This window comes from Nocardia sp. NPDC024068 (genome assembly GCF_040638875.1).
Taxonomy (GTDB): Bacteria; Actinomycetota; Actinomycetes; order Mycobacteriales; family Mycobacteriaceae; genus Nocardia.
In genome coordinates this window covers 1-48705 of the sequence record NZ_JBEZYU010000045.1, presented here as the reverse complement: position 1 = coordinate 48705, position 48705 = coordinate 1, and the positions used below count along the sequence as shown (strand labels likewise).

44 protein-coding genes and 1 pseudogene are annotated in these 48705 nt (G+C 67.9%); 26 read left to right on the top strand and 19 right to left on the bottom strand.

The genetic code is table 11. The features are described 5' to 3' along the window. The first annotated feature begins 9 nt into the window (after window positions 1-9). From AB0F41_RS24815 to AB0F41_RS24790, 6 genes are read left to right on the top strand one after another with little or no spacing between them, the layout of a single operon-like run. A complete protein-coding gene (locus AB0F41_RS24815) occupies window positions 10-876 on the top strand; it encodes an STAS domain-containing protein (protein ID WP_357427696.1) in 867 nt (288 codons plus the stop codon). Between the two features lie 10 nt (window positions 877-886). Next, window positions 887-1279 carry an STAS domain-containing protein gene (locus AB0F41_RS24810; RefSeq protein WP_357427680.1) on the top strand — a complete coding sequence of 131 codons (393 nt, stop codon included), beginning with the start codon at window positions 887-889 and terminating at the stop codon, window positions 1277-1279. After that, window positions 1257-1682, top strand: a complete 426-nt coding sequence (locus AB0F41_RS24805) for an anti-sigma regulatory factor (protein ID WP_357427678.1) — start codon at window positions 1257-1259, stop codon at window positions 1680-1682. Before AB0F41_RS24810 ends, AB0F41_RS24805 begins: the two co-directional genes overlap by 23 nt. Next, on the top strand, window positions 1675-2319 hold the full coding sequence (locus AB0F41_RS24800) for a SpoIIE family protein phosphatase (protein WP_357427676.1): 645 nt from the start codon (window positions 1675-1677) through the stop codon (window positions 2317-2319). Before AB0F41_RS24805 ends, AB0F41_RS24800 begins: the two co-directional genes overlap by 8 nt. Window positions 2320-2335: 16 nt before the next feature. After that, complete coding sequence (locus AB0F41_RS24795; protein ID WP_357427674.1) at window positions 2336-4717, top strand: SpoIIE family protein phosphatase; 2382 nt, start codon at window positions 2336-2338, stop codon at window positions 4715-4717. Window positions 4718-4763: 46 nt separating this feature from the next. Beyond that, entirely contained in the window at window positions 4764-5102 is a 339-nt protein-coding gene (locus AB0F41_RS24790; RefSeq protein ID WP_357427671.1) for an STAS domain-containing protein, read from the top strand. Window positions 5103-5174: 72 nt separating this feature from the next. On the opposite strand, the gene AB0F41_RS24785 is transcribed toward AB0F41_RS24790, so the two are convergent. After that, window positions 5175-6215 (bottom strand): LLM class F420-dependent oxidoreductase, encoded by a 1041-nt coding sequence (locus AB0F41_RS24785; RefSeq protein WP_357427669.1) that lies wholly within the window; start codon window positions 6213-6215, stop codon window positions 5175-5177. Between the two features lie 130 nt (window positions 6216-6345). Here AB0F41_RS24785 and AB0F41_RS24780 point away from each other — a divergent pair, with 130 nt between their 5' ends. The 9 genes from AB0F41_RS24780 (at window position 6346) to AB0F41_RS24740 (ending at window position 16714) form a co-directional block, all read left to right on the top strand. Continuing rightward, a complete protein-coding gene (locus AB0F41_RS24780) occupies window positions 6346-7005 on the top strand; it encodes a cyclodeaminase/cyclohydrolase family protein (protein WP_357427667.1) in 660 nt (219 codons plus the stop codon). 218 nt (window positions 7006-7223) lie between these two features. Further along, window positions 7224-7505 (top strand): hypothetical protein, encoded by a 282-nt coding sequence (locus AB0F41_RS24775; RefSeq protein WP_357427665.1) that lies wholly within the window; start codon window positions 7224-7226, stop codon window positions 7503-7505. Between the two features lie 279 nt (window positions 7506-7784). Beyond that, window positions 7785-8930, top strand: a complete 1146-nt coding sequence (locus AB0F41_RS24770) for a glycosyltransferase family 4 protein (protein ID WP_357427694.1) — start codon at window positions 7785-7787, stop codon at window positions 8928-8930. Next, window positions 8927-11041 (top strand): glycogen debranching N-terminal domain-containing protein, encoded by a 2115-nt coding sequence (locus AB0F41_RS24765; protein ID WP_357427663.1) that lies wholly within the window; start codon window positions 8927-8929, stop codon window positions 11039-11041. Before AB0F41_RS24770 ends, AB0F41_RS24765 begins: the two co-directional genes overlap by 4 nt. A gap of 118 nt (window positions 11042-11159) precedes the next feature. Continuing rightward, window positions 11160-11912, top strand: coding sequence for a L,D-transpeptidase (locus AB0F41_RS24760; protein WP_357427661.1), 753 nt, complete (start codon window positions 11160-11162; stop codon window positions 11910-11912). 92 nt (window positions 11913-12004) lie between these two features. Continuing rightward, window positions 12005-13045 carry a hypothetical protein gene (locus tag AB0F41_RS24755; RefSeq protein WP_357427659.1) on the top strand — a complete coding sequence of 347 codons (1041 nt, stop codon included), beginning with the start codon at window positions 12005-12007 and terminating at the stop codon, window positions 13043-13045. A 68-nt stretch (window positions 13046-13113) separates the two neighbouring features. Then, the gene (locus AB0F41_RS24750) at window positions 13114-14106 is read left to right on the top strand and encodes a hypothetical protein (protein ID WP_357427657.1); all 993 of its coding nucleotides are present in this window, start codon (window positions 13114-13116) and stop codon (window positions 14104-14106) included. 77 nt (window positions 14107-14183) lie between these two features. Continuing rightward, the gene (locus tag AB0F41_RS24745; protein ID WP_357427655.1) at window positions 14184-15095 is read left to right on the top strand and encodes an ABC transporter ATP-binding protein; all 912 of its coding nucleotides are present in this window, start codon (window positions 14184-14186) and stop codon (window positions 15093-15095) included. Further along, window positions 15092-16714 (top strand): ABC transporter permease, encoded by a 1623-nt coding sequence (locus AB0F41_RS24740; protein ID WP_357427653.1) that lies wholly within the window; start codon window positions 15092-15094, stop codon window positions 16712-16714. The genes AB0F41_RS24745 and AB0F41_RS24740 overlap by 4 nt, the downstream gene beginning before the upstream one ends. Window positions 16715-16755: 41 nt before the next feature. Here the strand turns inward: AB0F41_RS24740 and AB0F41_RS24735 are convergent, their stop codons facing one another. The 14 genes from AB0F41_RS24735 to AB0F41_RS24670 form a co-directional block, all read right to left on the bottom strand. Continuing rightward, window positions 16756-17973 (bottom strand): cytochrome P450, encoded by a 1218-nt coding sequence (locus AB0F41_RS24735; protein WP_357427692.1) that lies wholly within the window; start codon window positions 17971-17973, stop codon window positions 16756-16758. Between the two features lie 195 nt (window positions 17974-18168). Continuing rightward, entirely contained in the window at window positions 18169-19389 is a 1221-nt protein-coding gene (locus tag AB0F41_RS24730) for a cytochrome P450 (RefSeq protein ID WP_357427651.1), read from the bottom strand. A gap of 11 nt (window positions 19390-19400) precedes the next feature. After that, on the bottom strand, window positions 19401-20612 hold the full coding sequence (locus tag AB0F41_RS24725) for a cytochrome P450 (RefSeq protein ID WP_357427690.1): 1212 nt from the start codon (window positions 20610-20612) through the stop codon (window positions 19401-19403). 53 nt (window positions 20613-20665) lie between these two features. Further along, window positions 20666-21289, bottom strand: a complete 624-nt coding sequence (locus tag AB0F41_RS24720) for an ATP/GTP-binding protein (RefSeq protein ID WP_357427649.1) — start codon at window positions 21287-21289, stop codon at window positions 20666-20668. Then, the gene (locus AB0F41_RS24715) at window positions 21264-21611 is read right to left on the bottom strand and encodes a DUF742 domain-containing protein (protein ID WP_357427647.1); all 348 of its coding nucleotides are present in this window, start codon (window positions 21609-21611) and stop codon (window positions 21264-21266) included. The genes AB0F41_RS24720 and AB0F41_RS24715 overlap by 26 nt, the downstream gene beginning before the upstream one ends. Then, entirely contained in the window at window positions 21608-22042 is a 435-nt protein-coding gene (locus AB0F41_RS24710) for a roadblock/LC7 domain-containing protein (RefSeq protein WP_030521402.1), read from the bottom strand. Before AB0F41_RS24710 ends, AB0F41_RS24715 begins: the two co-directional genes overlap by 4 nt. Next, the gene (locus AB0F41_RS24705) at window positions 22042-23622 is read right to left on the bottom strand and encodes a sensor histidine kinase (protein WP_357427645.1); all 1581 of its coding nucleotides are present in this window, start codon (window positions 23620-23622) and stop codon (window positions 22042-22044) included. Before AB0F41_RS24705 ends, AB0F41_RS24710 begins: the two co-directional genes overlap by 1 nt. Window positions 23623-24443: 821 nt before the next feature. Further along, window positions 24444-24842 (bottom strand): metal-sulfur cluster assembly factor, encoded by a 399-nt coding sequence (locus AB0F41_RS24700; protein ID WP_357427643.1) that lies wholly within the window; start codon window positions 24840-24842, stop codon window positions 24444-24446. Then, a complete protein-coding gene (gene sufU, locus AB0F41_RS24695) occupies window positions 24839-25336 on the bottom strand; it encodes a Fe-S cluster assembly sulfur transfer protein SufU (RefSeq protein WP_357427641.1) in 498 nt (165 codons plus the stop codon). The genes AB0F41_RS24700 and sufU overlap by 4 nt, the downstream gene beginning before the upstream one ends. Window positions 25337-25339: 3 nt before the next feature. Continuing rightward, the gene (locus AB0F41_RS24690; protein ID WP_357427639.1) at window positions 25340-26593 is read right to left on the bottom strand and encodes a cysteine desulfurase; all 1254 of its coding nucleotides are present in this window, start codon (window positions 26591-26593) and stop codon (window positions 25340-25342) included. A gap of 1 nt (window position 26594) precedes the next feature. Continuing rightward, a complete protein-coding gene (sufC, locus tag AB0F41_RS24685; RefSeq protein WP_357427637.1) occupies window positions 26595-27365 on the bottom strand; it encodes a Fe-S cluster assembly ATPase SufC in 771 nt (256 codons plus the stop codon). 45 nt (window positions 27366-27410) lie between these two features. Beyond that, entirely contained in the window at window positions 27411-28541 is a 1131-nt protein-coding gene (gene sufD / locus AB0F41_RS24680) for a Fe-S cluster assembly protein SufD (protein WP_357427688.1), read from the bottom strand. A gap of 80 nt (window positions 28542-28621) precedes the next feature. Beyond that, on the bottom strand, window positions 28622-30058 hold the full coding sequence (gene sufB / locus AB0F41_RS24675; RefSeq protein WP_357427635.1) for a Fe-S cluster assembly protein SufB: 1437 nt from the start codon (window positions 30056-30058) through the stop codon (window positions 28622-28624). Continuing rightward, the gene (locus AB0F41_RS24670) at window positions 30055-30975 is read right to left on the bottom strand and encodes a metalloregulator ArsR/SmtB family transcription factor (protein ID WP_357427686.1); all 921 of its coding nucleotides are present in this window, start codon (window positions 30973-30975) and stop codon (window positions 30055-30057) included. Before AB0F41_RS24670 ends, sufB begins: the two co-directional genes overlap by 4 nt. 288 nt (window positions 30976-31263) lie before the next feature. Between AB0F41_RS24670 and mptB the strand changes: the two genes are divergently transcribed. From mptB to AB0F41_RS24650, 4 genes are all read left to right on the top strand, one after another. Continuing rightward, window positions 31264-32922, top strand: coding sequence for a polyprenol phosphomannose-dependent alpha 1,6 mannosyltransferase MptB (gene mptB, locus AB0F41_RS24665; protein WP_357427684.1), 1659 nt, complete (start codon window positions 31264-31266; stop codon window positions 32920-32922). Continuing rightward, the gene (locus tag AB0F41_RS24660) at window positions 32919-33851 is read left to right on the top strand and encodes an ABC transporter ATP-binding protein (protein WP_357427633.1); all 933 of its coding nucleotides are present in this window, start codon (window positions 32919-32921) and stop codon (window positions 33849-33851) included. The genes mptB and AB0F41_RS24660 overlap by 4 nt, the downstream gene beginning before the upstream one ends. Window positions 33852-33915: 64 nt before the next feature. Beyond that, complete coding sequence (locus AB0F41_RS24655) at window positions 33916-34707, top strand: ABC transporter permease (RefSeq protein WP_357427631.1); 792 nt, start codon at window positions 33916-33918, stop codon at window positions 34705-34707. Window positions 34708-34783: 76 nt separating this feature from the next. Continuing rightward, window positions 34784-35758: a COX15/CtaA family protein gene (locus tag AB0F41_RS24650; RefSeq protein ID WP_357427629.1), complete on the top strand. Its 975-nt coding sequence runs from the start codon at window positions 34784-34786 to the stop codon at window positions 35756-35758. Between the two features lie 3 nt (window positions 35759-35761). On the opposite strand, the gene AB0F41_RS24645 is transcribed toward AB0F41_RS24650, so the two are convergent. Continuing rightward, on the bottom strand, window positions 35762-36994 hold the full coding sequence (locus AB0F41_RS24645) for a helix-turn-helix domain-containing protein (RefSeq protein ID WP_357427627.1): 1233 nt from the start codon (window positions 36992-36994) through the stop codon (window positions 35762-35764). 153 nt (window positions 36995-37147) lie between these two features. Continuing rightward, complete coding sequence (locus AB0F41_RS24640; protein WP_357427625.1) at window positions 37148-37498, bottom strand: hypothetical protein; 351 nt, start codon at window positions 37496-37498, stop codon at window positions 37148-37150. A gap of 124 nt (window positions 37499-37622) precedes the next feature. Here AB0F41_RS24640 and AB0F41_RS24635 point away from each other — a divergent pair, with 124 nt between their 5' ends. Continuing rightward, window positions 37623-38588: a quinone oxidoreductase gene (locus tag AB0F41_RS24635; protein WP_357427623.1), complete on the top strand. Its 966-nt coding sequence runs from the start codon at window positions 37623-37625 to the stop codon at window positions 38586-38588. A 37-nt stretch (window positions 38589-38625) separates the two neighbouring features. Here the strand turns inward: AB0F41_RS24635 and AB0F41_RS24630 are convergent, their stop codons facing one another. After that, a complete protein-coding gene (locus tag AB0F41_RS24630) occupies window positions 38626-39225 on the bottom strand; it encodes a TetR/AcrR family transcriptional regulator (RefSeq protein WP_357427621.1) in 600 nt (199 codons plus the stop codon). 97 nt (window positions 39226-39322) lie between these two features. Here AB0F41_RS24630 and AB0F41_RS24625 point away from each other — a divergent pair, with 97 nt between their 5' ends. Beyond that, window positions 39323-40744 carry an FAD-dependent monooxygenase gene (locus AB0F41_RS24625; protein WP_357427619.1) on the top strand — a complete coding sequence of 474 codons (1422 nt, stop codon included), beginning with the start codon at window positions 39323-39325 and terminating at the stop codon, window positions 40742-40744. A gap of 58 nt (window positions 40745-40802) precedes the next feature. Here the strand turns inward: AB0F41_RS24625 and AB0F41_RS24620 are convergent, their stop codons facing one another. Next, window positions 40803-41792 carry a heme o synthase gene (locus tag AB0F41_RS24620; protein ID WP_357427617.1) on the bottom strand — a complete coding sequence of 330 codons (990 nt, stop codon included), beginning with the start codon at window positions 41790-41792 and terminating at the stop codon, window positions 40803-40805. Window positions 41793-42117: 325 nt separating this feature from the next. On the opposite strand from AB0F41_RS24620, the gene tkt reads away from it, so the two are divergent. The 5 genes and pseudogenes from tkt to pgl all read left to right on the top strand — a co-directional run. Further along, window positions 42118-44259 carry a transketolase gene (gene tkt, locus AB0F41_RS24615; RefSeq protein WP_357427615.1) on the top strand — a complete coding sequence of 714 codons (2142 nt, stop codon included), beginning with the start codon at window positions 42118-42120 and terminating at the stop codon, window positions 44257-44259. Between the two features lie 6 nt (window positions 44260-44265). Next, complete coding sequence (gene tal, locus AB0F41_RS24610) at window positions 44266-45399, top strand: transaldolase (RefSeq protein ID WP_357427613.1); 1134 nt, start codon at window positions 44266-44268, stop codon at window positions 45397-45399. A 5-nt stretch (window positions 45400-45404) separates the two neighbouring features. Then, window positions 45405-46979: a glucose-6-phosphate dehydrogenase gene (gene zwf, locus AB0F41_RS24605; RefSeq protein WP_357427612.1), complete on the top strand. Its 1575-nt coding sequence runs from the start codon at window positions 45405-45407 to the stop codon at window positions 46977-46979. Further along, on the top strand, window positions 46976-47887 hold the full coding sequence (gene opcA / locus AB0F41_RS24600) for a glucose-6-phosphate dehydrogenase assembly protein OpcA (RefSeq protein ID WP_357427682.1): 912 nt from the start codon (window positions 46976-46978) through the stop codon (window positions 47885-47887). Before zwf ends, opcA begins: the two co-directional genes overlap by 4 nt. Continuing rightward, window positions 47877-48605 (top strand): annotated as a pseudogene (gene pgl, locus AB0F41_RS24595) (6-phosphogluconolactonase); the annotation flags it as partial. The gene opcA and the pseudogene pgl, both read left to right, overlap by 11 nt. Window positions 48606-48705: the final 100 nt, after the last annotated feature.

Sequence of the window (48705 nt, the reverse complement as noted above, 5' to 3'; positions counted from 1 at the left end):
GCGGACTCATTGGCTGCGGGCCCCGTCGACAATCTGCTCCCGCAGCTCGTCGAACATCTGCGCCAGAACCGCACCGCGCTCCGGGAGGAGTGGGCCCGGCGTATCACCGAGGCGCGCCTGCTCACCGCGATGACCCCGGAAGAGGTCTTCTCCGAGGCGACATCGGTCTACGACAACTACGTCGAGGTCCTCGAGACCGGTAGCGTCGAAGCCCTGCAGGCCTACGCCCGCGACCTGTCCGAACGCATTATTCCGCGAGGCGTCGAGACCGACGAGGTGCTCGGCATGGTGCTGTTGCTGCGCGACGTGCTGGCCCGCTCGCTGTTCGAGAAATATCAGGCCGATTTCAATCTGCTCAACGCGGTGCTCGACGCCTACGAACCGGCGGCCAACCGGATCGCCAACACGGTGGGCGTCTCGTTCGTCCAGGAGCGCGAACGCGTTATCCGCCAGCAGCAGGAAGCCATTCGCGAGCTGTCCACCCCGGTGCTCCAGGTGCGTGAGCAGCTGCTGATCCTGCCGATAATCGGCGTGCTCGACAGCCAGCGCGCCCGCCAGCTCACCGAACAGCTGCTGCGGGCCATCCGCAACAATCGCGCCAAGGTCGTGGTCATCGATATCACCGGCGTGCCGGATATCGACTCCACCGTCGCCAACCACCTGGTGCAGACCGTGGACGCCTCCGGGCTGATGGGTGCCAGCGTCATCATGACCGGCCTGTCCTCGGAGATCGCGCTGACCCTGGTGACCATCGGGCTGGACCTGTCGAAGATGAACGCGGTCGGCGATCTGCAGGGCGGTATCGAGGAGGCGGAACGGTTACTGGGCTATGAGGTGTCCAGAGTGACCGAGCGCAGCGAACGCGATACGCGCTGACGGAATCGATATGCCAGTACCCATCCTGAAACAGGGCACATATCTCATCGCGTCGGTGCAGTCCGCGTTGACCGATGCCGATACCGAGCGACTACAGGACGACCTGATGAAACAGGTCAGCAAGTACCGCGCCCAGGGCATCATCGTCGATGTGACGGCCATCGATGTGATGGACTCCTTCGCCGCCAGATCATTGCGCACCATCGCGCATATGACCCAGTTGCGCGGTGCCGAGACCGTGATCGTCGGCTTACAGCCCGAAGTCGCCTTCGCCATGGTGCAACTCGGCCTGACCTTCGAGGACATGCACACCGCATTGGATCTCGAGGAGGGCCTGGCTTGGCTGAACCGCAAGGCCTCGGCCCGCCACCAGCATCGAGATGGTCGTGACAGTGGCCGCTGAGCAGGTGGTAATCGCGGTGAAGATGTCCAACGACATCGTGACCGCACGTCAGGCCGGGCGGGAGCTGGCCGAAGAACTCGGCTTCACGCTCACCGATCGGACGATGATCTCCACAGCGATCTCCGAGGTCGCGCGGAATATCACCAGTTACGCCGGCAGCGGCGAGATCCGGCTGCAGGTGGACGAACGCGACGGCCGCCGGGCGCTGGTGGTGCAGGCCAAGGATCAGGGGCCCGGAATCATCGATATCGCCCGCGCCATGGAGGACGGATATTCGACCGGACTGGGCCTGGGGCTGGGCCTACCCGGCGCGAAACGGCTGATGGACGGTATGGCCATCGACTCCGCACCCGGACAGGGCACGTTGGTGGAGATGTGGAAGTGGGTACCCCACGGTGCATGAGGACGGGTTCATCGGCCGGATCGAATGGGCCATGGCCGGCCGCGCCCTTCCCGGACAGGATGTCTCCGGTGACCGTTGCGTCGTGCTGGACACCGGTACCGGCACCGTGCTGTTCGCGGTACTCGACGGTCTCGGGCACGGCGCCGCGGCGGCGGCCGCCGTGGACCGCGCCACCCGGGTGCTCGCGGAGAACCGCGCCGAACCACTGGATGTGCTGATGGTGCTGTGTCATCGAGCGATGTCCGATACCCGGGGGGCGGCGGTGTCGCTGGCCCTGTTCGGCGCCGAGGAGACACAGTGGCTGGGGGTGGGCAATGTGGAGTCCCGCATGGTTTCCGTCGGCCCGACCGGGCCCCAGATCAGCGCGACGGTACTGCAGAGCGGCGGGATCGTGGGATACCGGCTGCCTTCCACCTTGCAGCCGCAGACCGTGCCGGTACGTCCGGGCGATCTGCTGCTCATGTCCACCGACGGCGTGGAGGTCGACCCGGACCCGGGAGTCGATCTCGCGAAGTCGACCGCCGATATCGCCCAGGATCTGCTGAACCGGCACGCCAAGGACAGCGACGACGCCCTGGTGCTGGCGGCACGGGTCCGCGGCGCCTCCAACGGCGCGGGCCCCCGAGAGATGCCGTGATGCACCGGAGGGGTCGATGAGCGCGGTATTGGCGGCCTTCCTGGACGCCTACGCCGACGCACTGCGCCGCCACCTCGCCGATCCCGAGGGTGAGGGTCTCGCCGAGGGACACGAACTGGGGCGGCGGGCACTGGTGGAGGGCATCAGCCTGCTCGATCTCACCGAACACCATTTCCGGGTGGTGAAACAGGTTCAGGCCGAAGCCGCCGCGCCCGCCCCCACCGCCGCGCCGACCACATCCACACCGGCCACGTCCACGCGTAGTCCGGCGGGCTCCGACGGCCCACTCCCCGAACATGCCCTGGAATTCCTGCTGCAGACTCTGATCACCCTGGATGTGGCGACCCGCGGCTACCTCGACGGCACCCGCCGGTACGAGCAGCAACGGTCCCGCGCCGATGATCTCGCCGGCCGCGACGAGTTCCGGACCGCGCTGGTCGAATCACTCCAGGATGGATTCTTCGTCGCCGACGCCCGCGGCACCATCATCGAGGTCAACAAGGCATTCGGCGAGCTCACCGGCTACGGCGCGACAGGCGTGCCCTACCCGCTACCGCATCCCTGGGCGATCCCGGAAGGCCCCCGGTACCCGGATCTCGGCACCGAGGCGTCCCGTTTCGTGGTGCCCATCCAGCACCGGGACGGCCGCCGCCGCTGGATCGGGGTGAGTACCAGCGCCCTGGTGCAACCGGACGGCGAGGAACACATCTTCGTGGGCACGGTCCGCGATGTCACCGCCGAACACGACGCCCAGGCCCGGGATCAGGCCGCCAACCGGCTGGCGACCGCGCTGGCCGCCGCGACCACCGTGGCCGAAGTGCTCGAGGTCGGTCTGGACGAACTGCGGCGCACGGTGGCCGCGGAAACCGCCGTGGTGGCGGTATGGCCGGGCCACGGAGCGCCCGATGTGTACATCTCCGGAGCCCCGCCGACCGGCACGCCGGACACCGATCCGGACGCGCACCGGCTCGAACCGGCCACCGAGGCCATCCTGAAACGCGCCCGGCTGCGACCCGGCCGCACCCTGCTCGCCGTCCCGGAGGGCGGTGCGGACAGCGCCGAGGGCATCGTCGCGCCCCTGGGTGAGACCGGCGATACCGCGCTGTGGCTGCGGTTCCCGGTGCCGCGGGTGGTCGACGCCGCCGATTGGACCCTGTTCTCGCTGCTCATAGGCCATCTGAGCCTGGCCGTGCAGCGCGCCCGCAACTTCGATCAGGCCCGGTCCACCTCACTGACTCTGCAGCGGGCGATGCTCGGCCCCATCGAACTGCCGCCCCGGTTCTCGGTGCACTACGAGCCCGCGCTGCCGCCGCTGGAGATCGGCGGCGACTGGTACGACGTGGTCCCGCTCCCGGACGGCACCATCGGCGTCGTGGTCGGCGACTGTGTGGGTCGCGGACTGTCGGCGGCTGTGGTGATGGGCCAGTTGCGGACAGCCGCCCGCGCTCTGCTGCTGCGCGGCGCCGGGCCGGCGCAGCTGCTCACCGAACTCGACCCGGTGGCGGCCCGTATCCCCGGCGCGCTGTGCACCACGGTCTGCGCGGCGGTTCTGGATCCGGTGCGTGGGCTGGTGCGCTACAGCAACGCCGGTCATATGCCGCCCATCCTGGCCGATGTCGACAAGACCGGGCGGTTGCTCGAGGGCGGCCGATCGGTGCCGCTGGCGACCTTCGAGACACCGCGGCGGCCCGAGGCCACCACCCCACTGCCGCCGGGCTCCACCCTGGTCCTGTTCACCGACGGTCTGGTGGAACGCCGCGGTGAGGATATCGACGAGGGGTTCGCGAAAATCGCGGCCATCCTGGCCGATACCGCCGAGAAACTACCGCGCGAGGTCGCCGATTCGGTGCTGTCGGCGCTACGCCCCGACGGCGGCTACGACGACGATATCGCCATGGTCGTGTACCGGCAGCCGCCCGCCCCGCTGCGCCTGGATGTCCCGGCCCGGCCGGATCGGCTGGCCATGCTGCGCCGTACTCTGACAGCGTGGCTGTCCGCCGCGGCGGTCCCGCACAACCTCACCTCGGACCTGGTCGCGGCGACCAACGAGGCGTGCAGCAACAGTATCGAACACGCGTATCAACAGGGCGGCGGCCGGGCCGAACGGGTCGTACTCACCGCCGAATGCGTCGGTGACCAGGTGGTCATCGAAACAACCGATACCGGAACGTGGCGCCCCCGTCCGGCCGATCCGGGCCCACGCGGCCGGGGGATCGATATGATGCGGGCACTCACCGAAGAACTCGAGATAGACCATCCCGGGCCCGGAACCCGGGTACGGATGTCGGTGACCCTTCCGGCGATCACGTTCCCGGTGGCCAGCGCCCTGCGCGGGACGAACAATCGCGCCGGCGGGAATACGATGCAGCGAGATCGAGGGACTCATGGCAGATTGTGAAGACGTGACCAATACTCCTCCAGACGCGAACCCGCTCACGGATACGATGACGACCTCGGTCGCCGACCACGACGGCGTCACGGTGCTCACGGTTACCGGGGAGGTCGATCTCGCCACGGCCCCCGCCCTGGAGACCGCGATCGACGCCGCGCTCGATGCCGGCCCGGCCGGGCTGGTCGTGGATCTGGCGGCCGTGAGCTTCCTGGCCTCGGCCGGGATGGCGGCGCTGGTCTCCGCGCACCAACGCGCCGGAGACAAGACCACCATCGCGCTCGTCGCCGAGGGCCCGGCCACCAGCCGTCAGCTCAAGATGACGGCTTTGGATCAGGTCTTCGCCCTGCACACCACCCTGGACGCCGCACTGGCGAGTTTCCGGGGCGAATAGCCGCCGGCTTATGACACGGAACGGGCCCGGCAGCGATTCGCTGCCGGGCCCGTTCCGTGTCGTGCGCGGGGATCAATCGCAGATCGCCCGGAACTGCTCGATCAGTTTCACCCGGTCGGCGGCGGTGGCGGCCAGCGGCGCGACATTGAGCACCGTGACCCCGGCCTCGGCAAAGGCGGCGACTCGTTCTTTGACATAACCGGCCGGGCCGATCAGCGAGATATCGCGGACCAGGGCGTCGGGGACCACCTTGGTGGCCTCGTCTTTCTTTCCGGCCAGGTAGAGCTCCTGGATCCGGTCGGCTTCGGCGCCGTAGCCGTACCGGGTGGCCAGGGTGTGGTAGAAGTTCTTGCCCTTCGCGCCCATTCCGCCGATGTAGAGCGCCAGCATGGGTTTGACGAAATCGAGCAGCGGTTCCACGTCTTCGCCGATGGCCAGCGCCGGACCGGCGTAGACGTCGAGGGTCCCCAGTGCCGGATCGCGTTGCTGCTTCCCGGCGCGCAGTGCCTCCCCGAACACCTCGTCGGCGCGTTCGGGCAGGAAGAAGATCGGCTGCCAGCCCTCGGCGATCTCTGCGGCCAGCTGCACGTTCTTGGGACCCAGCGCGGCGAGTAGCACCGGGACGCGTTCCCGTACCGGGTGATTGATGAGCTTGAGGGGTTTACCCAGGCCGGTGCCCTCGCCCTCGGGCAGCGGGATCCGGTAGTACTTGCCCTGGTATTCCAGCCGCTCTCGGCGCCACACTTTCCGGCAGATCTCCACGAGTTCGCGGGTCCGACCGATGGGCGCGTCGTAGGGCACACCGTGGAAACCCTCGATGACCTGCGGGCCCGACGCACCCAGACCCAGCACGAACCGGCCGTCGGAGACGAAATCCAGACCGGCGGCGGTCATCGCGGTCAAGGTGGGTGTCCGGGTGTACAGCTGCATGATTCCCGACGCCAGTTGCAGCCGGGTGGTCTTGGCCGCCAGATAGCCCAGGGCGCTCACCGCGTCGAACGAGTACGCCTCGGGCACGAACACGATATCCAGGCCCGCCCGCTCCAAATCGGCCACTTCGGCCGCCGCCTCGGTGAAGCCGCCCGAATAGTTGATACTCAATCCGATCCGCATGCCCTCAACATAATCCCGGCTACGGGGTGGCCCGGCACCGGCCACGCCGGGCGACGGGGTAGGTTGAGAGCGAAAGCTCCGCCGGTAGTGCAGCTAACTTTGAGCTATTGTGATCGAGAAAGGCCGAATCGTGTCGCAGCCCACCCAATCGCCACAGCACACCGCCCCCGGTTTCGGCGGGTCACCGATCGGCGACTACCTGGGCGAACTCGCGGCGAAGGTCCCCGCGCCGGGCGGCGGCGCCGTCGCGGCGCTACACGCCGCGCAGGGCGCGGCGCTGGTCGCGATGGTCGCGCGATACACCACCCGCGCCAAGGATGCCGAGCACCGGCCGGTGATCGACCGGATCATCGAAGCGGCCGATATCGCCCGGGACCGCGCACTGGCCCTCGCCGACGCGGACGCGGCCGCGTTCACCGCGGTCGGCGCGGCCTACAAACTGCCCAGGGAGACCGACGACGAGTCGGCGCGCCGCTCGGAAGCCATCGAGGAGGCCCTGATGGAGGCCGCCCGGGTCCCGGCCGCGGTGGTCGACGAGGCCGACGGAATCCTGATCCTGGCAACCGAACTGCTCCCGATCGGAAATACGAATGTAGTCACCGATATCGGCGCCGCGGGTGCGGCCGCCCGGGCCGCCGCGGTGACCTCCCAGCTCAATATAGAGATCAATCTGGCCTCACTTCCGGTGGAGCAGGGCGCCGTATTCACCGGGACGCTGGGCCGGATCGAGGAAATCACCGCACGCGCGGATTCCCTGCATCAAGAGGTATTACGCGCCGTCCGCGGTTGATTCCGATGCACATATCAGCAGGTACGAATTAACCAGTTATATGCCGAACTGCGATTATTCGAGATCAGACGGACAACGGAGCACGCGTAGAATGATGGGCGTTCCTGATATTCGCACTGCTCCACCGCTCGACCCAGGCACAATCGGCTAGACCGGCCGGCGGGGCACCGACGGCCGGGCAACTGTTTGCTCCAGCTCGACGAGTGCAGGAGGTAACGGTGAGGATCGGGTACACATCGGCGCCGGCAGCGGCGGAAGTCCCTGAGCCGGGTATCGATGTCATCACCGAACACGGAGTCGTATCGAATATCGCCGACTGTTCGGCTGATCCCGGTGCGCTGACCCAAGGTCAGGCCAGACGCGCCCTCGATATCCACTGGCTCTGTTCTCCCGAATGTCTGGTGCGCAGACGCGCCGGATTCACCTTGGCGATAGCCGCACCCCCGGGTCGTCCCGCGTTCGGTATTTCGCCGGGCCGGACGGCTCTACGCGGCGATTGATTCCCGCACGGCAGGCACGTTCTGCCCTTCGTCCGTGCATCTTTTCTCCCTGCCGGAGTTTTCCGGCGCACTTCTGATAGCACCACGCCTTCGACGAATGGCTTCTTGATCGGCTCCACCCCTTGGCCGGGCGGCGGTAGTCGCACGTTCGCGCGGTCACTAATCGAGGAGGAAGAGTTGAGCACAATATTCACGAATACCGAAGTCGAATCCGATACCCCGGCGCGAAAACCCCGGCACGCCCGGTTCGGCGGAGCCGGACGCAACCACCCCCTCAACATCGTTCTGGTCGCGCCGCCGTACTTCGACGTGCCCCCGGCCGGTTACGGCGGTGTCGAGGCCGTGGTGGCCGAACTGGCCGACACCCTGGTCGCGCGGGGACATCGGGTGACGCTACTGGGTGCCGGAAAGCCCGGTACCCAGGCGGAATTCGTACCGGTCTGGGAGACCACCCAGGCCGACCGGCTGGGCGATCCGTTCCCGGAGGTCGTCAACGCGCTCAAGGTGCGGCGCATGGTCGAGAAACTGGCCCGCTCCCGGCATATCGACATCATCCACGACCATACTTTCGCCGGTCCCCTGAACGCGCCGGCCTACGAGAATCTGGGCATCCCCACCGCGGTCACCGTGCACGGGCCGGTCGACAACGATATGTGGGAGTACTACGGGTCCCTCGATGAGCACACCCGCCTGGTCGCGATCAGCGACCGGCAGCGCGAACTCGCGCCGAGCTTCAACTGGATCGGTCGCGTACACAATGCGCTGCGACCCAGTGAATGGCCGTTCCGCACCGAGAAGCAGGACTACGCACTGTTCCTCGGCCGGTATGCCTCCTACAAGGGACCCCAGCTCGCACTGCGTGCCGCTCATGAAGCCGGTATCAAACTGATCCTGGCCGGTAAATGCAACGAACCGCCGGAGAAGGCGTTCTTCGCGCAGGAGATCGAGCCCCTGCTCACCGATACCGACCACGTCTTCGGGGAAGCGGACGCGGTGGCGAAACGAGAGCTGCTCGCGGGCGCACGCTGCCTGCTCTTCCCGATCCAGTGGGAGGAGCCGTTCGGCATCGTGATGATCGAGGCCATGGCCTGCGGCACCCCGGTGGTGGCGCTGCGCGGCGGTGCGGTCGAGGAGGTGATCGAAGACGGTGTCACCGGCATCATCTGCGACCATCCGGATGAACTGCCGGCCGCCATCGCCCGCGCGAGCGCACTCGACCCGCATGCCTGCCGTCGGCGTGTCGAGGATTATTTCGGCGTGGATCAGCTCGGCGCCGGGTACGAGGCCGCGTATTACCGCATACTCGATGCGTGGGACGAATCCCACAGCAGGGGCCAGATATCGACCGCCGCCGGTATCCGCCGCACCGCGGTACCCGCGATCCGCAGCGACGCCGGCACGACACCGGTATGGAGCAGGGCATGAGCGTACCGCCGCCGAGAATTCTCAACTCCGGCCAGCCCGCCGCCGTCAACGGCGGCGGCGGGACGGTCACTCTGGTCGAGGCGAGCACATTCTGCTTGTCCGACCCCCTCGGCGATATCCATTCCGGCACTTCGCAGGGCCTGTTCTATCGCGATTCCCGGGTGATCTCCCGCTGGGAACTGCGGTTGGACGGCCAGCCCGCCGAACATCTCACGGTACTCACCCCGGAGGCGTTCAAGGGCCGGTTCATCCTGCGTAAGCCGCCGCGGGCCGGTGTCGCGGACAGCACCGTACTGGTGGTGCGGCGCCGGCTCATCGGCAACGGCCTCAAAGAGGGAATCACCGTGCACAACCTCGGTCACGAGGACACGGCGATGACCATCACCCTCTTCGTCGACTCCGATTTCGCGGATCTGTTCGCGGTCAAGGAGGGCCGGAACCACGGCGGCGGTGCGGAGCACAATGCCGTGGACGGCGATCTGCATCTGACCGATCACAACGAACCCGGCCGCGGCCTCACCATCAGCGCCACGGCCGGGGCGGTCATGCTGCCCGGCACCATCACCTGGCAGGTGGTGGTGCCGGCCCGCGGCCGCTGGGATACCGAGGTACTGGCCCAGCCGGTGCTCTCGCACCGGCGGGTGCAGATGGCCTTCGGCGACGACGAGGACAGCCCGATCAGCCGCCTCAAGGCGTGGCGGGCCACCGCCACCGATCTGACCGCCACCGATCCGGCACTCTCGGAGGTGCTGCAGCGCACCGAAAGCGATCTGGGCGCGCTGCGCATCGACGGCAGCGTCGACGGCGCCCCCGCCTATGTAGCCGCCGGGGCACCCTGGTTCATGGCCCTGTTCGGCCGCGACAGTCTGCTCACCTCGTGGATGGCGCTGCCGCTGGATTCCGCGCTGGCCGTGGGCACCCTGCGGCGCCTGGCGGATCTCCAGGGCACCAAGGTCAATCCGATCACCGAGGAGGAGCCGGGCCGCATCATGCACGAGATGCGGCACGGCCCGGCCAGCGGGCAGGTCCTCGGCGGCACCGTGTACTACGGATCGGTCGACGCGACTCCGCTGTTCGTCATGCTGCTGGCCGAATGCTGGCGCTGGGGCGCCGGGGATGCGGTGGTGCGCGAACTGCTTCCGGCCGCGGACGCGGCGCTGGCCTGGATCGACGAATACGGCGACGCCGACGGCGACGGATTCGTCGAATATCGACGGAAAACCGATCGTGGACTGGCCAACCAGGGCTGGAAAGACAGTTTCGACGCGATCAACGATGTCACCGGTCATCTGGCCGAACCCTCGATCGCGTTGTGCGAGGTCCAGGGTTACGTGTATGCGGCCCGTCAGGCCCGGGCCCAGCTGGCCGAACATTTCGGCGACGCCGGTACCGCGGCCCGGCTGCGGGAACAGGCCGAGAACCTCAAGGCCCGTTTCGACGAGGCGTTCTGGGTGGAGAAGAACGGCTGGTACGCGGTGGCCCTGGACGGCCAGAAGAACCAGGTGGACTCGCTGACCAGCAACGCCGCCCAATGTCTGTGGACCGGGATCGTCTCCGACGAACGCGCGGCCGAACTGATCGAACGCCTCGCCGATATCGCCATGGACAGCGGGTTCGGTTTACGCACCCTGGCCGCCACGATGGGCGCGTTCAACCCGATGAGTTACCACAACGGGTCGATCTGGCCGCACGACACCGCCATCGCGGTCGCGGGGCTGCTGCGCTATCGCCATATCCCGGGCGCGAGCGAACTGGCCGAACGGCTCACGACCGGCCTGCTCGACGCCGCCGGTGAATTCGGTGGCCGCCTGCCGGAGCTCTTCTGCGGATTCGCCCGCACCGAATTCCGGTCCCCGGTCCCCTACCCGACCTCGTGTTCGCCGCAGGCCTGGGCCAGCGCGGCGCCGCTGCTGCTGGTGCGCTCGTTCCTGGGGTTGTCGCCCTGCGCACCGCACCGCGTCCTGCGCGTGACCCCGCAACTGCCGCGGGAATGGGGCAAGGTGGGCCTCACCGATCTGCGGCTCGGCCCGGCGACGGTGAGTATCCACGCGGAGGGCACAACCATGCACGTCCACGGTCTGCCCGACGATTGGAAACTTGTCACCGAATAGCAATCCCCGGTGTGTCAACATCGCGAAGCGGTGCCGGGACGATATCTTGGGTGGTTGAGTTGATCATGGCCCCTTAGGATGGACGTCTGTCCACCAGTCGTCCTTAAGGGGTGGAACCATGAATATTGTTGCCCGGCATCTGTTTCTGGCGATCGCGATCGCCCTCTCGCTCGTGGTCGTCCCCGCCGGGGCGAACGCGATGACCCTCGGGGAACCCCGTTCCGCACCCGTTTCCGCCGTGACGCCCTCCGACGGCGCGGTGGTCGGTATCGCCCATCCCGTTACCCTCCGGTTCTCGTCCGCGGTAGCCGACCGGGAACGTGCCGAGCGGTCGCTCTCGGTCACCGCCGGCGATCCGCTGCCCGGTACCTACTCCTGGCGCGGGGATCGGGAGCTGACCTGGACGCCGAGCGGATTCCTGCCGGCGAACACCACCTTCACGGTGAATTTCGGTGAGCACCGCACCCAGTTCCAGACCAACGGCGGCGTGGTCGCCGACGCGAATATGTCCACGCATACGTTCACGGTCAGTATGGGCGGTCAGGTGGTCCGCACCATGCCGGCCTCGATGGGCAAGCCCGGCTGGGAAACCCCGGTCGGCACGTTCCCGGTGCTGGAGAAGTTCCGCAACATCATCTTCGATTCGCGCACCATCGGTATTCCGCTGGACTCCGCGGAGGGATACCTGATCGACGGCGAATGGGCGGAACGGCTCACCTGGGGCGGCGTCTTCATACACTCCGCGCCCTGGTCGGTGGATGCCCAGGGCAATTCCAACGTGAGCCACGGATGCATCAATCTCGCTCCCGCCGACGCGTCCTGGTACTACGAGAACGTCGGGATCGGCGACCCGGTCACCGTCCACTGGTGACCGGTCCCGGACCTCGCACTGCGTAGTTTTCCGTGATCCACTAGAACGGTGGAGAACGAGCGCGCGTAGCGAACGACGAAGGGGGCCGCGCCATGGATCGACCACCGTCGAACCCGGGCGCCGGTGCGGACCGGTTTCCCACGGACCCCGTCCGCCCGCCGCCCGGCGCTCCCCGTCCCGGCGACCCGGATCCGCAATCGTGGCGACCGGAGCTGTACCTGCCGTCGCACGGCGGGCCCGGAACGGGCGACGAGTCGATGCCCACCGAACCCATTCCGGTGCTGCGGCCACCGCACCCGCCGGTCGGCGCCCCCGAGCACTACGAGGGCGATTGGGCGGACTGGGTGGCGCACGGGCACCCGGACGGGCCCGGCGGCGAGTATCCGGCGGGTCCGGATCGGACGCACGGCCCGGCGGCCGATCCCGCCGGACATCCACCGGCCCACGCCCCCTCCGGCGAGCCCGCTGAGCCGCGGGATACGGCACCCGGCATCCCGGCGGCCGAGGAACCGACCACGGCGCAGCAGCGGCTGCGAGCCCGGCTGACCACCTCGAACCGCACCGATCCCGCCCCGGCACCGAAAACCGCCACCTCGGGCGGGGGTATCCACTGGATTCCGGTACTCCTCGGTATCGCGGGCGCGGCGGCGCTGGCCGCCGCCGTATACGTCCAGTTCGCGGTGGTCGGCGGTGGCGATCCCCCCGCCCCGGCCAGGGCCGCGCCGAGCGCCACCGCACCCGCGACCGCCGCCGCCGATCCCCAGTGTCCCGCCGGACGCACCGGCAACTCCGTGCAGGGCAACAGCCCGGGCAGTGACGATTCCGGGACCGACGCCATTTTCGGGTTCCAGCACGCCTACTACGTCGCCCGGTCCGGGGAGCAGGCCCGGGCCCTGGTCGCGCCGGACGCCGCGGTGCCGTCCGCCCCGGATATCCAGCAAGGGATCGACAGCATTCCGGCCGGGACCACGTATTGCGTGCAGATCGCTCCGGGCGCCTTCGTCGGCCAGTACACCGTGACAGTCACCGAGTACCGGCCCGGTTCGGCACCCCTGGCCTACAACCCGCAGCTGGTGACAACGATGCGAATCGGTGACAAGACCTTGATCACCGGTATCGGCCCCATGCCGTGACCGCCACGATTCGATCCGCACCGCCGGGACGGGTGGTGGGCGACCGCGGCGGGGAGCAGACTCGGAAGATGGACGCCATCGGCACGGTCCGGGTCCCCGACCACCCCACGGTGCAGGCCGCGTTGTCGCTGGCCCGCCGCGCGCCCTCGGTCCACAACACCCAGCCGTGGCGCTGGGTCTTCGACGGGCACCGGCTCCAGCTGTACCGGGACAGCAGCCGCCGGCTCGCCTCCGCCGATCCGCAGAGCCGCCAGCTGACCATCAGCTGCGGCGCCATGCTCGACCACGTCCGGACGGCGTTCGCCGCGGCCGGCTGGGATACCGAGGTGACCCGCCTGCCCGATACCTCCCCCGACCATCTCGCCGGAATCGACTTCGCGCCCGCGCACGCCGTCTCCGACAGCATGCGCGAACGCGCGGCCGCCATCGATCGCCGCTACACCGACCGGCTGCCGATGCTGCCGCCCCGAGACTGGGAGCGGGTGGCGCCCGCGCTCACGACGACGGCCACCGCGCACGACATCGTGCTGGAGGTGCTCGCCGATTCGGCCCGGCTCCGGCTGGCGGCGGCGTCGGCGCAATCCGCGGCGCTGCGTGAATACGACCCGCAATATCTGAACGAACTGCACTGGTGGGCGGGTAACGACTCCCCCGCCGACGGCGTACCGCTCTCCGCACTGGTTTCGGAGGCCGAACTGGCACAGGTCGGCGTGGGCCGGGCCTTCCCGGCCGCTCCGCCCTCGCTGCGGCGCGGCGAACTCACCGACGCGTCCCGGCTGCTGGTACTGGGGTCGGCCGCCGATAGTCCCCTGGATTGGCTGCGCACCGGCGAGACCCTGTCCGCGGTCCTGCTGGCGTGTACGGCGGCCGGGCTGGCGACCTGTCCGCTCACCCATATCACCGAGGTCCCGGTGAGCCGGCGCACCATCACCAACCTGCTGACCGTCCCCGCGCTGCCGCAGGTGGTGATCCGGGTGGGCACCGCGCCCACGTCGTCCGCGCAACCGCCGACCCCGCGCCGGCCGGTCGGCGATTTCCTGGATCTGCACCGCGAACGCTGAACATCCCGTCGCGGGCGCCGCAGCGGACCAGCACGGGAACGGCCCCGGAGCAACCGGAATCGGATTACTGTTCCCCCATGACTGCCGCGATCGATATCTCCGGTCTGGTGAAGACTTTCGGCCGCACCCGCGCTCTGGACGGGCTCGATCTCGAGGTGGCCGCCGGTGAGGTGCACGGTTTCCTGGGACCCAACGGCTCCGGTAAGTCCACCACCATCCGGGTACTGCTGGGTCTGCTCCGAGCCGACGCGGGCGCGGTCCGGTTGCTCGGCGGCGATCCGTGGTCCGGCGCCGCCGAACTGCACCGCAGACTCGCCTACGTACCGGGGGACGTCAGCCTGTGGCCCGGTCTCACCGGTGGGGAGGTGATCGACCTGCTCGGGCGGCTACGTGGTGGCCTGGATGAGACCAAACGTGCCGATCTACTGGAACGCTTCGACCTGGATCCGACGAAGAAGGGCCGCACCTACTCCAAGGGCAACCGGCAGAAGGTCGCGCTGGTGGCGGCGCTGGCCTCCGATGTGGAACTGCTGCTGTTCGACGAACCCACCTCCGGGCTGGATCCGTTGATGGAGGCGGTTTTCCAGGAATGCGTGGAGGAGATACGCCGCGACGGCCGCACCGTCCTGCTGTCCAGCCATATCCTCGCGCAGGTGGAGGCGCTGTGCGACCGGCTGACCATCATCCGGCACGGGCGCGCGGTCGAAACCGGGACGCTGGCCGATCTGCGGCATCTCACGCGGACCTCGATAGACGCCGAAACACATAATCCGGCAACAGGTATGGACGAACTGAAGGGCGTCCACGATCTGGTGGCCGACGGCACCCGGGTCCGATTCCAGGTCGACACCGTCGACCTGGGCGCGGCCATGACGCATCTGACCGCCTTCGGTATCCGCACCCTCACCAGTCAGCCGCCGACCCTGGAGGAACTGTTCCTCCGGCACTACGGCGACGAACTCGCCGCCGCGGGGGTGCCGGAATCGTGACCACACTGCGACCGCGCACTCCGGGCGGCCGGTATGCGGGCACATTCACCGGTACCGGCGCCCTCACCCGGTTCGCGCTGCGCCGCGAACGTTTCCCTCTGGTGGCCTGGATCGTGGGCGGCACCATGATCTATTGGTCGCAGGCGGTCGCACTAGACGCGGCCTATCCGCAGCAGGCCGATCTGGACGCACTCGCCCGCAGTATGTCCGGCAACGCCGCAATGATCGCCATGGCCGGTCCGCCGCGGGTACTCGACACCGTGGCCGGTCAGGTCGCGTTCCAGTCCAGCGCGTTCGGCATGGTGGTGGCCGGGCTGATGAGTATGTTCCTCATCGGCCGGCACACCCGCGCGAACGAGGAATCCGGACGCGACGAACTCATCCGGTCGGCGGTGGTGGGCCGCTACGCACCGCCCATGGCGGCGGCCGTGGTCACGGTGATCGCGAATATCCTCCTCGGGCTGGCCATCGCGTTCAGCCTGATCGGATACGGTCTGCCCGGCGCCGGATCCATCGCGCTCGGGGTGGGGGCCGGCTGCGCCGGGCTGGTATTCGGCGCGATCGCGCTGCTGGCCGCGCAGATCACCTCGGGTACCCGGAGTTGTTACGCGATCACCGGCGCCGCGCTGGCCGTGTCCTATCTGCTGCGCGCGGTCGGCGATGTCGGCAACGGTGTGCTGTCGTGGTTCTCACCGCTGGGCTGGGGGCAGGCGATGCGTCCCTACGATCACGAGATCTGGTGGCCGGCCCTGTTGTCGCTGGCGGTGGCCGCCGCAATCGGGTTGCTCGCGGCCCAGGTTCTGGACCGGCGGGATTTCGGCGCCGGACTGGTCCCGCCGCGGCCGGGCCCCGCGCGCGCCGCCGAATCCCTGCACGGCGCCTTCGGATTGGCGTGGCGCCTGCAGCGGGGCCTGCTGATCGGGTGGGCACTCGGAATGTTCTTCGGCGGACTGTCCTTCGGCACGATCGGCAACGATGTGGAGGATCTGCTCGGCGAGATCGATCTCGATCAGGTACTCGGCCAGAACATGGGCAGCATGGTGGACGCGTTCTACGCGATGGCGGTCGCGATCCTGGCGATCATCACCTGCGCCTATACGATTTCCGCGGGACTGCGCCCCCGCGCCGAGGAATCCGCCGGACACGCGGAGCCACTGCTTTCGACCCGGCTGCCACGGCTGCGCTGGTTATCCGGGCACGCGGTGATCATGCTGGCCGGATCGGCCGTGGTGCTGGCGCTGAGCGGGTTCGGGATGGGTATCACCTACGGCCTGATCACGGGTGACCTCTCGCAGCTGATCACCCTGACCGGCGCCGCCCTGGCCTACCTGCCGGCGGTCTGGGTACTGGGCGCTGTGACGCTCCTCCTGTTCGGCTTCGCGCCACAGGCCACCTCGGCGGCGTGGCTGGGGATGGTCTTCTGCGTGGTGGTGCTGATGTTCGGTGCGACACTGAAATTCCCGGGTTGGCTGATGAGCCTGTCACCGTTCGACAACCTCCCCCTGGTACCGGCGCAACCCTTCGACGCCGTTCCCCTACTCGTCACCACCGGTGTGGCGCTGCTGCTCGGCGCGGCCGGTGCTTTCGGTTTCCGCCGACGCGATCTGGAGACCAGCTGAACGACGCCGCAGCGGCGGCGCCGAGGCGCCGCCGCCGAATATCAGCGACCGCCGCGGATGGGACGGCTCTCCGGGAAGGTCACCGGCAGCGATACCAGGGCACGGTGAAAGGGTCCGGGCCGCCAGCGCAATTCCGAGGCCGGTACCGCCAATTCCATTTCCGGAATCGCGTCCAGCAACTGATCGAGGGCGTCCTGCACGATCAGCAGCGCGACCGGGCGAGCGGGGCAGCCGTGCGGACCGACACCGAACGCCAGATGGGATCGATTATCGGTCAGACCTCCGGATTTGATGGCGGGGTCGTTGTTGCAGGCCGCCATGCTGATCACGACGGGCTGATGTGCCGGCAACCAGATACCGTCGATGAGCATGGGCTGGCGGGGGTAGCTGATGCAGTAGTTGGCCAGCGGTGGATCGCTGAACAGCACCTCGTCCAGCGCGTCCCGGGTCGACAGACTGCCGTCGAGCACGGTGGCCGCGAACCGCTCGTCGGTCAGCATCAGCAGCAGGGTGTTGGCGATCAGATTCTGCGGTGGTTCGGTGCCCGCGCCGTACAGCAGCGCCAGCTGCTGCCGGGTCTCCTCGTCGGTGAGCTGCGCATGATGGCGGACCAGGCGGCTGGTGATATCGGAACCCGGCTGGACTCGTTTGAGCCGGGCCAGCTCGAGCAGCGCATCGGCCTGCGCGGCGTTTCCCTCCGCGGCGCCCACGGTATCGAACATGGCCGCCAGTCCGCGGGCCGCCCGGTGGCCCAGTTCGGGCGGGCACCCGAGCATGGAGTTGAGCACCGCGAAGATGAGCGGTGAGGCGTACTGGCCCACCACATCACAGTGGCCGTCCACGCAGAAGGAGTTGATCAGCGAGATCGAGATCTCCTCGATCACGGCATGTAGTTCGTGCATATCGACTCCGCCGATGGCCGAGACCGCCGCCGACCGGTAACGCAGACGGTCGTTACCCACGGTTCGCAGCGGGTTGGGGCGGTACTCCATCATCGGCAATACCGGGCAGTCGTCGGGGATACCGCGCTGCCACATTCGGGGGTCGGCGGGGAAATGCTCCGGATCGTTGAGGATCCGCACCGCGGTGTGGTAGCCGATCACCAGGGTCGCCGGTACACCGGGCGAAAGCTCCACCGGCGCCAGGGAACCGAAACGCCGGCGCATATCGCGGTACACCCGGTGCGGATCGGCCGCGAAATCCTCGGTGTACAAGGGGATATGCGGACCCGATGCGTCCACCGGCGAGCCGTGGACCATGACCCGCTGGTCGGGCAGTTCGAGCTGATCAGGTTGCGCTGTGGTCAAGACATCACACTCCGAGGTTCGTATGAATCGGCGAATAGTGCGTTCTCGCAGACCTATCCGCCGACCCATACATCCCGCTCAGCGACGTCCGCGACGAGCCATCAGCAATGAAGTTGTAGTAGACCGGAATTGCTCAGAGTATCGGGTTCAGCCCAGGTACACAGGCAATTCCCGATGCCCGTTGGAAACGAAGCTCACCACCGGCCGTAGCTCGCTCACCTCGACCGCCAGCCGCATCTCCGGGAACCGCGCGAAGAGGGCGGGCAGGGCGATCTCACCCTCCATCCGCGCCAGCGGAGCGCCGATGCAGTGATGCGCGCCGTGCCCGAAGGAGATGTGGTCCTTGTTCGGACGGGTGATATCGAAGGTATCGGTGGTCGCGCCGTGGACCTTCGGGTCCCGGCCGGCGGCGGCGTAGGAGGCCAGAATCGCCTCACCCTTGCCGATTCGCGGGCCACCCTCGATATCGATGTCCTCCACCGCGTACCGCAGCGGAATATGGGCGACCGGCGCTTCGTAGCGCAGCGTCTCCTCCACCACCTCGGACCAGCTCACCTGGCCCGCCAAAGCAGCCGACCGCTGCTGTGGATGGGTGAGCAGCGCGACGATCGCCTGGTCCAGGAGATTGACCGTCGTCTCGTGTCCGGCGTTGATGGTGAGCATCAACGTATTGACGATCTGCTCCTCGGTGAGTTGCGAGCCGTCCTCGTCGCGGTTGGTGATCATCACGCTGGTGATGTCGTCACCCGGGTGGTCCCGGCGGAAGGCCACGAGTTCGGAGACCAGACCGAACATTTCGACGTAGTTGGCCTGCGCCGCGGCCTCGTCGAGGGTGGTGTCGAAGTACCGGTCGACGCATACCCGCAGTGCCGGGCCCAGCGTTTCGGGGACCCCGAGCAGTTCGGTGATCACCTGGATCGGCACCGGATAGGCGAACCCCTCGCGCAGATCGACGACCGACCCGGCGGGTGCCGTGGCCAGCGCGTCCAGCAGCTCCGTCACCAGCGCCTCGACCCGGGAACGCAGGGCCGCGGTCCGGCGGTGGGTGAACGCGGGCGAGACCAGCTTGCGCAGCCGCCGATGGTCGGCGCCATAGGCGGTGAACATGTTCTCCACCGCGATCCACGGCAGCAGCGGCCAATCCTCGGTGATCTCACCGTTGCGGAACGCCGCCCAGTGCTGCCGCGGATCCTTCGATACGCGCGGATCGGTCAGCAGGCCCTTCAGTACCGCGGCATCGGTGACCGACCAGGCCGGCACACCCCCGGGCAGCTCCACCAGCGCCACCGGGCCCTGGGTGCGCAGCCGTACCGATTCCCCCTGGGTATCGGCCCCGGCCATATCCAGGACGATGGGTTCGCGTTCCAACGAGTGTCTCCTTACACAATATTGAACGGCGGAGAAGGCGGGAATGCGACCGGTAGTGCCGCCAGCGCCCGGTGGAAGGGCCCCGGCCGCCACGCGAGCTCCTCGGCCGGTGCGGCCAGCTCCAATTCCGGAAGCGTGTCGAGCAGCAGGTCGATCGCGCCCTGAACCACCACGAAGGCCGGCGACTGGGCGGGGCAGGCATGCGGTCCGATGCTCCACGCCAGATGCGAACGGTTACCGGTGTGATCGCCACCGCGGATCACCGGATCGTTGTTGCACGCGGCCAGGCTGATCACCACCGGCTGATGTGCCGGCAACCAGGTGTTCTCGACCAGAATCGGCTGGCGCGGGTAGGTGGTGCAGAAGTTCGCCATCGGCGGGTCGTTGAACAGCACCTCGTCCAGTGCGTCACGGGTCGACAGACTGCCGCCGAGCATGCTTCCGCCGAACCTGTCGTCGGTCATCATCAGCAGCAGGGTGTTGTTGATGAGATTCTGCTGCGGCTCGACACCGGCGCCGTAGAAGCTGATCAGATTGGACAGCAGCTCCTCGTCGTCGAGTTTGGCCGGATGATGCACCAGTCGCGAGGTGACGTCGTTGCCGGGATCGGAGCGCTTCTGTAAGACCAGCTCCATCAGCGCCTCGCTCAGATGGGTTATCCCCCATTCGGCGTTGACGGTGTCGAAGAGCGCGGCCATCCCGTTGGCCACCCGCTCCCCCAGTTCCGGAGTGCACCCCACCATCCGGTTGATCACCTCGAACACCAGTGGGAACGAGTACTGGGTGACGAGGTCCGCTTTGCCGGATTCGCAGAACGTGTTGATCAGCGGGACCGCGATACTCTCCACGGTCTGATGCAACTCGTGCAGATCGATCCCGTCGATGGCGTGCACATACGCCTGGCGGTAGCGCTGATGCAGCTCGCCACTGTTGCGCAACGCGTTCGGGTACCACTCCATCATCGGCTTGACCGGTGAATCGGCCGGAATGCTGGTCTGCCAGGTCCGCGGATCGGCCGGAAATCGGTCCGGATCATTGAGAATACGGACCGCCGCGTCGTAGCCGATCACCAGAGTCGCGGGCACACCCGGCGCCAGATCGATGGGGACCAGCGAACCGTAGCGGTTCCGCATCGCGGCGTAGGCACGATGCGGACCGTCGGCGAATTCTTCGGAGAACAGACTGAAACGCGGGCCGACGCCTCCGGTGGGTTCCCCGACCACCGGACAGCCGGCGAAGGGGGGTTGTTGCTGCGGAACCGGAGAGAACTGCGTGGTCAAAGACGAGACTCCAATCGGTGGAACAAGTATTCGACGAGCGTGATCAGCGACTGCAGGCAGGTACGCCGGTCACGCGCGTCGAGGGCCACGAGTGGAGTGTCTTCGGTCAGGTCCAAGGCCTCGCGGACCTCGGACAGCGGATATCGATTGGACCCTTCGAACTCGTTGACTCCCACCGCATACGGTACGCCGCGCTCTTCGAGCGTGGCCAGCACCTCATCGGCCTTCTCGATTCGACGGGTGTCGACCAGTACGAGGGCGCCGAGCGCGCCCTTGGCCAGTTCCTCCCACAGCGGGATGAACCGCTGCTGGCCCGGAGTACCGAAGAGGTACAGCGCCAGTTCGGGATTGAGCGTGATACGGCCGAAGTCCATCGCGACCGTGGTCGTTGTTTTCGACCCCAGTCCGCCCAGATCGTCGATGCCGACGCTGGCCTCGGTGATGGTCTCCTCGGTCCGCAAGGGTTTGATCTCGGAAACACTGCTCACGAAGGTGGTCTTGCCGACGCCGAAATTACCGGCCACCAGCAATTTCACCGATCGGGTCACCGTCTCCGGCACATAGTCGACCGCGCGACCGTAATCCGCGGACCGATCAGGCCGGGAGAGCACGGAGCCCATTGAGTACCTCCTCGAGCAGGGCGATCTCCGGCATTATCTCCGCCGGGGTCGGGATATTGAGATGTCCGGTGTCCAGCAGATCGGAGACGACGATCGTCACCACCGAGGGCGGGAGGTCGAGGTAGGCGGCGACCTCGGCGATGGACAGGGCACCCCGGGCGCAGACATCGATCACCCGGCGCGCGTCCGGGGTGGCGCCGGGCGCCGGGTCGCCGAGGGCGACGACCAGGGTCACCAGGCCCAGATCGCGGGTCGGACGCGAGCGCCCGCCGGTCCGCACATAGGCACGGACCAGGTCTGGATCACGCCGCGACCGGCTCATTGCAGATCGCCGCCGTGTGCGCCTCTGCGGGGCTCACTACCGAGCTCGTGACCCACCCGGCCCGCGAGCTCGTTCATCCGATGCGCGATGAGACCCACATCGATATCGGTCATGGTCGCCACGCCCAGAAGCGCGCCCTCGCCCGCCGCGGTGATCATGATCATGCCCTGGTCGTATTCGGTCATGTTCTGCCGCACATCGTTTCCGTTGCTGCCGCAGAATTCGCCGAGCGCCTTTCCGAGCGAGCGCAGGCCCGAGGCCGCGGCCGCGAACCGTTCGGCATCATCTTTCGCGATACCCGCCGAATGCGCGATGCGCAGTCCGTCTTCGGACAGCAGGACGGCGAATCGGACGCCGGGAACCTCGAGATCGTCCAGTAACCAGCCCAGTTTATTGGTGCTGTCTGATACCACTGTCCTCGGTGAACCCATCAGGATGTCATCCCTTCGGTGTGTTCGGATGCGGCGGCACGGCCGCTCTTGGAGCCGCTCTGCCAGGCGGCGGCGATATCGGGACGGGCCTGGCCCGGTTCGGTCCTGGACGGATCGGCAACACTGTCGTTGATATCCGCGGGTACCGATGCCGCGCGCCGCCGGCGTCTGGGCAGGCCACCGCTGGTGATGTCGTGGACCGTCGTCCGCTGCTCGTCGGCGTAGTCGTCATCGGGCGTCGCCGCGGGCGATAACCGTTCGCTCGGCACCGCGGCTTCGGATACCGCCGGGACCGCGGCATGTGCCCCGGTAGTGGTGGCGGCGGAATGGGCTCCGCCCGCCGAGGAGGCGGTTCCGGCCAGGGCATTTCCGTTGCCGGCGGATACCGAGGAGGCCTGACCGCCGGGTACCGCGGCGAGTTCCCGCGGGGTTTGTCCACCATTGGGCAAAACGTCGTTCTCCTGGTTGGTCTTGGGAGCGACCAGCAGGGCCTCCGGGATGTAGACCATGGCACGCATACCGCCGTAGGCGTTGGGGCCGTCGATGTAGACGGTGAACCCGTAGCGGCGGGCGAGCGCGGCGATACCGGGGAAGCCGACCTTCGGGGCGGGGCCGAGCTGGTGGATGTCGACCGAGCGTTCGTTGGCGAGGACCTGCCGGGCCTCTTCCATCTGCTCGGCGTTCATCCGCACACCCGCGTCGTCGACGATCACGGTCACCCCGTGATGGCCTTCCTGGAACGTGACATCGACGAAGGAGGTCGGCGGCGAATAACGCAGCGCGTTGTCGATGAGCGAGGCCAGGGTGTGCACCAGCGGTTCCACCGCACGACTGATGACGATGCGGTCGAGCTGGGATGGCCGGACACGAAGGTAGTCGCGCACACGGCCGGTCGCGCCGCCGACCACGTCGGTAAGCGACTGGGCGGGCCACCGGCGGCCGGGCAGACCGCCACAGACGATCACATAGGACTGCGCCTGACGGATCATCTGCTGAACCGTGTGGTCGATGCGGATGAGCGTTTCGTAGACCCGATCGTCACGGTGCTCGCGCAGCGCGGAACTCACCACCTGGCTGACGTCGGCGCCCAGGCTCACCACGGAGGTACCGAACGACCGCACCGCGGCACTGGTCGCTTCACGCGACAGCGTCTCGGCACGCTCTTTACCGGATTCGGCCTCGTCCCGGACCGCCCGCTCCGCACTGGAAACGGCGGTGCGGACCTGTTCTTCGGTCTCCCGGGTGACGGTTTCGCGGGTCTCGTTCTGGACAGTGCGTAGATCTTCGGCAACCCGGTCGATGATCCAGCGCAGGCATTGGGCGAAGCGCGAGTTCTCCAGGCCCGGTGGCACTTCGGGGCCCGTGGCGGCCTGCTCGAACCGGCGGACGGACTCCGATAGTGCCGGCAGTGTACTGGCGGCGAGATGCTCGAGCGCATCCTCGCGAACTGCCAGTTCCCGCTCGAGCACGGTGAGTCGCTTCTGTTGTTCGCGCACGGCCCGAACGGCGTACCACGCCACGCCGAGCACCAGTATGGGGGCGAGGATCCAGGGAAGCAGCACGGCGGTATTCAGATTCATCAGCTTTCTCGTCGTTGACGGGGCTCGAGGTGCGCCACGCGGTGCCGTGGCAGACCACGGCGCTTCGTCTCGCCTTCCTCGCGACGCCGACCATGTTCGCCCCTGGCCGGATGAGGTCCGTGCCGGGTACCTCGGCTACGGTCGGTGACATATCCCTTGGTTACTTTCGGCTACTCGAAAGTAACCAAGGGACAAGTCATTCGGCCGATCGCTGCCCATCGGAGCACATCCTCCGATGGCCCGGAACCCGACGACCCGATCACAGTAGCAGCATTGTCGTGAACTCTCTCAATAACGGCCGATAATCGATTGTCACCGATCCGTGATAGTGCCGCGACCTCGTGTAATGCGGAAAGGCATTGCGACGGTGAAGATCACGCGGGCGGCACCCGGCTCCGCATGCACATGCATCCGGGAGTGCCACACTGCACATCGCGAGCGCATCCCCTATCACCAGCGACGGAGGACCGAAAACGGACCGGGCGGTCGGTGATTGGCGGTGGGACGGAAAAGTTGATATTTAGGAGGGTCGAATACTGTTGCGACCCCACGGCTTACCGGGTCCACCCGCTCCCGAAATCCAACAATGGGGCAAATGAACCGGTCCCCACTGCCGAGAAACCCGAATATCCGGGTAATCCGGCGAAGCACCGCGATTACCGGGAAGAAATACGACCGTTTCACCGTAAGGAGCCTGCCGGTCCATACCATCGGTCCGGTTACCACTCCCGCCCCGGACCAATTCGGGTATAGACCAAAAAGCGACGGCGACCGAGTGGTCGCCGTCGCGAATTGAATGACCGGCCCGCCCGGGCCGGCCGCTAGACCGTGAAACCGAGGGCCCGCAATTGTTCCCGGCCGTCTTCGGTGATCTTGTCCGGACCCCACGGCGGCATCCAGACCCAGTTGATCTTCAGATCGTCGACCAGGCCGCTGCGCACCAGCGCGTTCCGCGACTGATCCTCGATCACATCGGTCAGCGGGCAGGCCGCCGAGGTCAGGGTCATATCCAGGACCGCGGTGGTCTCCTCGACCCGCATCCCGTACACCAGGCCCAGGTCGACCACGTTGATACCGAGTTCGGGGTCGACGACATCACGCATCGCCTCCTCGAGATCGGCCAGCTGCGCGAGTTCCTCGGCCGAGAGTTCGGTCTCGCCGGGTACCGCGTCGGCCGGCGCGGTCACCGGTGTGGTCTCGGTAGCGGAAGTATCGGTCATGGTGTTTCCCCGTTCCGTGCTCGCTCGGTATCGGATGCCGCGGCCACGGCGTCGGCCGCACCGTCGATCCGGAAGACGGCATCCTTGAAAGCCATCCAGCCCAGTAGCGCGCATTTGACCCGGGCCGGATATTTCGCGACACCGGCAAAGGCGATCCCGTCGCCGATGATGTCCTCGTCACCCTCGACGGTACCCCGGCTGCCGATCATCTCGTTGAACGAATCGACCACACCCAGCGCTTCGGAAAGCGGCAGGCCGATCACCTGATCGGTCAGCACCGAGATCGATGCCTGGCTGATGGAACAACCCTGCCCGTCGTAGGACACATCCTCGACGGCGCCGTTTCCGCCGAGGCGGACCCGCAGCGTCACCTCGTCCCCGCAGGTGGGGTTCACGTGGTGCACTTCCGCGCCGAACGGCTCCCGGAGGCCGCGGTTGTGCGGATGCTTGTAGTGATCCAGGATCACTTCCTGGTACATCTGCTCCATGCGCATGTTCTAGGCAACCCCGAAGAAGCTCTGGGCCTTCCGCACCGCGGCGACCAGTTCGTCCACCTCGTCCACGGTGTTGTACAGGGCGAACGAGGCCCGCGCGGTCGCGGCGATACCGAAGCGGCGATGCAACGGCCAGGCGCAATGGTGACCGACCCGGATCGCGACGCCCTCGTCGTCCAGGATCTGCCCCAGATCGTGGGCGTGGATCCCCTCGGCGACGAACGACACCGCGCCGCCGCGGTCCACGTTCTCGGTCGGCCCGAGGATCCGGATGCCCGGAACACCGCTCAGCCCGGCGAGCGCCGCATCGACCAGCATATGCTCGTGCGCGGCCACCGCGTCCATCCCGATACCCCGCAGGTACCGCACCGCGGCGCCGAGCCCGACGACCTGTGAGGTCATCGGCACCCCGGCCTCGAACCGCTGCGGCGGGGCGGCGAAGGTGGTCTTCTCCATGGTCACCGTCTCGATCATGGAACCGCCGGTGATGAAGGGCGGAACCTCCTCGAGCAGGGACCGCTTCCCGTACAGCACGCCGACGCCGGACGGGCCCAGCATCTTGTGCCCGGAGAACGCGGCGAAATCCACGTCCAGCGCCCGGAAATCGACCGCGGCGTGCGGCACCGACTGGCAGGCGTCCAGCACCACCAGCGCGCCCACGGCCCGGGCCCGGCCCACCAGCTCCAGCACCGGTGCCACCGCTCCGGTCACATTGGACTGGTGGGTGAACGCCACGACCTTGGTGGCCGGTGAGAGGTCGAGCGAATCCAGATCGATGCGGCCGTCGTCGGTGACCCCGTACCACCGCAACGTCGCACCGGTACGGCGGGCGAGTTCCTGCCACGGCACCAGATTCGCGTGATGCTCCAGTTCGGTGATCACGATCTCGTCGCCCGGACCCAGGTGATACGGAAACCGGTCGTCGGCGAAAGCGTAGGTCACCAGGTTCAGCGATTCGGTGGCGTTCTTGGTGAACACGATCTCGTCGGAGGCGACACCGACGAACCGGGCGATTTCGGCGCGGGCATCCTCATAGGCGTCGGTGGCCTCCTCGGCCAGCTGATGCGCGCCGCGGTGCACGGCCGAATTCCGCTCGGTCAGGAATTCACGTTCGGCGTCCAGCACCGCCAGCGGCCGCTGCGAGGTGGCCCCGGAATCCAGGTACACCAGCGGCTTCCCGTCCCGGACCGTACGGTTCAGGATCGGGAAGTCGGCCCGGATCCGGGCGACGTCGAAGGCGGGAAGGGTCGCGGTCATCTCAGGCTCCGGCTCCGGCCGTCTGGGTGAATTTCACATAGCCGTTGGCGTCGAGTTCTTCGGCGAGTTCGGGTCCGCCCTCGGCGACGATCCGGCCGCTCACGAAGACGTGCACGAACTGCGGCTGGATATAGCGCAGGATCCGGGTGTAGTGGGTGATCAGCAGGATCCCGCCGTTCTCACGCTCCCGGTACCGGTTGACGCCCTCGGAGACGATCCGCAGCGCGTCGACATCCAGCCCGGAGTCGGTTTCGTCGAGGATGGCGATCTTCGGCTTGAGCAGACCCAGCTGCAGGATCTCGTGCCGCTTCTTCTCACCACCGGAGAAACCCTCGTTCACGCTGCGCTCGGCGAAGGCGGCGTCGATATCGAGTTCGTTCATCGACTCCTTCACCTCCTTGACCCAGTGCCGCAGCTTGGGCGCCTCGCCGCGGACCGCAGTGGCCGCGGTACGCAGGAAGTTGGACGTGGAGACACCCGGCACCTCGACGGGGTACTGCATCGCCAGGAACAGGCCGGCGCGGGCCCGCTCGTCCACCGACATCGCCAGCACGTCCTCACCGTCGAGCGTGATCGAGCCCGAGGTGACGGTGTACTTGGGATGTCCGGCGATGGCGTAGGACAGCGTCGACTTGCCGGAGCCGTTGGGGCCCATGATGGCGTGCGTCTCGCCGGATTTCACGGTGAGGTCCACTCCGTTGAGGATCTTGACGGTCTCCCCGTCCGGAGTGGCGACCTCGGCGTGCAGGTCCTTGATTTCGAGGGTGGTCATAGCGTGATGGATTCCTTCGGTGGGCTGGGAAGCGGGGCGATTCGGTCAGGCGCCGATGGCGGCGAGTTCGGCCTCGATGGCCGACTCCAGCCGCTCGGCGATCTCGCGGACCGCGATCTTCTGGATGATCTCGTGGAAGAAACCGCGCACCACCAGGCGGCGGGCGGCGTCTTCCGGGATACCACGGGCGCGCAGATAGAACAGCTGCTCATCATCGAACCGGCCGGTCGCCGACGCGTGCCCGGCGCCGACGATCTCGCCGGTCTCGATCTCCAGGTTCGGCACCGAATCGGCGCGGGCGCCGTCGGTGAGAATCAGGTTGCGGTTGATCTCGAACGTGTCGGTTCCCTCGGCGGCGGCCCGGATCAGCACATCGCCGACCCAGACCGTGCGAGCGTCGCCCTTGTGCGAATCGGGATCGCCCTGGAGCGCGCCCTTGTACAGCACGTTCGATTTGCAGTGCGGCACCGCGTGATCGACCAGCAGCCGCTGTTCGAAATGCTGGCCGGCGTCGGCGAAATACAACCCGAGCAGTTCGGCGTCGCCGCCCGGTCCCGCGTAGCGGACATTGGCGGTGAGCCGGACCAGATCGCCGCCGAGGGTGACCGCGGTATGCCGCAGCACCGCGTCGCGGCCCAGGGTGGCGTAGTGGGCGGTGGCGTGCACCACGTCGTCGTCCCAGTCCTGCACCGCCACGACGGTCAGCTTGGCGCTGTCGCCGAGGACGAACTCGAGGTTCTCGGCGTAGGTTCCGCGACCGCGTTGATCGATCACCACGGTGGCGACGGCGAACGCGGCCAGCCGCACCTGCAGGTGACCGTAGGCGGTCTTCCCCTCACCCGGTCCGGTTATCCGTACCACGACCGGTTCGGCGACCTCGGTCTCCTTGCCCACCGAGATCACCGTCGCCTGTTCGAACCCGGAGTACGCCTGGGCGGCGACCCGGTCGGCGGGGGTTCCGCCCTCGCCCAGGCGAGGATCGTCGCGGCCCACCGTCTCGACGGTGACGCCGGTGACCTGCTCGACCTCGACACCGGCCTGCCCATCAGCGGTGGCGGTGCCGTTGTGCAGGCCGCGCAGCCGGCGCAGCGGGGTGAACCGCCACGCCTCGTCCTTACCGGAGGGGATCTCGAAGGCGTTCACATCGAACGAGGTGAAGACCTCGCCCTTGTTCAGCGCCGGGGTACGGGCCTCCGCGGCCGCGGCGACAGTGGACCCGGCGGCCGCGCTCTTCTGTTCGCTCGTAAGCCCGCTCACTAGCCGACGGCTCCTTCCATTTGCAGTTCGATCAGGCGGTTGAGTTCGAGCGCGTACTCCATCGGGAGTTCCTTGGCGATGGGCTCGACGAAGCCGCGCACCACCATCGCCATCGCCTCGTCCTCGGTCATCCCGCGGCTCATGAGGTAGAACAGCTGGTCCTCCGACACCTTCGAGACGGTGGCCTCGTGTCCCATGGTCACGTCGTCCTCGCGGATATCGACGTAGGGGTAGGTATCGGAGCGGCTGATGGTGTCGACCAGCAGCGCATCGCATTTCACCGTCGACCTGGAGCCGTGCGCGCCCTTGTTCACCTGGACCAGGCCACGGTAGGAGGCACGGCCGCCGCCGCGCGCCACCGATTTGGACACGATGGTCGAGGAGGTGTGCGGGGCCAGGTGCACCATCTTGGCGCCGGTGTCCTGATGCTGCCCCTCGCCCGCGAACGCCACCGACAGAACCTCGCCCTTGGCGTGCTCACCGGTCATCCACACGGCGGGGTATTTCATGGTGACCTTGGAGCCGATATTGCCGTCGATCCACTCCATGGTCGCGCCCGCCTCTGCCTTGGCCCGCTTGGTGACCAGGTTGTAGACGTTGTTCGACCAGTTCTGGATGGTGGTGTAGCGGCAGCGGCCGCCCTTCTTCACGATGATCTCGACCACGGCCGAATGCAGCGAATCCGACTGGTAGATCGGCGCGGTGCAGCCCTCGACGTAGTGCACGTAGGCGCCCTCGTCGACGATGATCAGGGTGCGCTCGAACTGACCCATGTTCTCGGTGTTGATCCGGAAGTAGGCCTGCAGCGGGATGTCCACGTGCACACCCGGCGGCACATAGATGAAGGAGCCGCCCGACCACACCGCGGTGTTCAGCGCGGAGAACTTGTTGTCCCCGGCGGGGATGACCGTGCCGAAGTACTCGCGGAAGATCTCCGGGTGCTCCTTCAACGCCGTATCGGTGTCGAGGAAGATGACGCCCTGCTCTTCCAGATCCTCACGGATCTGGTGGTAGACGACTTCGCTCTCGTACTGTGCGGCCACACCCGAGACCAGCCGCTGCTTCTCCGCCTCCGGGATGCCCAGCTTGTCGTAGGTGTTCTTGATGTCCTCGGGCAGGTCCTCCCAGCTGGCGGCCTGCTTCTCGGTGGAGCGCACGAAGTACTTGATGTTGTCGAAGTCGATGCCCTCCAGGTTGGAACCCCAGTTCGGCATGGGCTTGCGATCGAAGATCCGCAACGCCTTGAGGCGGTTCTCCAGCATCCAGGTCGATTCGTTCTTCTTGTCCGAGATATCGCGAACGACCTCTTCGGACAGGCCACGCTGCGCACTGGCTCCCGCCACATCAGAGTCGGCCCAGCCGTAGCCGTACTTACCCAGTGAGGCGATGGTCTCCTCTTGGGTCAGCGGTGGCACCTGGTCTGTGGTGGTCGTCATTCGGCGCTCCTTCCGGAGTCGTTCGTTACGTCCGCTGCGGGCTGCACAGCGGTGGTGCGGGAAGCGTTGTTCGGTTGGGTACCGGACTCCGGGGTCGGGAGCACGGTGAGCGGTACATGGGTGGTGCAGGCGCAGTCGCCGTTGGCGATGGTCGCCAGCCGCTGCACATGGGTGCCGAGCACTTCCCGGAAGACCTCGAGCTCCGCTTCGCACAGCTCGGGGAATTCCTCGGCCACGTGCGAGACCGGGCAGTGATGCTGACAGATCTGCACGCCCGCGCCCACCCGGCGGGTGGTCGCGGCGAATCCGGCGTCCGACAGCGCCGTGGCGATCTCGTCGGCCTTGGCCACCGTTTCGGACCGAACGGTATCGTCCGGGTCCGCGGCGGGCACAGCCGAGGGCTCACCGCGCTGGGCCGGCAGGGCCTCGATCCCGTCGACCAGCGTCCGGGCCCGCTGCCGCGCGAAGGCGGTGACGGCTTCTTCGCCACCGACCTCCCGTAACTGCCGGATGGCCGCACCCGCCAGATCGTCGTAGGCGTGGCCGAGCATGCTGCGCCCGGCCGCGGTGAGCTGGTACTGCTTGGCCGGACGGCCGCGGCCCTTCTGCTGCCACGGCGCGGAACGTCCCGCCCGAGCCTGGCCCGATTCGATGAGCGCGTCCAGATGGCGGCGGACCCCGGCCGGAGCCAGACCCAGCGCACTGCCGATCGCGGTCGCGGTGATCGGACCCTCCTCGAGCAGCATGCGGACGATCGCCGCCCGGGTATGACCCTCCCCGCCGGTCACGGGCACGCCGACGGACCCGGCACCGGCTCGGTGACCAGACCTTTCGTCCACGTTCGGCAAACCCACAGTTTTCACAACATCAGTGTGGCGGAATTCGTTCCCGAAATCTAATAAGGGTGCCCTGACCAGGTGGGTCACCGCGACCGGCCGGTTTCCCGGTCATCCGCGGAAATCGCCTGCTCCGGCGAACAAGCCCCCTGCTCCCGGGTCCCGCGGAATTCGTGGAGTGATGTGCTTCACTCCGGTGCAGTACGCAGCTCTCCGGCTCGGCCCGGCCACCATCGGCGGCCGTCGATATCCCTTATGCCACCACCGGGCGCCAACTACACCTGCGGCGAACTAGTCTCGGTGACCGTGGCAGGACAGGCAGGCGCCCCGGGCGCATCGGCGTCGCGCGGGCAGCGGGCACTGGGACTGGTGCGGCGCGCCCTCGGACTGGATGTTCCGGCCCCGGAGCACACCATCGCGGTCCTGCACAGCGACGAATCCGAAGTGCCCGGGCTGGATCGGCGCGAACGCGCGCAACTGGACCGGATCCGGCTGATGGGCGCCACCGGGACCGTTCTCATGGCGATCAGCGCGCTCGGGATCGGCGCGCAACCGGTCCATCAGAACCCCACCTCCGGAATGCGGGTACTGGGAATCTTCGCCCGTGCCCACACCGGTTCCCTGGCCATGTGCATGGTGGGCACAGCGACCGTCGTTCTGGCCTGGCTGCTGCTGGGCCGTTTCGCCGTCGGCGGGCTCGGCGGCACGCCCCGGCACCGGCTCACCCGGCGCCAATTGGACCGCACCCTGCTGCTCTGGATCATCCCGCTCTGCGTCGCACCGCCGATGTTCAGCAACGATGTGTACTCCTATCTGGCGCAGAGTGAGATCGCGGCGCGGGGAATCGACCCCTACCTGGAGGGTCCCGTCGCGGGCCTCGGTATCGACAATGTGCTGACGAACAACGTTCCCAACATCTGGCGGGAGACACCGGCGCCCTACGGACCGCTGTTCCTCTGGATCGGCCACGGGATCGCCCAGGTCACCGGGGAGAACATTCTGGCCGGGGTCTGGGTGCATCGGCTGCTCGCACTCGCCGGTGTCGCGCTCATCGTCTGGGCGCTGCCGCGCCTGTCCGTGCGCTGCGGGGTGGCGCCGGTCAGCGCGCTGTGGCTGGGGGTGGCGAATCCGCTGGTGCTGTTCCATCTCGTCGGCGGGGTGCACAACGACGCCCTCATGCTGGGCCTGATGCTGGCCGGCCTCGAGTTCATGCTGCGAGCCATCCACGGAGTGGCCGGCGACGGCGGTCCACCGCCACTGGACGGGCGCGGGTGGGCCCTGCTGATCGCGGGGGCGGTGACGATCAGCCTCTCCGCGTCGGTGAAGGTCACCTCGATCATCGCTCTCGGATTCGCGGGTATGGCCCTGGCCCGGCGCTGGGGGCCCGGCCTGCGGCCGATACTCGCGGCCGCGGGGTTGCTCGGAGTGATCGCGATTCTGACGACCCTGGTGATCAGCACGGCGAGCGGACTCGGCTTCGGATGGCTGAACACCCTCAATACCGCCAGCGCCGTGCGCAGCTGGATGTCGCTGCCCACGGCGCTGGGCATCGTCACCGGATTCGGCGGCGTCCTGCTCGGTCTCGGCGATCACACCACCGCATTGCTCAGCATCACCCGGCCGATCGCCGCGGTGGTCGCGGGGGTCATCACCGTGCGCATGCTGGTGGCGACCTGGACCGGCCGGATCCACCCGGTCGGCGCGCTCGGGGTCTCACTGGGCGCGATCGTGCTGCTTTTCCCGGTGGTGCAGCCCTGGTACCTGCTCTGGGCGATCGTGCCGCTGGCCGCGTGGGCCACCCGGCCGGTGTTCCGCGGGCCCGCCATCGGTATCTCCGCGGTGGTCAGTGTGATCCTGATGCCCCGCGGCGCCGATCTCGAGGTGTTCCAGATCGTCGGGTCGGCGGTGGCCACGGTGATCGTCTCGGTGCTGTTCATCGTGGTCACCCGCAACGCCCTGCCGTGGCGCGCACAGCAGGGGGTGTCGCCCCCGTCACAGCAGGCCGAGGCTTACGGTGTGACCTCGTGACCGCTTCCCGGGTACCCGCCGTCCAGGTGGACCACGTCGCCAAACGCTACGGCGAGACGACCGCGGTGGACGGTATCGATTTCACCATCGAACCTGCGCAGGTGTTCGCCCTGCTCGGGCCGAACGGCGCCGGTAAGACCACCACGGTGGAGATGTGCGAAGGCTTCGTCCGGCCCGACGCCGGCACCGTGCGGGTACTCGGGCTGGATCCGATCGCCGATTCCGAGCGGCTGCGGCCCCGTATCGGCGTGATGCTTCAAGGGGGCGGCGCCTATCCGGGAGCCCGGGCGGGCGAAATGCTCGACCTGGTCGCCTCCTACTCGGCCGACCCGCTCGACCCCGAATGGCTGCTCGGCGTGCTGGGTATGGCCGACAGCCGCCGCACACCTTATCGGCGGCTCTCCGGCGGACAGCAACAGCGACTGTCGCTGGCATGCGCCCTGGTCGGCCGGCCGGAAATCGTCTTCCTGGACGAACCCACCGCGGGGATGGACGCCCAGGCCCGGATCCTGGTGTGGGAATTGATCGACGCGCTCCGCCGCGACGGTGTCAGCGTGCTGCTCACGACTCATCTCATGGACGAGGCCGAGGAATTGGCCGACCATCTGGTGATCATCGACCACGGACGTATCGTCGCCTCCGGTACACCGGCCGAGGTGACCGCGCACGGCGCGGCCGGCCAGCTGCGTTTCGCGGCACCACCGAATCTCGACCTGGCCCTGCTGCAGCGGGCACTGCCGGAAGGGTTCTCCCCCAAGGAGACCGGCCCCGGCTCGTATCTGGTGGAAGGTGAGATCAACCCCCAGGTGCTGGCCACGGTGACGGCCTGGTGCGCACGGGTGAACGTGCTCGCCACCGATATCCGCATCGACCAGCGCCGCCTCGAGGACGTTTTCCTGGAACTGACCGGACGGGATCTGCGCGCATGATGGGATACCTCCACCTCCGCCTCGACCGCGGCGGATCACATGTGCCGGCTTCGGAGGAGGCCCGGTGACCAAACCCGATCTCACCGCCAACCGCTTCGGGCCGGGAACCTTCGCCCCCGATCCGCGTCCCGCCGGCCGCGGCGCCATGCTGCTCGCGCAGACCCGCCTGGATCTGGTGCTGCTGCTACGCAACGGCGAGCAATTGCTGCTCACCATGTTCATCCCCATCACCCTGCTGGTCGGACTGGCGTTGCTGCCGTTCGGCGACATGGGCCCGGACAAGATCGACAAGATCGTGCCCGCGGTGATGATGGTGGCGGTGATGTCGACGGCGTTCACCGGCCAGGCCATCGCCATCGGTTTCGATCGGCGCTACGGCGCGCTCAAACGCCTGGGTGCCACTCCCCTGCCCCGCTGGGGGATCGTCGCCGGTAAGAGCGGCGCGGTGTTGCTGGTGGTGGTCCTGCAGGCCGTGCTGCTGGGGCTGATCGGGGTGGCCCTGGGCTGGCGGCCGACCCCGGCGGGCCTCGTGCTGGGAGCCTTGCTGATCGCGCTCGGTACCGCGACCTTCGCCGCGATGGGACTGCTGCTCGGGGGCACCCTCAAGGCCGAAGTGGTGCTGGCGCTGGCCAATATCCTCTGGTTCGTGATGCTGGGTATCGCCAGCGTGGTCTTCGCCTCCGAGGAACTGCCGTCGGTGGTGCACACGCTGGTGCGGCTGGTGCCTTCCGGTGCGTTGGCCGTCGCATTGGAGGACGCGCTGCGCGGGAGCGTCGACTGGTTCGGCGTGATCGTTCTGGCCCTCTGGGGTACCGGTGCGGGCCTGCTGGCCGTGCGCTGGTTCCGGTTCGAATAGCCCGGACAGACCGGCCACGACGCCTCGTAGTAGACCGGCGGCGGGCACCCCCCCGCCCGCCCGCTACCATCGTGACGTGCTCTCTCGCGCCTTCCTGCGACTCGTCGACCGGCTCCCCCTGCCCTCGCGGCGCACCCAGCTGCTGCTCGCGCTGGCCGCGCTCGCCACCCAGGCCGGAATCGCGGTCACCGGCGCGATCGTGCGGGTCACCGCCTCCGGGCTGGGCTGCCCGACCTGGCCGCAGTGTTTCCCGGGTAGTTTCACCCCGGTCAGCGTCTCGGAAGTGCCCGGGATCCATCAGGCCGTGGAGTTCGGTAACCGACTGCTCGTCTTCGCGGTCACCCTGTGCGCGGCGCTCATCGTCCTCGCCGTCATCCGGGCCCGGCGCCGCCGCGAAGTGCTGATCTACGCCTGGCTGATGCCCGCGGGCACCGTGCTGCAATCGATCCTCGGCGGTATCACCGTGCTGACCGGACTGCTGTGGTGGACCGTCGCACTGCATCTGCTGGCCTCGATGCTCATGGTCTGGCTGGCCGCGGTGCTGGTCTCGAAGGTGGCCACACCCGACGACGGCGTGGAGACCGTCCGCGCTCCGGCCCCGCTGCGTATGCTCACCGCGCTCAGCGCGGTGGCCCTGGCCGGAGTCCTGGTGGCCGGCACCCTGGTCACCGCCGCGGGCCCGCACGCGGGCGATAAGAGCATCGATCGCCCGGTGGCCCGGCTCGAGGTCGAGATCACCACCCTGGTCCATCTGCACGCGCAACTGCTCATCGGCTACCTGGCCCTGCTGATCGGCCTCGGGTTCGGCCTGTACGCCACCGGTATCACCACACCGGTGCGCGACCGGTACTTCGTCCTGATCGGCCTGGTGCTGGCGCAGTCATCGGTCGGGGTGGTTCAGTACTTCACCGACGTACCCGCGGCCCTGGTCGCGATCCATGTGGGCGGTGCGGCGCTGTGCACCGCGGCCACCGCCGCGCTGTGGGCTTCGCTGCGTACCCGCGAAGCGCTGCCTGCGGGAGTCCGGCAACCGGATACACAACCCGCCTGAGCGTCACACCCCGCCGGCACCGCTGGTGTAGCTCCGGGCTACCAGCGCGGAGGTCAGATACCACAGGCCGGTGGGAATCGCGGGATCGAAACCGGTCAGCAGCCGCACCCGTTTGAGCCGGTAATCGAGTGTATTCGTGTGCATATGCATCAGCCGCGCGGTCCGCTGCCGGTTGAAATTGTTGGCGATGTGCTGCCGCAATGTCTCCAGCAGTTCGGGATGCTCGTCCAGCGGGTCCAGGATGGCGCTGAGGTGCTCGCGCGCCGGGCCGGGCCGGGTGATCTGGAATTCCAGGGCCAGATCGGTGAAGCGGTGCAGCCCGCCGCCGTCGGTGATGCGCTGCACGGTATCGAGAAGTTCATGGGCGCGATCCGTCGCGTCGGGGATCTCGGTGGGCGCGGCCGTGACCACGGTGCCGGTGACCGGAACCTGCGCCACCCGGGACAGCCCGTCGATCAGTCCGTCGAGCGCCTCGTCGGGAAACGCCTCCGCGGGCAGCAGGACCGTGCCGCCGTCGATGCTGAGCAGCGACAACGCCCGTTCACCGCAACAGCGGGCCAGTTCCGCCTGGACCCGGCGCAGTTTGCGCCGCGCGACGATCCGCCCGTCCACCTGTGGCGCCGATTCGTCCGGATGCGGCGGCAACGCCAGGGCCAGCACCTGATACGACGCGGCGATCTCGATACCGCATTCGCGGGCCATGGTGGCCGTGCTGTGCCCGCCGAGCAGAGCGGAGGTCAGGGTGTGCACGGCGGTGTGGTGTTCGGAGACGACCCCGCGGTATTCGCCCACATAGGCCAGTGCGACCTCCGAGGTGATGGTGTCCAGGATTTCCAGCATCCGGCGGGCAGTCGCGACCAGGGGCGCCGAATCCGCCGGGCCGGCCGTGGACATGATCCGGTCCAAACCTAGTTTGAATCCCTCGTGGATGGCGTGATTGATCGTATCGATCGGAATACCCTCCCGCGCCCATTCCGCCGCGGCCTCCCGGATCTGTTCGATCCGCTCCGGGAGTTCGCGTCCGTCGAGCCGGCTGAGGGTGAGTTCGAGACACAACCTCGTCACCGCGGTCACGTCGCCCTGTAAGGCGTCGCCCGGCAGGGTCCCGCACGGTGCGACGTGCTCGACGAAATGCCCGACCATCTGACGGGAAAGTGTCGAAACATCACGAAGATGATTCGAAATGGGACGGCCGGACATCGTAAGTCTGGAACGGGTCGGATTACTGACCGTCATATCGGCTCCTTCTACCCCGGACTGTCGCTCGAGGCACCAACGGTAGCGCGAACCGGTTACTCGTCAGTAGGTTTTGTACACGAATCTGTTCGAGCTACCTGAAGGTCCGGGGCCCGACCTGTGAGTACCCACAGGTATCACATAATCCGGGGCCTATTTCTCGTTGCGCGCCACCGGGAACCGGGTCTGCTTGGCGACCCAGCCGGCCATCTTCGCCCAGTGACCGGCGGCCGGCGTCGTCCGCGATACCAGTTCGCGCTCCCAGCCCTCGGCGGCGGTCAGCCCGTCCACTGCCTCGACCAAGGCCCGCGCGGTCGCGGTATCGGCCACCATCCGGTCGCCGAGCACCCCGTCGGCCCCCACCAGCGTGATCCGGACGCCACGGCGGCCCACCGGCTGCAGCACGGCCTCGGCCGACCCTCCGTGCGCGGCGACGAATGTGCGGACCGAGTCGACGATCGTCTTCGGTGCGCGAACGGCGGCGGTTGCGGTATCAGCACTCATGGACCGGAGTCTACCGGCGAGTAATGCCGCTCCGACCCTGCCGTCCGCACTCGGGCCCGCGCGGCCGGGACGGATCTCGCCGACCCGCGGGAGCACACCGGCGGCGCGGGTGTAGAACTGGACCATGCGCGCCATCCAGGTAGACAGGCACGGTGGTCCGGAAGTCCTGACCCTCGCCGAGGTTCCCGAACCGGAGCCCGGGCCGAATCAGCTACTGGTCGATGTCGATGCCGTCGGTGTCAACTACATCGACACCTATTTCCGCACCGGCACCTACCCCCGCCCGGTTCCCTATATCCCGGGCTCCGAGGGCACCGGAATCGTCGCCGGAATCGGCTCCGAGGTCACCGGATTCACCGTCGGCGACCGGATCGCCTGGGCGGCCGGACCGAACAGTTACGCGCCGCGCACCGTGGTGGACGCGGCGGTCGCGGTGACCGTACCCGGCGATGTCGATCCGCCGGTGGCCGCGTCGGCCCTGCTGCAGGGGATGACGGCGCACTATCTGATCGAATCGGTCTACAAACCCGAACCGGGCGAGACCATCCTGGTGCACGCAGGGGCCGGCGGGGTGGGGCTGCTGCTCACCCAGCTGGCCGCGGCCCGTGATATCCGGGTGATCACCACGGTCTCCTCCGACGAGAAGGAAAGCCTCTCCCGCGCCGCCGGAGCCCGGGAGGTACTGCGCTACGGCGAAGGTCTCGCCGACCGGGTCCGCGAACTCACCGACGGCGAAGGCGTGGCCGCCGTCTACGACGGTGTGGGCGCGGCCACCTTCGATGCCAGCCTGGCCGCACTGCGGGTGCGCGGCATGCTGGCACTGTTCGGCGCGGCGAGCGGTCCGGTGCCGCCGGTGGACCTGCAGCGGCTCAACGCGGCCGGTTCCGTATTCGTCACTCGGCCCAATATCGCGCACTACACCCGCGATCGGGCCGAACTCGAATGGCGGGCGGGCGATATCCTCGAGGCCGTCGCCGACGGTTCCCTCACCGTCCGGGTCGGCGCGACCTACCCACTCGCGGAGGCCGAACAGGCGCATCGCGATCTGGAGAGCCGTAAGACCACCGGTTCGATCGTCCTGCTGCCCTGACCGGGCGCAGATACGACCGGGCCGGGGCCCCCGGCCCTCAGTAATCGCGGCCGGTGAGTCCGCGGTAGACGAAACGCGTGAGACTCTCCACGGCCTCGGCGTCCGATACTTCCAGCGCACCGTCCTCGACCGCGGCCGCGATGGCCTGGACGAGGTAGAACATCATCGCGAGGCTGGCGTCGACCGTGCCGGGCAGTGTCAGACCCTTCGCGAGCAGACCGTCCAGGTGATCGGCGATATCGACCCGCTGATCCGCGCCGAATCGACCCATTTCCCGGGCGAAATCGTCGTTGACCAGGGCGGCCTGTCCCATCGCCCGCAGCACCGGGGCGTGTTCGCGGGCGAAATGCCAGAAGCCGGCGATATGGAACCGAACGGCGGACGGATCACTGAAATCCGGATTGTGCTCCTCCCGACCGGCCTGTTCGTCACCGGCCGCACTCAAATCGGTCAGTAGCGCGCGCAGCAACTCCTCTTTGCCGGAGAAATGGTTGTAGAACGATCCCGCCGACCGGCCCGCCGCCGCGGTGATATCGGTGATCTTGGTGTTCAGGTAGCCGCGCTCCGCGAATACGCGCCGGGCGGCGGCTTTGAGCGACTGCTCCGTTTCTTCGGCCCGTTCCTGACGGCTCGTCACCACCCACCTCACCTCCTTGACACGGCAACCTACCAAGGAGAATACTGAATACAGATTCACTGAATCTAAATTCATTCAATCTCTGTCAGGAGTTCCCGTGTCGTCATCCGTTCTCGTCGTGGGCGCCGGCCCCACCGGCCTCACCCTCGCCATCGACCTGGCCCGCCGCGATATCGCGGTGCGCATCATCGACAAGGCCACCGAGTTCTGTCCCGGATCACGCGGCGACGGCATCCAGCCCCGCACCCTCGAAGTCTTCGACGACCTGGGCATACTGGACGCGGTGCACGCGGCCGGGGCCCCGGCCCCGGTGATGCGCGCCTATTTCGACGGCGAATTCGCCGGTGAATCCCGGATGAGCGAACCCGTCGCCCCCACCCCGGCGGTCCCCTATCCGAATCCGTGGTTCCTCGGCCAGGCGCGGACCGAGGAGATCCTGCGGGCCCGGCTGGCGGAGTTCGGGGTCCGGGTCGAATCGGGCACCGCGCTGGTGTCGTTCGACCAGGACGACGCCGGTGTCACCGCCGCGCTGTCCGGCCCGGGCGGCGCGGAGACCGTGCGGGTCGCCTACCTGGCCGGCGCGGACGGTGGACGTAGCGCGGTACGCAGAACAGCAGGTATCGAGTTCGAGGGCACCACCGACGAATCGGTGCGCCTGCTGCTCGGCGACGTCCGGGCCGATGCCCTCGATCACGATTCCGGCTACTGGTTCGCCGCCGCAGACAGTCCGATGCGCGGTATTGCCTTGTCACCACTGCCGGGCGGGCGCCATTTCCAGGTCGCCATGCCCGTGGAACAGGACATCGAACCCTCACTCGCGGCACTGCAGACCTGCATGGATCGCTACGCGGGGCCGAGGGAGATCACACTCACCGACCTCACCTGGGTGACCGTTTGGCGTCCCAATATCCGGCTCGCGAGGCAGTTCCGTTCCGGCCGGGTGCTACTCGCCGGTGACGCCGCGCACGTGCACCCGCCGACCGGTGGCCAAGGTATGAACACCGGTATCCAGGACGCCTACAACCTGGGCTGGAAACTCGCCGCCGCGTTGAACGGTGACGAGAAACCGCTGGAAACCTATGATCCGGAACGGCGAGCGGTCGCGGCGCGAGTCCTCGGGATCAGCACCGCGTTGCTCGGCAAGCTGACCGACGGTGCGGAAGACGCCATGGCCCGCGGCGAGGAGACCCGCCAGCTCGATATCACCTACCGCGATCCGGCCGACACCCGCCGGGTGGCGCCCGGCGATCGCGCGCCGGACGCGCCGTTGCAGGATTCCGAAGGGCGTCCGGTCCGGTTGTTCGACCTCTTCCGCGGCCCACACCCGACACTGCTGTGCTTCGGCGCCGACCTGCCCGCCGGATCCGCGCCTCACTCCTACCGCGTGCTGCGGCCCGGCGCGACGGCCTCCGGGCCTGCTCTGATCGATGTGGACGGGCACGCGCACGACGCCTACGACGCGATCGCGGGGACCCGGGTACTGGTGCGCCCGGACGGCCACCTCGGTTCCGTGGCCTGACACCGGCCGGCGGACGAACACCCGGTCGCGCCGTGATCATCGGGCCACCGGGTGGGGGTCAGCCGAAGAAGACCTCGCCCAGCGTGGTCCAGCCGAGAACGGAATCGATCGCCAGACCGCAGAAGACCACCGCGAGATAGTTGTTGGACTGCAGGAACAGCCGCAGCGGTTTCACCGATTCGCCGCGCCGCACCCCGGAGTAGAGCTGATGGGCCATCAGCAGGAACCAGGCTCCGGCGACCAGTGCGACCGCGGCGTAGATCACCCCGGTCGCCGGGACCAGCGCCAGGGTGGTCAGCACGGTCAGCCAGGTGTAGACCACGATCTGCTTGGTGACGGTCTGTTCGGTGGCGACCACCGGCAGCATGGGCACACCGGCGGCGCGATAGTCCTCCTTGTACCGCATGGCCAGCGCCCACGTATGCGGCGGCGTCCAGAAGAAGATCACCCCGAACAGTGCCAGCGCCGGCCAGCCGATGGTGCCGGTGACGGCCGACCAGCCGACCAGGGCCGGCATACAGCCGGCCGCGCCGCCCCACACCACGTTCTGCGAAGTGCGTCGTTTGAGGCCCAGCGTGTAGACGAAAACGTAGAACAGGATGGTGGCGACCACCAGCGCCCCGCTGAGCAGGTTGGCCTGCCACCACAGCCACGCGAACGAGCCGATGCCCAGCAGGACACCGAAGACGAAGGCGTGCGAGGTCGGCACCGCGTCGCGGGCCAGCGGACGTTTGGCCGTCCGCTTCATCACCTTGTCGATATCGGCGTCGGCGACACAGTTGAGGGTGTTCGCGCTCGCCGCGCCCATCCAGCCGCCGAACAGGGTGGCCAGGATGAGCCGGATATCGACCTCACCGCGGTCGGCGAGGAGCATGGTCGGGATGGTGGCCACCAGCAGCAGTTCGATGACGCGGGGTTTGGTGAGCGCGAGATAGGCGAGCGGACGACGGGCAACCCGGGCCAGTGTCGCGCTGCCGAGGACGCGGTCCGCGGGTGCCGGGGCGGAATCGTGGGCGCCGCCGACCCCCGGGTCATGACCGATCCGCACTATCTCTCCTCGCACGCTGTGCTTCGCATCCGGCTGTAGGAACGAGCAGCGCGCGGCTGCGACGCGGCTACTACTACAGACGATGGTAGACCCACGCCCCGGACACTCCCCCGCTCGCCCCTTGCGCGCCGGGCTCGCGCGGCGGCGCTTCTCGCGGCCGGGCCCGCGACACGGCCGCACAGAACTTGCCGGGGGGCGCGCACCCGGGGCGGCCGGGCGCAATTAGGGTAGGGGGTGTATGCGGCGCCACAGTCACCGCGCCGCACGGTTCGCCACCCCTGCCCGCCATTTTTCGACGCCTCGAAATGTCAGGAGAAACACGGTCGTGTCAGTGACAGACGACATCCGCGCCCTCACCCAGCCGAACCTTCCGGACGACTGGACTGATCTGGACACCAAGGCTGTCGACACCATCCGGGTCCTCGCCGCCGATGCGGTCCAGACCGCCGGGAACGGCCATCCGGGCACCGCCATGAGTCTCGCGCCGCTGGCCTACACCCTGTTCCAGCGCACCATGCGCCACGACCCCGCCGATCCCGAATGGGTCGGCCGCGACCGGTTCGTGCTGTCCTGCGGTCACTCCAGCCTGACCCTCTACATCCAGCTGTACCTGGCCGGCTTCGGACTGGAACTCGACGATCTGCGTACCCTGCGCAAATGGGGCTCACTGACCCCCGGACATCCGGAGTACCGGCACACCAAGGGCGTCGAGATCACCACCGGCCCCCTGGGCCAGGGCCTGGCCTCCGCGGTCGGTATGGCGATGGCGGCCCGCCGCGAGCGCGGCCTGTTCGATCCCGAGGCCGCGACCGGGGCCAGCCCGTTCGACCATCACATCTACGTGGTCGCCTCCGACGGCGATATGGAGGAGGGCGTCACCTCCGAGGCCTCCTCGCTGGCGGGTACCCAGCAACTGGGCAACCTGGTGGTGATCTACGACGACAACAAGATCTCCATCGAGGACGACACCACCATCGCCTTCACCGAGGACGTGGCGGCCCGGTACGAGGCCTACGGCTGGCATGTCCAGGTCGTCGAGGGCGGCGAGGACGTCGTGGCCATCGAAGCCGCGCTGGCCGCGGCCAAGGCGGAGACGGGTAAACCGTCGCTGGTTCTGCTGCGCACCATCATCGGCTATCCCGCACCGAACAAGATGAACACCGGCGGCGCGCACGGCGCCGCGCTGGGCGCAGACGAGGTCGCCGCCACCAAACGCGCCCTCGGCTTCGACCCCGAACAGAGCTTCCAGGTCGCCGACGAGGTCATCGCGCACACCCGTAAAGCAGCCGAGCGGGGCGCGCGGGTACACGCCGATTGGACCGTGGAATTCGATGCCTGGGCCCAGCGTGCCCCCGAGGCCAAGAAGCTTTTCGACCGGCTCTTCAACGGACAGCTGCCCGACGGCTGGATCGATACCCTCCCCACCTGGGAGCCCGACGCCAAGGGCCTGGCGACCCGGAAGGCCTCGGCCAAGGTGCTGGCCGCGGTCGGCCCGGTGCTGCCGGAACTGTGGGGCGGTTCGGCCGACCTCGCCGAATCCAACAACACCACCATCCCCGATTCGCTGAGCTTCGGCCCCGAGGCGATCTCCACCGGAATGTGGAAGGCGAGCCCGTACGGCCGCACGCTGCACTTCGGTGTCCGCGAGCACGCGATGGGGTCGATCCTCAACGGCATCGCCCTGCACGGGCCCACCAAGCCCTACGGCGGCACCTTCCTGGTGTTCAGCGATTACATGCGCCCGGCGGTGCGGCTGGCCGCGCTGATGCGGGTGCCGGTGACCTATGTCTGGACCCACGATTCCATCGGGCTGGGCGAGGACGGTCCCACCCACCAGCCGATCGAGCATCTGGCCGCGCTGCGCGCCATCCCCGGTCTGTCGGTGGTGCGTCCCGGTGACGCCAACGAGACCGTGTACGCCTGGCGCGCCGTGATCGAGAAGCACAGCGGAAAGCACAATTCGCCGTTCGTCTCCAGCGACGCGGTGGGCACCGGGGGGCCGGCCGCACTGGCCCTGACCCGCCAGGACCTGCCGGTCCAGGAGGGGACGAACTACGAGGGCGTCGCCAAGGGCGGATACATCCTCGCGGAGGCCTCCACCGGCGTCCCGCAGGTGATTCTGGTCGGCACGGGCTCCGAGCTCCAGCTCGCCGTGGCCGCGCGCACTACGCTGGAGGAGCAGGGTATCGGAACCCGGGTGGTCTCGATGCCGTGCGTGGAGTGGTTCGACGCGCAGGACAAGGCCTATCGCGACGAGGTGCTGCCCCCGGCAGTAGCCGCCCGGGTCGTGGTCGAAGCCGGTATCGCCATGCCGTGGTACCGGTTCACCGGCGACGCGGGCGAGATCGTGTCGATCGAGCATTTCGGCGCCTCGGCCGATTACAAGACCTTGTTCCGTGAGTTCGGCTTCACGCCGGAGGCTGTCGTGGCCGCTGCGCAGCGCACGCTCGACAACGTGAAGGGATAAGGGTTCATGGCACAGAACGAGAACGTCGCCGCCCTGGCCGCGGCCGGGGTATCGGTGTGGCTGGATGATCTGTCACGCGATCGGATCAACTCCGGCAACCTCGCCGAACTGATCGCCACGCGCGGGGTCGTCGGGGTCACCACCAACCCGACCATCTTCCAAGGGGCCCTCAGCAAGGGCCACGCCTACGACGAGCAGGTTCGTGAGCTGGCCGCCCGCGGGGCCGATGTCGACGCCGCGATCCGCACCATCACCACCGACGACGTCCGCGCGGCCTGCGATGTGCTGGCCCCGGTGTTCGAACAGTCCGGCGGAGTCGACGGCCGGGTCTCCATCGAGGTCGATCCCCGGCTGGCCTTCGACGCGGACAAGACCGTCGCCCAGGCGGTCGAACTGTGGAAGATCGTCGACCGGCCCAATCTCTTCATCAAGATCCCGGCCACCGAGGAGGGTCTGCCCGCGATCACCGCGGTGATCGAAGAGGGCATCAGCGTCAATGTCACGCTGATCTTCTCGGTCCAGCGGTACCGCTCGGTCATGGGCGCCTACCTCGACGGCCTGCGCAAGGCCCGGGTGGCCGGCCACGATCTGGCCAGGATCCATTCGGTCGCCTCGTTCTTCGTCTCCCGGGTGGACACCGAGATCGACAAGCGGCTCGAGGCCATCGGCACCCCCGAGGCCCTCGCGCTACGCGGAAAGGCGGGCGTGGCCAACGCCCGCCTGGCCTATGCCGAGTACCTCGACGTCTTCGGCTCCGGCGGCGATCACGCCTCCACCTACCACCATCTGGCCTCCGCCGGCGCGAACCGGCAGCGGCCGCTGTGGGCGTCCACCGGGGTGAAGAACCCGGATTACCCGGACACCCTCTACGTCACCGAACTGGTCGCCGCGAACACGGTGAACACCCTGCCGGAGAAAACCCTCGAGGCCGTCGCCAATCACGGCGAGATACGCGGGGACACGGTCTCGGGTACCGCCGACGACGCGGCCGGTGCGTTCGAGCAGCTCCGCGCGGCGGGTATCGACCTCGACGATGTGTTCGTCGTGCTCGAACGCGAGGGCGTGGAGAAGTTCGAGAAGTCCTGGGAGGAACTGCTGGAGGCCACCGCGGCCGAACTGCGGTCCGCGGGAGGTAACTGACGCCCATGGCCGGCGCTCCGGAGAGCACGCAGACGGCATCCGGCACCCCGTGGCGTAACCCGCTGCGGGACAGCCGGGACAAGCGGATCCCGCGTATCGCGGGCCCGTGCAGCATGGTGATCTTCGGTGTCACCGGAGATCTCTCCCGGCGCAAGCTCATGCCGGCCATCTACGACCTGGCGAACCGGGGGCTGCTACCCCCCGGCTTCGCCCTGGTCGGTTTCGCCAGACGGGAGATGTCGGACCGGGATTTCGGCGAGATCGTCCACGAGGCGGTGCGGGCGCATGCGCGGACCCCGTTCCGCCAGGAGGTGTGGGATCACCTGGCCGAGGGATTTCGTTTCGTCCAGGGCACGTTCGAGGACGACGAGGCCTTCGCCCGGCTCGCCGACACCCTCGCCCGCCTGGATACCGAGCGCGGTACCGGCGGCAATCACGCCTTCTACCTGTCGATCCCGCCGAACACGTTCCCCGTGGTGCTCGATCAGCTGCATCGGCACAAACTCACCAATACCGCCGATATCCAGGGCCCCGCACCCTGGCGGCGGGTGGTGATCGAGAAACCTTTCGGTCACGACCTGGAAAGCGCCCGCGAACTCAACGCGCTGGTGAACCGGGTGTTCCCGGAGGAGACCGTGTTCCGGATCGACCACTATCTCGGCAAGGAGACGGTGCAGAACATTCTGGCGCTGCGTTTCGCCAACCAGTTGTTCGACCCGATCTGGAACGCGAACTACGTCGACCACGTGCAGATCACGATGGCCGAGGATATCGGCCTGGGCGGCCGGGCCGGATACTACGACGGGATCGGCGCCGCGCGCGATGTGATCCAGAACCATCTGCTGCAACTGCTCGCGCTGACCGCGATGGAGGAGCCGATCAGCTTCGAACCCCGCCAGCTGCAGATGGAGAAGATCAAGGTCCTGTCCGCCACCAAACTGGTCGAACCGCTGGACGAGACCACCGCCCGCGGCCAGTACGCCGCCGGGTGGCAGGGCGGTCAGGAGGTGGTGGGCCTGCTGGACGAGGAGGGTTTCGACCCGCAGTCGCGCACCGAGACCTATGCCGCGCTGACCCTCGAGGTCGATACCCGGCGCTGGGCCGGCGTGCCGTTCTATCTCCGGACCGGTAAACGGCTGGGCCGGCGTGTCACCGAGATCGCCGTGATCTTCAAGCGGGCACCCCACCTCCCGTTCGACCAGACGATGACCGCGGAGCTCGGCGAGAACGCCCTGGTGATCCGGGTGCAGCCGGATGAGGGCATCACCATGCGATTCGGTTCGAAGGTGCCCGGATCGTCGATGGAAGTACGCGACGTGAACATGGATTTCAGCTACGGCGAGGCGTTCACCGAATCGTCGCCCGAAGCCTACGAGCGGCTGATCCTGGACGTGCTGCTCGGTGAACCCTCGTTGTTCCCCGTCAACGCGGAGGTCGAATTGTCCTGGCGCATCCTGGATCCGGTGCTCGCGCAGTGGGCCGCCGACGGTAAACCCGAACAGTACGAGGCCGGGACCTGGGGCCCCGATTCGGCCGCCGAGATGCTGGCCCGCACCGGCCGGGAATGGCGGCGTCCGTGATCATCGATATCCCCGACACCACCACCGGCGCGGTCACCAAACGCCTGGTGCAGCTGCGCGAGAGCAACGGCGTGATCACCATGGGCCGGGTGCTGACGCTGGTGGTGTGCACCCTGGACAGTTCCGAGGCCGAGGACGCCATCGACGCCGCCAATGACGCCAGCCGCGAACATCCCTGCCGGGTGGTCGTGCTGGCGCGCGGCGACCGGTTCGCGCCGACACGGCTGGACGCGCAGATCCGGGTCGGGGGCGACGCGGGCGCGGCCGAGGTGATCGTGCTGCGGTTGCAGGGCGAACTGGTGAGCCACGAGAGCAGTGTGGTCATCCCGTTCCTGCTGCCCGATACTCCGGTGGTGGCGTGGTGGCCACGCGGCGCCCCGGCCTTCCCGTCCAAGGATTCGGTGGGCCGGTTGGCGAACCGCCGCATCACCGACGCCACCTTCGCCCCGGATCCGCAGGCGACCATCAAGGGGCGCCACGACTCCTACGCGGCCGGTGATTCCGATCTGGCGTGGAGCCGGATCACCTACTGGCGGGCCCTGCTGGCCGCGGCGATGGACGAACCCCCGTTCGAACCGGTGGAGTCGGTGACCGTTTCGGGTCTGCGCGAAGAACCCGCCCTCGATATTCTCGCCGGCTGGCTGGCCGGTCGCCTGGGCTGCCCGGTACACCGCCGGACCGGAGACCTCGTCGTCGAATTGCGGCGCCCGTCGGTATCGATCTCCATCGCCCGGCCGCAGACCGGGGTCACCGCGACCCTCACCCGCACCGGCGACCCTGTGCAGCGGATCGCTCTGGCGCGCCGCGAAACCCGCGACTGCCTGGCGGAGGAGTTGCGCCGGCTGGACGCCGACGAGATCTACGCCGAAGCCCTCGCCGGAATCGAAAGGGTGACCTATGACCACTAGTTCCGAGACCACCGTCGAGGTCTACCCCGACGGTGACGCGCTGACCACCGCCGCCGCCCGCCTCTTCGTCGACACCCTGACCGCGGCGCAGGCCGATCGGGGTACCGCCTCGGTGGTGGTGACCGGCGGTGGAACCGGTATCACGCTGCTGGAGAAGGTGCGCGCGAACCCGGGCGCCCTGGACTGGTCGAAGCTGGACGTGTTCTGGGGCGACGAACGTTTCGTCCCGGCCGGCGATCCCGAACGCAACGAACTACAGGCGCACCGGGCCCTGCTCGATCACGTCCCGGTGGACCCCGCGCGTATCCATACGGTGGCCACGTCCGACGGCGAATACCCGGACCCGGTCGAAGCCGCCGCCGAATACGCCACCGCCCTACGCGCCCATCTGGCCGCCTACGGCGCGTTCGATCTGCACCTGCTCGGCATGGGTCCGGACGGTCATATCAACTCGCTGTTCCCCGGCCACACCGAAACCCTCGGCGAACAGCACGAACTGGCCGTCGCGGTAACCGACTCCCCCAAACCGCCGCCGGTGCGCGTCACGCTGACCTACCCCGCGATCCGCCGGGCCCGGCAGGTGGTCCTGGTGGTCTCCGGTGCCAACAAGGCCGAACCGGTGGCCGCGGCGCTCAACGGCGCCGATCCGCTGAAGGTTCCCGCAGCGGGGGCCCGGGGCACGGAATCCACCGTATGGCTGGTCGATCGCGATGCCGCACCCGGGGCAGTGATTTCGGCCAATGGGAGACCGCCGTCGAAAAGATCGAGGCCCGCCGCGCGGCGGACGGCATCGTGGCGGTCACCGGGATCTCGTTCAG

What these genes read in the sequence shown, in the direction of transcription:
- sufB (WP_357427635.1), bottom strand. Translation starts at nt 30,058, where the DNA reads ATGACGACCACCACAGACCAGGTGCCACCGCTGACCCAAGAGGAGACC.
- sufU (WP_357427641.1), bottom strand. Translation starts at nt 25,336, where the DNA reads ATGCGCATGGAGCAGATGTACCAGGAAGTGATCCTGGATCACTACAAG.
- AB0F41_RS24720 (WP_357427649.1), bottom strand. Translation starts at nt 21,289, where the DNA reads ATGGGCTCCGTGCTCTCCCGGCCTGATCGGTCCGCGGATTACGGTCGC.
- AB0F41_RS24735 (WP_357427692.1), bottom strand. Translation starts at nt 17,973, where the DNA reads ATGGTCCACGGCTCGCCGGTGGACGCATCGGGTCCGCATATCCCCTTG.
- AB0F41_RS24785 (WP_357427669.1), bottom strand. Translation starts at nt 6,215, where the DNA reads ATGCGGATCGGATTGAGTATCAACTATTCGGGCGGCTTCACCGAGGCG.
- tal (WP_357427613.1), top strand. Translation starts at nt 44,266, where the DNA reads ATGGCACAGAACGAGAACGTCGCCGCCCTGGCCGCGGCCGGGGTATCG.
- AB0F41_RS24710 (WP_030521402.1), bottom strand. Translation starts at nt 22,042, where the DNA reads ATGGGTTCACCGAGGACAGTGGTATCAGACAGCACCAATAAACTGGGC.
- AB0F41_RS24700 (WP_357427643.1), bottom strand. Translation starts at nt 24,842, where the DNA reads ATGACCGATACTTCCGCTACCGAGACCACACCGGTGACCGCGCCGGCC.
- AB0F41_RS24640 (WP_357427625.1), bottom strand. Translation starts at nt 37,498, where the DNA reads ATGAGTGCTGATACCGCAACCGCCGCCGTTCGCGCACCGAAGACGATC.
- AB0F41_RS24715 (WP_357427647.1), bottom strand. Translation starts at nt 21,611, where the DNA reads ATGAGCCGGTCGCGGCGTGATCCAGACCTGGTCCGTGCCTATGTGCGG.
- AB0F41_RS24790 (WP_357427671.1), top strand. Translation starts at nt 4,764, where the DNA reads ATGACGACCTCGGTCGCCGACCACGACGGCGTCACGGTGCTCACGGTT.
- sufC (WP_357427637.1), bottom strand. Translation starts at nt 27,365, where the DNA reads ATGACCACCCTCGAAATCAAGGACCTGCACGCCGAGGTCGCCACTCCG.
- AB0F41_RS24690 (WP_357427639.1), bottom strand. Translation starts at nt 26,593, where the DNA reads ATGACCGCGACCCTTCCCGCCTTCGACGTCGCCCGGATCCGGGCCGAC.
- AB0F41_RS24760 (WP_357427661.1), top strand. Translation starts at nt 11,160, where the DNA reads ATGAATATTGTTGCCCGGCATCTGTTTCTGGCGATCGCGATCGCCCTC.
- zwf (WP_357427612.1), top strand. Translation starts at nt 45,405, where the DNA reads ATGGCCGGCGCTCCGGAGAGCACGCAGACGGCATCCGGCACCCCGTGG.
- AB0F41_RS24805 (WP_357427678.1), top strand. Translation starts at nt 1,257, where the DNA reads ATGGTCGTGACAGTGGCCGCTGAGCAGGTGGTAATCGCGGTGAAGATG.
- AB0F41_RS24810 (WP_357427680.1), top strand. Translation starts at nt 887, where the DNA reads ATGCCAGTACCCATCCTGAAACAGGGCACATATCTCATCGCGTCGGTG.
- AB0F41_RS24645 (WP_357427627.1), bottom strand. Translation starts at nt 36,994, where the DNA reads ATGACGGTCAGTAATCCGACCCGTTCCAGACTTACGATGTCCGGCCGT.
- AB0F41_RS24765 (WP_357427663.1), top strand. Translation starts at nt 8,927, where the DNA reads ATGAGCGTACCGCCGCCGAGAATTCTCAACTCCGGCCAGCCCGCCGCC.
- AB0F41_RS24750 (WP_357427657.1), top strand. Translation starts at nt 13,114, where the DNA reads ATGGACGCCATCGGCACGGTCCGGGTCCCCGACCACCCCACGGTGCAG.
- AB0F41_RS24795 (WP_357427674.1), top strand. Translation starts at nt 2,336, where the DNA reads ATGAGCGCGGTATTGGCGGCCTTCCTGGACGCCTACGCCGACGCACTG.
- AB0F41_RS24705 (WP_357427645.1), bottom strand. Translation starts at nt 23,622, where the DNA reads ATGAATCTGAATACCGCCGTGCTGCTTCCCTGGATCCTCGCCCCCATA.
- AB0F41_RS24755 (WP_357427659.1), top strand. Translation starts at nt 12,005, where the DNA reads ATGGATCGACCACCGTCGAACCCGGGCGCCGGTGCGGACCGGTTTCCC.
- AB0F41_RS24745 (WP_357427655.1), top strand. Translation starts at nt 14,184, where the DNA reads ATGACTGCCGCGATCGATATCTCCGGTCTGGTGAAGACTTTCGGCCGC.
- AB0F41_RS24635 (WP_357427623.1), top strand. Translation starts at nt 37,623, where the DNA reads ATGCGCGCCATCCAGGTAGACAGGCACGGTGGTCCGGAAGTCCTGACC.